Below are 44,399 nucleotides of genomic sequence, written 5' to 3'. Positions count from 1 at the left end.
GGAAACGAGACTCGAACTCGCGACCCCGACCTTGGCAAGGTCGTGCTCTACCAACTGAGCTATTCCCGCTTAATCTTCGTTTTTCAGACTGTTATCTGAAATTCTGTGATTAAATTTGTTGCTGTCGTAATTCGCATTTCTGCGTCGTTACGGGAGGCGCATTATACGAGAAATCCTTTCTGCTGCAACCCCCTAAAACGCAATTTTTTCCGTTTTCGTTCTGAGTGTTGAATTTATCAGCAAAGCGTACAATTTAGCGCCAAATTCACCCCGCCGCAAGCACACCCGGCAGGCAAATCGTAAGCCGGATAAGACGCTTCGCTTCGCCATCCGGCAAACACTCCGTTTACAGCTTAATAAAATTCTCGCGGTAATAAGCCAGCTCCGCCACCGACTCGCGAATATCATCCATCGCCTGGTGCGTCCCCTGCTTGGTAAAACCGGCAAGGATTTCCGGCTTCCAGCGACGCGCCAGCTCTTTCAGCGTACTCACATCCAGATAGCGATAATGGAAATAGGCTTCCAGTTCAGGCATGTACTTAAACAGAAAACGGCGATCCTGGCCGATGCTGTTGCCACAAATCGGTGATTTACCTGCCGGAACCCACTCTTTTAAAAATTCAATGGTTGCCAGTTCTGCGGCGCGATCGTCAAACGTGCTGGCTTTTACCCGATCCACCAGACCACTTCCGGTATGAGTTCGCACGTTCCAGTCATCCATTAACGCCAGTTGTTCGGCAGACTGATGCACCGCAATCGTCGGCCCTTCCGCCAGGATATTCAGGTTGGCATCGGTCACCAGCGTCGCGATCTCAATAATGCGATCGCGCTCGGGATCCAGGCCGGTCATCTCAAGATCTATCCAAATGAGGTTGTTTTCATTGGCACTCATGCTATTTTCCACCCTTCAGAGGTCACAGTCAGTGTGACTATATTCATCTAAAATAGCGTGTATCATAGATGTTTTGCCCATTGCGGGCGACCAGGAGCCAGTACGATTGAGTAAAAATAAACTCTCCAAAGGCCAACAGCGCCGCGTGAAAGCCAATCATCAGCGTCGTCTAAAAACGTCCACGGAGAAGGCAGACTTCGATGACAACCTGTTCGGCGAGACCGCTGAAGGTATCGTCATCAGCCGCTTTGGCATGCATGCCGACGTAGAATCCGCCGATGGCGAGATTCACCGCTGCAACATCCGTCGCACGATCCGTTCGCTGGTCACCGGCGATCGCGTCGTCTGGCGTCCGGGTAAAGCGGCGGCTGAAGGCGTTAACGTCAAAGGGATCGTCGAAGCCGTACACGAACGCACCTCCGTGCTAACGCGCCCGGATTTCTACGACGGCGTGAAGCCTATTGCCGCCAATATCAACCAAATCGTCATTGTCTCCGCCATTTTGCCGGAGCTGTCACTCAATATTATCGACCGCTACCTGGTGGCCTGCGAAACGTTGCAGGTTGAACCGATCATCGTGCTCAATAAAATCGATCTGCTGGATGACGAAGGGATGGACTTCGTTAATGAGCAGATGGATATCTATCGCGACATCGGCTATCGCGTGTTGATGGTATCCAGCCATACGCAAGATGGCCTCAAACCATTAGAAGAGGCGCTAACCGGCCGTATCAGCATCTTTGCCGGGCAGTCTGGCGTTGGAAAATCGAGCCTGTTGAACGCCCTTCTGGGCCTGCAAGAAGCGATCCTCACCAATGATGTGTCGGATAACTCCGGTCTGGGGCAGCACACCACGACCGCCGCGCGCCTGTATCACTTCCCGCACGGCGGCGATGTGATTGACTCCCCCGGGGTACGCGAATTTGGCCTCTGGCATCTCGAACCGGAACAAATCACCCACGGATTTGTCGAATTTCATGACTACCTGGGCCATTGCAAATATCGCGACTGCAAGCATGATACCGACCCAGGTTGCGCCATCCGTGAAGCGGTAGAAGACGGTAAAATTGCAGAAACCCGTTTCGAAAATTATCACCGCATTCTGGAAAGCATGGCACAGGTAAAAACACGTAAAAACTTTTCTGATATGGACGACTGACAACTACGCTAAGCATCGCTAGAATCGTCCCCTTTTTTCAGGATGCCGGCGTCAATGCCGGTTCAGGAACAACAATGGCCTGGAGGCTACCTTGTTAAACTCATTTAAACTTTCGCTACAATACATTCTGCCGAAACTATGGCTCACTCGCCTGGCGGGCTGGGGCGCGAGAAAACGAGCGGGCTGGCTGACCAAACTGGTTATCGATCTGTTCGTGAAATACTACAAGGTCGATATGAAAGAGGCGCAGAAGCCGGATACCGCCAGCTATCGCACCTTTAACGATTTCTTTGTTCGTCCGCTGCGTGACGACGTCCGTCCGGTGAATACCGATCCAAACATACTGGTGATGCCGGCTGACGGCGTGATCAGCCAGTCAGGTAAAATCGAAGAAGATAAAATCCTGCAAGCGAAAGGTCACAACTACAGCCTGGAAGCGCTGCTGGCAGGTAACTACCTGATGGCGGACCTGTTCCGCAACGGTTCGTTTGTCACCACCTACCTCTCTCCGCGCGACTACCACCGCGTACACATGCCGTGCAACGGTATCCTGCGCGAGATGATCTACGTACCGGGCGATCTGTTCTCGGTGAATCACCTGACCGCGCAGAACGTGCCAAACCTGTTTGCCCGTAACGAACGCGTGATCTGCCTGTTTGACACAGAATTTGGTCCAATGGCGCAAATTCTGGTCGGGGCGACCATTGTCGGCAGCATCGAAACCGTCTGGGCGGGAACCATTACGCCGCCGCGTGAAGGCGTGATCAAACGCTGGACCTGGCCGGAAGGGGAAAGCGAAGGGTCTGTGGCGCTGTTGAAAGGTCAGGAGATGGGCCGTTTCAAACTGGGTTCAACCGTGATCAACCTGTTTGCGCCGGGTAAAGTCACGCTGGCTGAACAGCTGCAAAGTCTGTCAGTGACCAAAATCGGTCAGCCGCTGGCCGTTTCTACCGAACTCTTCGTGACCCCTGAAGCGGAACCCGCGCCGCTGCCGGAAGAAGAGATCAACGCCGAACACGACGCCAGCCCGCTGGTTGACGACAAGAAAGACGAAAGTTAAATAAAGGATCGCTGCTGTGCGCCTGATTATCACTTTTCTGATGGCCTGGTGCCTCAGCCTGGGGGCGTACGCTGCGACGGCCCCCGACGCCAAACTGATTGCCCAGGAACTGGAGCAGGCTAAAGCGGAAAAACCCGCTCAGCCAGAGGCCGTAGAGGCCCTCCAGTCTGCGCTGAACGCGCTTGAGGAACGAAAAGGTTCTCTTGAGCGCGCCGAACAATATCAGCAGGTTATCGACAATTTCCCTAAGCTGTCCGCGACGCTACGCGCACAACTCAATAACTTGCGCGACGAACCGCGCAGCGTGCCGCCAGGCATGTCCACCGATGCGCTAAGCCAGGAGATCCTCCAGGTCAGCAGCCAGTTGCTGGATAAAAGCCGTCAGGCCCAGCAGGAGCGAGAGCGCGCCCGTGAAATCGCCGATTCGTTAAGCCAGCTTCCACAACAGCAAACGGATGCCCGTCGCCAGTTAAATGAGATTGAGCGGCGCATTGGCACCGCCAGCGGCAACTCCCCGCTCAACCAGGCGCAAAATCTGAGTATGCAGGCCGAATCCGCCAGGCTCAAAGCGCAGGTTGATGAGCTGGAACTGGCGCAGCTTTCGGCGAATAACCGTCAGGAACTGGCGCGAATGCGCTCCGAACTGGCGGAAAAACAGAGCCAACAGCTGGATGCCTGGTTGCAGGCATTACGCAATCAATTAAACAGCCAGCGCCAACGAGAAGCAGAGCGAGCGCTGGAAAGCACCGAACTGCTGGCGGAAAACAGCGCAGACCTGCCGCCGGGCATTATCGAACAGTTCAAGGTGAACCGCGAGCTGTCGCAGGCGCTTAACCAGCAGGCGCAACGCATGGATCTGGTGGCCTCACAGCAACGCCAGGCCACCAGCCAGACGCTACAGGTTCGTCAGGCCCTGAACACCCTGCGGGAACAGTCGCAGTGGTTAGGCGTATCGAATATGCTGGGGGAAGCCCTGCGCGCGCAGGTATCGCGTCTCCCGGAAATGCCCAAGCCGCAGCAGTTAGACACCGAAATGGCGCAACTGCGCGTACACCGTATGCGCTACGAAGATCTGCTCAACAAACAACCGCAACTGCGTCAGATTCGCCAGGCCGACGGTCAAACGCTGACCTCTGAGCAGAGCCGCATTCTTGACGCCCAACTGCGTACCCAACGCGAGCTGCTGAATTCACTGTTGCAGGGCGGTGATACGCTGATCCTCGAACTCACCAAGCTGAAAGTGTCCAATAGTCAACTGGAAGACGCGCTGAAAGAGGTCAACGAAGCCACTCACCGTTACCTGTTCTGGACGTCTGACGTGAGTCCGATGTCGCTCTCGTGGCCTATCAGCCTCGTTCAGGATCTGCGTCGACTGATCTCACTGGATACGTTCAATCAGCTCGGCAAAGCCAGCATCATGATGCTTACCAGCAAGGAGACGCTGCTGCCGCTGTTTGGCGCGCTGGTGCTGGTTGGTTTTAGTCTCTATTCGCGCAAACATTTCACCCGTTTTCTGGAGCGTTCATCCTCCCGCGTCGGGAAAGTCACGCAGGATCACTTCTGGCTGACGCTGCGCACCGTGTTCTGGTCGATTCTGGTCGCCTCCCCGCTGCCCGTACTGTGGGCCACGCTGGGCTATGGGTTGCAGGAGGCATGGCCTTATCCTCTGGCCGTCGCCATCGGCGACGGGGTGACAGCAACGGTTCCGCTGCTGTGGGTCGTCATGATTTGCGCCACCTTTGCCCGCCCTAACGGTCTGTTCGTGGCGCATTTTGGCTGGCCCCGAAACCGTGTCGCGCGCGCCATGCGCTATTACCTGATGAGCATCGGGCTGATTGTCCCGCTCATTATGGCGCTGATTATGTTTGATAATCTTAACGATCGGGAGTTCTCCGCGTCGCTGGGGCGTCTCTGCTTCATCCTGATTTGCGGCGCGCTCGCGATTGTCACGCTGAGTCTGAAGCGCGCCGGTATCCCGCTGTACCTCGATAAAGAGGGCAGCGGTGACAATATGGTTAACAGTATGCTCTGGAATCTGCTGATGGGCGCGCCGCTCATTGCGATCCTTGCGGCCGCTGTCGGCTATCTGGCTACCGCACAGGCGCTGCTGGCGCGACTGGAGACCTCCGTTGCTATCTGGTTCCTGCTGCTGGTTATCTATCACGTCATTCGCCGCTGGATGCTGATTCAGCGTCGCCGTCTGGCGTTCGATCGCGCTAAGCATCGCCGGGCCGAAATGCTGGCGCAACGTGCGCGCGGTGAAGAAGAACCCGCCCACTCCACCAGCCTCGAAGGGGCCGTCGAAGTGGATGAAAGCGAAGTGGATCTCGACGCCATCAGCGCCCAGTCGCTGCGCCTGGTACGTTCTATCCTGATGCTTATCGCCCTGCTGTCGGTCATTGTGCTGTGGTCGGAAATCCATTCCGCCTTTGGCTTCCTGGAGAATATCTCGCTGTGGGATGTCACCTCCACGGTGCAAGGGGTTGAAAGTCTGGAGCCGATTACGCTGGGCGCGGTGTTGATTGCGATCCTGGTGTTTATCATCACCACGCAACTGGTGCGTAACCTGCCCGCACTGCTGGAGCTGGCGCTCTTGCAGCATCTGGATCTGACGCCCGGCACCGGCTACGCCATCACCACCATCACCAAGTATCTGTTGATGCTGATTGGCGGGCTGGTCGGTTTCTCGATGATTGGCATTGAATGGTCGAAGTTACAATGGCTGGTCGCCGCGCTCGGTGTCGGTCTGGGCTTTGGTTTACAGGAGATCTTCGCCAACTTTATTTCCGGCTTAATCATCCTGTTCGAAAAGCCGATTCGTATTGGCGATACGGTGACCATTCGCGACCTTACCGGCAGCGTGACCAAAATCAACACCCGCGCCACCACCATCAGCGACTGGGACCGTAAAGAGATTATCGTGCCGAACAAAGCGTTCATCACCGAGCAGTTTATCAACTGGTCGCTGTCGGATTCGGTAACGCGTGTGGTGCTGACCATCCCGGCGCCGTCAGACGCTAATAGCGAAGAGGTGACGCAAATTCTGCTGACTGCGGCGCACCGCTGTTCACTGGTGATCGACAACCCGGCGCCGGAAGTATTCCTGGTTGACCTGCAACAGGGGATTCAGATCTTCGAACTGCGTATCTATGCCGCAGAGATGGGGCACCGTATGCCGTTGCGCCATGAAATCCACCAGTTGATTCTGGCGGGCTTCCATGAGCACGGTATCGATATGCCATTCCCGCCGTTCCAGATGCGCCTGGAAAGCCTGAATGGCAGGCAGACTGGAAGAACGCTGACATCCGCCGCCAGGAAAAGTCGCCCGGCGGGAAGTTTGTAAGCCGTAATAATGCCGGATGGCGGCTTCGCCTTATCCGGCCTACAGAACAGCAATGAACGCGTAGGCCGGGTAACGGCAAAAAGATTACTCCACCGCCCACTGGGGTTGGTTTGCCTTCCGGCGGCTGTAGTTCTGATAAATCGCCATCGCTAACAGCGAGAAGAATATCGGGCCGCCGGTCATCCACAGCGCGCTATTCCAGTCCCCGGCTTCAATCACCGGCTGAATGATGGTAAACACATTCGCAAACGTCACCACCAGCACGACCACGCCCGTTGCCAGCATCGTAGAAACATGGGTTTTGAAGATCACAAATGGCCGTTCCAGGCCTTCGCGAGACTTAAAGAACGGGAAGGCCAGCGCGAGGAACAGGTACGGCAACGTCATCGACACGTTCGCCATCAGCGTCAGTTTGTTGTAGAACGCCGACGCGGTATCACCGCCAAAAGAGACCAGCAGAATAAACAGACTCACCAGCAGACACTGCATCCACATTGCGGTAGCTGGCATACCTGCTGCGTTCAGCGTCGTCATCGGCGCAGGCCACAGCGCTTTTGGCGTTCCCTGGATAATGGCCTTCAATGGCGAGTAGCTCAGCGTAAAGAACGCGCCGGTATAGGCAAGGAACATGGAGAGGCCAGTGATACGCGCAAACCAGACGCCGGTCGCCATTGCCGCTTCCGGCGACAGATGCAGCGCGTTACCCAGCGTCATCCCCAGGCTTTTCATCAGAATATAGGTGATATTTCCGAGGTTAACGGAGCCATTACTTAATACCTGTTGCCAGTTGGTGCTAACGCCCCATAAAAATATCGCCAGCGAATAACCAACGGAAATAACAATTGCCGCAAAAACAATTCCTTTCGCAAAGTTCTTTTCCGGCTTTTCTGTTTTATCCACCAGGCCGCCTACCGCTTCAATTCCGCCGTAGGCAAAAATAGCGAAAACAACAAATGAGAGCATGGCCAGGCCGGATTGATATCCGGGATTGGGCGAGGAGACAAAATTAATATTTTCCGCAAAATGCCCACCATTTAATAACAAAATAGCGACACTCACTAACAACAAAACTAAATTAAGACACATCACGGCAATCCCCCCTACTGCCGTAATACGCGCAATTTTATTAATTCCCTTTGATGCGATACAGGTCACCAGAATCATCCAGCCGACGGCGAGCAGACCAACAACCTGCGTCGGTTCAAGCCCGGCGATCCGCCAGTGCTGCGTCATATCTGCGCCAAACAAGAACGTAGAGAAAGGCACCCAGACTTTCGCCGCAGTACTCACCATCCAGATAACATAGGAGGAGAACCACATAAAAGTGCCGATAAACGCATAACGCGGGCCAACGCTATTATTCATCCACGAATAGATTCCGCCCTCTTCTTTTCGATAAGCAGAACCCATTTCAGCCATCATTAAGGCAAATGGAATAAAGAATAATAATGCAGAAAAGATATACCACGGGATCGCGCTATACCCCATTAAATAAAACGCCGACGGGCTATTGGCAAAACCAAAAACGGACGTAAATATCATCAGGATGAGGCCAGCCAGGCTCATCTTCTTTATTGTCTGGTTCATGAAACCATCCCTTACTCTGGGCACGTTGGCTAAACGGCGCTCACCGGTTTGCACTGCCCCCTTGCAGAGGTCAGCAATAAAAATCAACACAGAATTGATACCTGAATGGTATCAAACATCCAGACTTATATTGTGGCTATAAGAGGGGAATTGAAAAAATGTGCTACAAAATGGCGCTCATTGCGCCATTTTGTTTCGCAAAAGAGGGGTTTTCGGATTTATGCCCGATCAACGGTAAAAGCGATAACCTCAGCGAGGCTTTCCGCCCCCAGCGCCAGCATCACCAGACGATCCACGCCCAGCGCCACGCCGGAACAGTCAGGCATCCCCACCTTCAGCGCCTCCAGCAGATTGTTATCGATAGGCTGCTGCGGTAAGCCTCGCGCGGCGCGCTTACGGTTATCCTGCTCGAAGCGTTGTTGCTGCTCGCGCGCATCCGTCAGTTCGTGGAAACCATTCGCCAGCTCAATACCTTTGAAGTAAACCTCGAAGCGTTCAGCCACCCGATGGTCTTCAGTGCTGATTTGCGCCAGCGATGCCTGGCTTGCCGGAAAATGGTACACAAACGTCGGCTTCTCTTTGCCAATGTGCGGTTCCACGCCCATAGTAAACAGCAGTTGCAGCAGCGTATCGCGATCTTCTTCGGTATCCGCGATATTGCTTAAATCCAGCTTCGCCGCCGCTTCGCGCAGTTGAGTTTTATCCGCAGACAGCGGATCAATCTCCAGATGGCGCTGAAACACCTGCTGGTAAGAAAGACTCTCCGCAGGTTGACATTCCAGCACCTGTTGCAGCAGGTCGTCCACTTCGTTCATCAAACGGTACATGTCGTAGTGGGGACGATACCACTCCAGCATGGTGAATTCCGGGTTGTGATGACGCCCCATCTCTTCGTTGCGAAAGCTACGGCACAGCTGGAAAACCGGGCCGCATCCCGCCACCAGCAGGCGTTTCATGTGGTATTCCGGGCTGGTCATCAGATAAAGGTTCATGCCCTGAGAGTGGCCAGGGCCGACGAAACGCGTTTCGAACGGGAACAGATGAATGTCCGTTACCGTCGCCTGGCTCATGCAGGGCGTCTCAACCTCCAGCACTCCACGATCGGCAAAGAAACGACGGATCTCCGTCATAATTGCTGCACGTTTTAACAGGTTAGGAATGGACGCGCTCGGCTGCCAGGTTGCCGTTTCGCTCATGGTACTTTCTCCGATTTAAGACAAGGGCACGAAGTCTACTCGTAACACGCCAGTGAAACAAATTTTGTGCGGGAATAATGCGCTCCGCCGGAAAAGTAAAAAAAGTGAAGCCAGGTGGTTTAGTAATTAAATTAATCAGAATCAATGATAAATCGACCCGTTGATGCGCTAAAAAAATCGAACACGTCAAATTTCCCTCACATCCGTAAGACTATACTGTTGTACCTATAAAGGAGCAGTGGAAACGCGTTCGCAACCCGCATCAATCAGGAGTTCAATCTGATGGTGTACGGGGACGAAATAACAACAATCTGGAGGAATGTCGTGCAAACCTTTCAAGCCGATCTTGCCATTATAGGCGCCGGTGGCGCGGGATTACGTGCTGCAATAGCTGCCGCGCAGGCGAATCCTAACGCTAAAATCGCACTGATCTCAAAAGTGTACCCGATGCGCAGCCACACCGTTGCTGCCGAAGGGGGTTCAGCCGCTGTCGCCCAGGATCATGACAGCTTTGACTACCATTTTCACGATACGGTAGCGGGCGGAGACTGGCTGTGTGAACAGGATGTCGTGGATTACTTTGTCCACCATTGTCCAACTGAAATGACGCAACTTGAGCAATGGGGTTGCCCGTGGAGCCGCCGCCCCGACGGCAGCGTCAACGTACGTCGTTTCGGCGGTATGAAAATTGAGCGTACCTGGTTTGCCGCAGATAAAACCGGCTTCCATATGCTGCATACCCTGTTCCAGACCTCTTTGCAGTTCCCACAAATCCAACGCTTTGATGAACACTTCGTCCTGGATATCCTGGTCGATGACGGTCATGCCCGTGGCCTCGTGGCCATGAACATGATGGAAGGCACGCTTGTGCAGATCCGCGCCAACGCGGTGGTGATGGCTACCGGCGGAGCAGGCCGCGTGTATCGCTACAACACCAACGGCGGCATCGTGACCGGCGACGGTATGGGCATGGCGCTGGGCCACGGCGTACCGCTGCGTGATATGGAATTCGTTCAGTATCACCCGACCGGTCTGCCGGGTTCCGGTATCCTGATGACCGAAGGCTGCCGTGGTGAAGGCGGTATTCTGGTCAACAAAAACGGCTACCGCTATTTGCAGGATTACGGCATGGGCCCGGAAACGCCGCTTGGCGAGCCGAAAAACAAATACATGGAACTGGGGCCGCGAGACAAAGTGTCTCAGGCGTTCTGGCACGAATGGCGCAAAGGCAACACCATTTCCACACCGCGTGGCGATGTGGTTTACCTCGACCTGCGTCATCTGGGCGAGAAAAAACTGCTCGAACGTTTACCGTTCATCTGCGAACTGGCGAAAGCCTACGTGGGTGTCGATCCGGTTAAAGAGCCGATTCCGGTTCGTCCGACCGCGCACTACACCATGGGCGGCATCGAAACCGATCAGAATTGCGAAACCCGCATTAAAGGTCTGTTTGCCGTTGGCGAGTGCTCCTCTGTGGGTCTGCACGGCGCTAACCGTCTGGGTTCTAACTCTCTGGCGGAACTGGTGGTCTTTGGCCGTCTGGCGGGCGAACAAGCAATGGAACGCGCCTCAACCGCAGGCACGGCTAACGACGCCGCGCTTGATGCGCAGGTTGCGGGCGTTGAACAACGTCTGAAAGACCTCGTTAACCAGGAAGGCAACGAGAACTGGGCGAAAATCCGCGATGAAATGGGCCTGTCGATGGAAGAAGGTTGCGGTATCTACCGTACGCCGGAACTCATGCAGAAAACCGTGGATAAGCTGGCGGAGTTGCAGGAACGCTTCAAGCGTGTTCGTATCACCGATACCTCCAGCGTATTCAACACCGACCTGCTGTACACCATCGAGCTGGGTCATGGTCTGAACGTAGCGGAATGTATGGCGCACTCCGCGCTGGCACGTAAAGAATCACGCGGCGCTCACCAACGTCTGGACGAAGGCTGCACCGAGCGTGACGACGTCAACTTCCTCAAACATACCCTCGCCTTCCGCGATGCTGATGGCACAACTCGCCTGGAATACAGCGACGTGAAAATCACCACTCTGCCACCGGCAAAACGTGTGTATGGCGCTGAAGCGGAAGCCGCCGATAAGAAGGAGAAGGCGTAATGTCTGAGATGAAAAACCTGAAAATTGAGGTGGTGCGCTATAATCCGGAAACCGACACCGCGCCGCACAGTGCTTTCTACGAAGTGCCTTATGATGAAGCGACGTCGCTGCTGGATGCGTTAGGCTACATCAAAGATAACCTGGCGCCGGACCTGAGCTACCGCTGGTCCTGCCGTATGGCGATCTGCGGTTCTTGCGGCATGATGGTTAACAACGTGCCAAAACTGGCGTGCAAAACCTTCCTGCGTGATTACACCAAGGGTATGAAGGTTGAAGCCCTGGGGAACTTCCCGATCGAACGCGATCTGGTCGTCGATATGACGCACTTTATCGAGAGCCTGGAAGCGATCAAGCCGTACATCATCGGCAACCCGCGTACGCCGGATCAGGGGCCAAACACCCAGACCCCGGCGCAGATGGCGAAGTATCACCAGTTCTCCGGTTGCATCAACTGTGGTCTGTGCTACGCCGCGTGCCCGCAATTCGGCCTGAACCCTGAGTTCATCGGCCCGGCTGCGATCACGCTGGCGCATCGTTATAACGAAGACAGCCGCGACCACGGTAAGAAGGAGCGTATGGCGCAGTTAAACGGTCAGAACGGCGTATGGACCTGTACCTTCGTGGGCTACTGCTCCGAAGTCTGTCCGAAACACGTCGATCCGGCTGCGGCCATTCAGCAGGGTAAAGTGGAAAGTTCGAAAGACTTTCTTATCGCCACCCTGAAACCACGCTAAGGAGTGCAACATGACGACTAAACGCAAAGCCTATGTGCGGCCAATGACGTCCACCTGGTGGAAAAAACTGCCGTTTTATCGCTTTTACATGCTGCGCGAAGGCACGGCGGTTCCGGCAGTCTGGTTCAGCATTGAACTGATTTTCGGCCTGTTTGCCCTCAAACATGGCGCGGAATCCTGGATGGGCTTCGTTGGCTTCCTGCAAAACCCGGTAGTGGTGATCTTAAACCTGATCGCCCTGGCGGCAGCCTTGCTGCACACCAAAACCTGGTTTGAGCTGGCGCCAAAAGCCGCCAACATCATTGTTAAAGACGAAAAAATGGGGCCAGAGCCGATCATTAAAGGTCTCTGGGTTGTTACTGCGGTTGTCACCGTAGTCATACTGTATGTTGCCCTGTACTGGTAAGGAGTCCGGGATGATTAATCCAAATCCAAAACGCTCTGACGAACCCGTATTCTGGGGCCTGTTCGGTGCAGGTGGTATGTGGGGCGCGATTATTGCGCCGGTAATGGTTCTGTTGGTGGGTATTCTGCTGCCGCTGGGACTTTTCCCGGGCGATGCGCTGAGCTATGAACGCGTACTGGCGTTCGCCCAGAGCTTCATTGGCCGCGCGTTCCTGTTCCTGATGATCGTCCTGCCGCTGTGGTGCGGTTTACACCGTATGCACCATGCGATGCATGACCTGAAAATCCATGTGCCAAGCGGAAAATGGGTATTCTACGGTCTGGCGGCGATTCTGACCGTTGTCACGGCAATCGGCATCCTCACAATCTAAGCCATACGCCCTCTTATCTGCGCGATAAGAGGGCGCTTTTTTATTTCCCCTTCTCCCTTATTTTTCCCGCCAGGTTCTACACTTAGAAAAAACCGCTAAGGAAAATCCCATGCGCCTGCTGCCTGTCGTTGCCGCCGTTACCGCTGCGTTTCTGGTCGTCGCGTGTAGCACGCCTGTCCCGCCCAGGGGCGTTACCGTTGTCACTGACTTTGATGCCAGACGCTACATGGGCACCTGGTATGAAATCGCGCGTTTCGATCACCGCTTCGAAAGTGGTCTTGAAAAAGTGATGACAACCTACAGTCTGCGGGACGACGGTGGCCTGAACGTCCTCAACAAAGGCTACAACCCGGACAGGGGCATGTGGCAGAAAACAGAAGGGAAAGCCTAGTTTACGGGCGACCCCAGCCGCGCCGCGCTGAAAGTATCATTCTTCGGCCCCTTCTACGGCGGGTATAACGTCATTGCGATCGACAGAGAGTACCGCCATGCGCTGGTGTGCGGCCCGGATCGCGACTACCTGTGGATACTCTCACGCACGCCGACGCTCTCCGAAGAGATGAAGCAGCAGATGCTGGCCGTCGCGACCCGGGAAGGGTTTGATGTCAGTAAATTAATCTGGGTAAAACAACCCGGCGCTTAACGCTTTTCCCCGGAGGATTAGTGAGCGCTGAGCTTCAGCCCAATAATCCCCGCTACGATCAGCGCAAGGCTCGCCAGACGCGCAGGACTGGCGGATTCGCCAAGCAGCAAAATACCGGTGATGGCAGCCCCTACCGCGCCGATCCCCGTCCAGACCGCATAGGCAGTACCGACAGGCAGCGTTTTCATCGCCCATGACAACAGAGCCATACTGACAATCATCGCCGCAATGGTAATGACGCTGGGCGTCAGGCGACTGAATCCGTGGGTATATTTCAGGCCAACCGCCCAAACGACTTCAAGCAGACCCGCAATGAACAAAATTATCCAGGACATATCTGGCTCCAGAAAAATGGGGCCGTCCCCGGTGAAAGATACATTTGCAGGTCGTCCTGCAAAGCAGAGGTGTGAGAAAGCATTCTTGCCTGCGAAAAAATCAAATTCAACCCTTTTATTTTCCGCCGTTGCAAAAGCATGAATTGGGCGCAATTCGCAGCGCAGTTCACGCATTCGACGCTCATCGGACTTCTCTATGATGAGACGCTTTCTGAGGTCAGGAAGCCATCGCCTACTTCTGGATGCGGAAAGTTTATGTTAAAAATTTTAGTGATTGACCGCTGCCATTTCACCCGCACGGGGATAGAGGCCTGGCTTAATCATTCTGGCTTATTTGATTCTTCTTTCCTGGTATCAGGGTTGAATAACCTGCTACTGGCAAAAGAGCATATTTCCCAGTGGAAACCTCATCTGGTTATCGCTGACTTATATAGTTTTTTCAACTACAGCCACTCTTTTAAGCCAGCAGCGCCGCTCCTGATGGCCTGCGGAGCCACGCCTTTAATTTTGCTGCAATCAGGCGGCGTACAGTACCAGGCCGATAGCGACCCGCTGTATCAGGTCCATGCCGTAGTATCGAAACAGGCCACGCTGCATGAGCTATCGCGGAATATTCAGGACGTGCTGCTTGCCCAGTCCGTTACTGACACGCCAAAAACCGCCACGCCGCTGCTTACGCCGCAGGAGGAAAAGGTGCTGACAATGTGGATGGAAGGTGCGGGAAACAACGCAATCGCGGCTGCGCTCGGTATTCACGGCAAAACGGTCTACACCTACAAACGCAATATCCGTATGAAATTACATATGGATAATCGCTACTCGCCGTTTTTATCCTTACCGGAGCAAATCAATTAACGGTACGACGCCACGCCGTACCGTTCACATTTATTGCTGGGCTCTGGTCGCGGCGCCTGAAATGGCGCTGCCGCCTTCAGAGATATCCTGCCCAACGCCGCGTGTTGTATTACACGCAGTTAGCACGGAAGAAAGTACCAAAACAGAAAAGATCGCTGCAATTGTTTTCTTAACCATAACGTCTTCCTTTTCTAGCCAATGTTGTTTGTGTATAGCCACTTAAGCATAGACAAGATCCCGCAATGTGACGGGCGTTCGACGATTTTTTAAGAGACCTGGAAATAATTAGCTGGCAGCGTGAGAGATAGAATTGCCGAGATGTTTGATGTCTTCACCAAAGCCACGCGCGGTATTACAACCCGTCAGCAACACGCCGGTGAAAAGGATGAGTGCTACAAGACTGATAAGACGTTTCATCATTCCTGCCCTGGAAAAGGTATGGCGCAGCTCAATGCCGCACCATAAATTCAACTTAGCAAATTGCTGACAAACTCCACGTCTGTTTTACCAGATGGCGGTAATACCCATGCGTCACGCAGTCGCCGTAGGCCCGATAAACTTGCGCCATCGGGCATTTCAGACGTTGTCATCAATCTTAATGTCAGCGTCTTATTTAACGCGGGATACGTATTCGCCAGAGCGCGTATCCACTTTGATCACTTCGCCAATCTGGACGAACAGCGGAACTTTAACCACTGCGCCAGTAGACAGCGTAGCCGGTTTGCCGCCAGTACCTGCGGTATCGCCTTTCAGGCCGGGATCGGTATCTACGATTTCCAGTTCAACAAAGTTCGGCGGGGTCACGGTGATCGGCTGGCCGTTCCACAGGGTCACGATGCACTCAGCCTGATCCAGCAGCCATTTCGCGCTGTCGCCGATCGCTTTGGCGTCAGCAGACAGTTGTTCGAACGTTTCGTTGTTCATGAAGTGCCAGAACTCACCGTCGTTGTACAGGTAAGTCAGGTTCATATCGACAACATCAGCACCTTCAGCAGAGTCGGTGGATTTGAAGGTTTTCTCTACACGAGTGCCGGTCAGCAGGCGGCGCAGTTTAACGCGTGCGAATGCCTGGCCTTTACCCGGTTTAACGAATTCACTGGCTTCAACCGCATAAGGTTCGCCGTCCAACATGATTTTAAGACCAGCACGAAAATCGTTGCTATAGTACGTTGCCATAAGGCCCTCTGAAAATTGTTAACTGGTAGCTAAGCCACAAAATGGCGCATATTGTAACCCTAAATACCCCATCCAGAGAAGATTGGTTAGCGCAACTTGCCGATGTTGTGACCAATCCCGATGAACTACTGCATCTTTTGAATATAGACGCAGATGAAAAACTGTTGGCCGGACGCGACGCCAAACGCCTGTTCGCCCTGCGCGTACCGCGATCTTTCATCGCGCGTATGGAGAAAGGCAATCCCAACGATCCGCTTCTGCGTCAGGTACTTACCTCGCAGGACGAATTCGTAACCGCCCCCGGTTTTTCCACCGACCCGCTGGAAGAGCAGCACAGCGTCGTGCCCGGATTACTGCACAAATACCGCAACCGCGCGTTGCTGCTGGTAAAAGGCGGATGCGCGGTAAATTGCCGCTACTGCTTCCGTCGCCACTTCCCGTATGCGGATAATCAGGGCAACAAACGCAACTGGCAGGTCGCGCTGGACTACATCGCCGCACACCCTGAACTGGATGAGATCATCTTCTCCGGCGGCGATCCTTTGATGGCGAAAGATCACGAACTGGACTGGTTGCTTACGCAACTGGAAACGATCCCGCACATCAAACGGCTGCGTATCCACAGTCGTTTGCCGATCGTGATCCCCGCGCGCATTACGGATGGGCTGGCAGCCCGCTTTGCGCGCTCTTCTCTGCAAATTCTGCTGGTGAACCACATCAACCACGCCAACGAAATTGACGACACGTTCCGTCAGGCCATGACGACGCTGCGCAACGCGGGCGTTACCCTGCTCAACCAGAGCGTACTGCTACGCGGGGTGAACGATAACGCGCAAACGCTGGCAAACCTCAGCAATGCGCTGTTTGACGCCGGCGTCATGCCCTACTACCTGCATGTGCTGGATAAAGTTCAGGGCGCGGCGCATTTCATGGTGAGCGACGATGAAGCGCGGCGAATTATGCGTGAACTGCTGACGCGGGTATCCGGTTATATGGTGCCCAGACTGGCGCGTGAAATTGGCGGGGAGCCGAGCAAAACACCATTAGATTTGCAGTTACGCCAGCAATAATTGTTCAAACGAGTGTCCGGTTTCGGACACTCGCCCTTAAAATCGCTTATTTGAATCCGTTCATATAGCGCGACGCTTTCCATATTATGTTATTTTAATAACATAACACACCGAATATATTTCAAAATTATATATTGATTCAAATTAAGTTACCTGATTAATAATTGGTTAGGGAGAACCTTTATGGCGATGAGTATCAAAGGCGTTAATACGGGCGTTATTCGCAAAGCGAATGAGTTTATTGCGCTGGCATTAAAAATAAAAGAACCGAGGAATAAAGAGTCGTTGTTTTTTCTGACGGCGCTGGAATTAAGAGATCTGCTGATCGCTCTGGAAAGCCGGCTGCACCAGAAGCATCACCTGTCCCCCAACGCTCGCCAACAATATGAAAAAGCACGGGATAGAGTCAGTAAAAAAATGCTTGAGAGCATTCCGGCCATTCAGGAAGAGGAACTCAAAAACGCAGATATTAATCGCCGGGTGAATACATTAACGCTGATAGACGACCAGAGCGAAAACGTCATGCTTTCTTTTACGCTGCATGACGGTAAAACATGCGAGCTGATGATTAATGAATTACAGATTGACGTTCTGGTGCGCGCAATTATTCGCGCTATAGATAATGCCGGTATGCGTGAGCTGGTGCTGCGTATTACATCACTACTGGATTTTCTGCCATTATATGATGCCGACTGTCTGGATAACGGTAATCTGGAATATGACGCCTACGCGCAACCTGAATGGAAGCACAATCTCTTCAGCCATTATCTGGCGGTGCTCTATCGTTATACTGATGAGACAGGTAAAACACATTTTAGCGGCGCCGTGGTGAAAAACCGCACCCCTTCTGGCAGCAAAGAGGCAGAGGCCATTTCACGCCGACTGCTTGATTTCAGCCCACGACTGAAGAAGCTGGCCGGGAAACCGTGCCAGGTGTTTGTCAGAACGCTAACCGCTGATAAGACGCACAAACTCACTCAGGAGCAGTGCCTGCGCGCGTTGCATCATTTACGCGTGCAGTCGGTCGAGAAAGCGAAAAACGCCTGATGGCGCTGCGCTTATCCGGCCTATGACCACATGCGCCTGTATAGACCACTTTATTACACAAAATCATTCAACCTGCATCGCAGCGGCAAGCGAAGAAATCCCCAGCAGCACAGATAACTATGTGACTGGGGTTTCACAGCGCAGCCAACAAAGAGGCAGGTTGAAGAATGAAGTGTAATCAGTTAGGGCACTTATAAACCTGACCGTTCATTTCACTGGCGGTCGGGACAAAGCTGGACAACATTCCCTGCGTTGGGCTGCTGACGCCATAAATCACATTTCCGCCCATTGCCGCAGCCTGGTTACGCAGGTCGTTCGCTGCACCACGCATGGAGCCGCCCTCTTCACCGTGCTGACCAGAAAGCCAGTTGCTTTGCTTACCGGTCGCAGTGCCGATCAACTGGCACTCTGCACCAGGCTTGTCTTCCACAAAACGCACACTTTGCCCGGCAGCGGTCAGTTGGTTGCTGGAGCTACAACCCGCCATCAGCAGCGCAGCACCGACGATCCCTGCTAAATATTTTACGTGCATGTTATTCCCCATAATCAATGAGCTGGACGCCACTCACGTCGTCCATGTCTGAATCTTATACTAAAAAGATGACCAAAAGAAAAACCCCCGAACATTTCTGCCCGGGGGTTTCTAAATTCTGGGAGATGAGCCCCAAATCATTCTGGTTGCAGGAAGGCGGCCAGTTTGTTAATCCCCAGGAGCTTACTCAAGTAAGTGACTGGGGTTAGCAAACGCAGCCAACGCCTCTGCGGCCTGAAGGATGCAGGGTGTGGCAATGTCGGGTAGCAGCAGCGCATTACTGCGCCGCCGCCCCCTAAGAACCGTACGAGCGAGTTTCCCCGCATACGGCTCAAGCCTTAATAAGTTCAACCGACGGGTTGAACCGGTTGCGCATCTTTTTCCTCGTTCACGTGCCATTGGATGTGGCAGCCCGGATGCAACATTTCCAGATTCTCAAGCTCGTCACCGCCGCCCAGATGCTTCTGGTGTTTATGGTGAACGTGCCAGCCTGTTTCCATAGTAATTAACTGGTTACAGAGCGGGCAGCGTTTCTCCTGCCTGAGCCAAAGCGTCAACAACTTCTTTCTGCCCTGCATGGTTTCCTTCCAGCGACGCTCAAGGCGCTGCTCGAAGTACAGTTCCCATTCAGGCAGATAAGGGTTTGCCTCCGCCTTTATCTTGATATGCCGTTTAATAACGGTGTCTTTCAGGTACACCAGCGTTGCTGGTTTCTCCTTATCCTCCCGCCATTGAAACGTCCAGTGCCGGTTGCCCACTGTGTGAAAGTATTTCGCCTTCACCCAGCGTTTGTAGCGGTTTTTATGCCGCCTGCAACACCAGCGCCAGAGCAACTTCCAGACACGATAGTCCACATAGCTGAACGTCTCCTTCGCCACCACATGTCGGTGATAGTTCGCCCAACCCCGCAATGCCGGGTTGAGCTGATGTATCAGCCAGTTTTGCGGCTGCGTCGGATGACGCTTCACTATGTCCCTCACCTTCGCCAGAAACGTTCGCAGGTTCTTACGGGAAGGCTTTATCAGCATTTTCCCGCGATACTTGCGCACGTTCTGACCGAGGAAGTCAAAACCCTGCTCAATATGCGTTATCACCGTTTTCTCCGGCGACAGTTGCAGCCCCCGTTCTGCCATAAAGGCTTCAACAAGAGGTTTAACTTCATTCTCCAGTAGCTCTTTCGAGATTCCGGTGATGATGAAATCATCCGCATAGCGCACATAGTTGACCTTGGTCTTGTAGCTGGCTTTGGTATTCTTTATCCCAAACTGGAATTCAAGCACCGCTTCCAGCCCATCAAGTGCCATATTGGCCAGTACCGGCGAAATGATGCCGCCCTGAGGCGTTCCCGCGCCGGTTGCATGGTAATGACCGGACTCCATGTAACCTGCCTTCAGCCATTTGCCCAGCACCTGCTTATCCATCGGGATATGTGCCAGTAGCCAGTCATGACTGATGTTATCGAAACACCCTTTGATGTCGCCTTCCAGCACCCACTGCGCCGAGTTACCCCGGCTGAGCGCCACAAAGCATTGTTCAATAGCATCCGCCGTTGAACGCATCGGACGAAAACCATAACTGTTACGGTCGGCTGTTGTTTCCGACACGGGTTCCAGCGCCAGCAGATATAACGCCTGCATGGCTCTGTCTCTCATGGTCGGAATCCCGAGCGGACGCAACTTGCCGTTCGACTTCGGGATATACACCCGCCGCAGCGGTTTAGGGTGATATCCGGTTCTCTTCATATCGAAGATGGCCTCCCATTTGGTTTTCGGGGTACTCCATAACTTTCCATCCACTCCGGGGGTATCCTTGCCCCGGTTTTCCGTGACTCGCCTGACGGCCAATGCCTTAGCCGCCAGCGAACGAGTCAGCATTCGTTGCAGCGCTTTTACCTGCCGCCACTCCTGCCGTTGCGCCGCCTTCGCAATGCGTACCTGTAGCTTTCTCACCGCTTCTGAGGTTTTACGCCAGTTAATGGCGTGCCACCTTTCCGGGCGGGAAGATGCAGATACCGCCTGCGATTCAACTCGCGTTTCGGTATTCACCTTGCTATCCTCCTGAATGCTCTGTCGAGAGCGCCCTGAGGACGGACGTGGATTTCCCCCGAGGGAGAAATCACGTTTCGCCCCTCGGGGTTTTACATTCAATAAGCTTTACAAGCCTTATTACGATTTAAGACCAGTTGGAAGTCTGCCCCGTTTCCGGTGAGGCCCTGTTTCATGCCTCTATCCACGCAATTACAGCGCGGCGTTTGCTTTCTCCAACCTCCCTTACCCGCATACCCAACAGCTCGCCTTACGGCTCCCCTGCCTCAACGAGGCGAATATACGGGCTTACCGAGTTCCGTACGGATGACACGTATCGGTTAGGCTCTGCCTATCCACCGGTGGCGCTCATATCAGCGTATCCCCAGATGTAAAAGAGATAACCTGTCCACCCACCTTTTGGTCAGAGCGTATCAACGACTTACGCTCAATGCGGCTGACGGTGTTTAACAGCAGTTCACGTACGTTAACCTTACGATACAGCCTGGCCTCTCATGGTCATGTCGTTAGACCAATCCAGTTAATTTCCTCACGGATATCAACCGCCGCCTGCGCGGGAGTACGTTGTCAGGAAGCTCCGCACCCCACCGTTACCAGTGACGCACTATCCCTAGGCTACCGTTGGCTGAACAACGGGTTCTTCTTCGCTGTTTCTGCTCAGAAAAGCGACAGAACAATCACCCGTACAGCTTGCGCTGCATTCCTCTTGTGAAGATCGCGAGCAAGGCGATCCCGTCCTGTTCATGAATCCATGAAAGGATGAAGTGATGATGTATGGCAAACTTCGCCATAATCGTTAAGGATGTAACGTCGATTTGGGAATCACCGACGTCTGCCCTGACGGGCACTCCGCGCAGCGTAAACTACTGCGGATAACTGAGTGAAAGTAATGGGCGCGTTACTGCTCATCACTGAAAGGTAACCCAAGTTATGGGTGCGTATTCCGCCGCCGAAGCGACTCCACCTTATGCTACGCTAAAGGGATGTGAGAACGGGTACTTGACCCGCTCTCACGGGGCGCGTAAGCTAACTGTCAGAGAGGGAAATTCTCTGTTTATTCAGTCAGTTACGCAGAGGAATGCGACTCTCGTCGCATTACATCATGCCGCCCATTCCACCCATACCGCCCATGCCACCAGCTGCGCCTAAGTCAGGAGCATCGCCTTTCGGCAGGTCAGTTACCATGCACTCGGTGGTGATCATCAGACCAGCCACGGATGCCGCGTACTGCAAAGCAGAACGGGTTACTTTGGTCGGGTCCAGGATACCCATATCGATCATGTTGCCGTATTCTTCGGTTGCTGCGTTGTAACCGTAGTTGCCGTCGCCGCTTTTAACGGTGTTAGCCACAACAGACGGTTCTTCGCCGCAGTTCAGCACGATCTGACGCAGCGGGGATTCCATTGCGCGCAGCGCAACTTTGATACCCACGTTCTGGTCTTCGTTCTGGCCTTTGAGTTCCGCAATTTTAGACGCGACGCGAATCAGCGCAACGCCACCACCGGCAACTACGCCTTCTTCAACCGCAGCACGGGTCGCGTGCAGGGCATCTTCAACGCGTGCTTTTTTCTCTTTCATTTCAACTTCGGTCGCAGCGCCAACTTTGATAACCGCAACACCGCCTGCCAGTTTCGCTACGCGCTCTTGCAGTTTTTCACGGTCGTAATCGGAAGTGGCTTCTTCGATCTGCTGACGGATCTGAGTGACACGGCCCTGGATCGCAGACTCTTCACCCACGCCATCAATGATGGTGGTGGTGTCTTTGTTGATCACAACGCGTTTTGCCTGACCCAGGTCTTCCAGGGTAGATTTTTCCAGCTCCATACCGATCTCTTCAGAGATAACGGTACCACCGGTCAGGGTTGCGATATCTTGCAGCATCGCTTTACGACGATCACCGAAGCCCGGCGCTTTAACCGCCGCCACTTTCACGATGCCGCGCATGGTGTTAACCACCAGCGTAGCCAGCGCTTCGCCTTCCACATCTTCAGCGATGATCAGCAGCGGTTTGCCTGCTTTCGCAACGGCTTCCAGAACCGGCAGCATTTCGCGGATGTTAGAGATTTTCTTATCAGCCAGCAGGATGAACGGGCTTTCCAGTTCTACTGCGCCAGTTTCCGGCTTGTTGATGAAGTAAGGAGACAGGTAGCCACGGTCGAACTGCATACCTTCAACCACGTCCAGCTCATCCTGCAAACCAGTACCGTCTTCAACGGTGATCACGCCTTCTTTACCGACTTTGTCCATCGCTTCAGCGATCAGTTTACCTACGGTTTCGTCGGAGTTAGCGGAGATAGTACCAACCTGAGCAATGGCTTTAGAATCAGAGCACGGTACGGACAGGGTTTTCAGTTCTTCAACCGCAGCAGCAACCGCTTTGTCGATACCACGTTTCAGATCCATCGGGTTCATGCCCGCAGCAACGGCTTTCAGACCTTCAGTGATGATGGACTGAGCCAGTACGGTCGCGGTGGTGGTGCCGTCGCCTGCCGCGTCGTTCGCTTTAGAGGCAACTTCTTTCACCATCTGCGCGCCCATGTTTTCGAACTTGTCTTCCAGCTCGATTTCACGCGCTACGGAAACACCATCTTTAGTAATGGTCGGCGCACCGAAAGATTTATCCAGAACCACGTTACGGCCTTTCGGACCGAGGGTCACTTTCACTGCGTCTGCCAGTACGTTTACGCCGCGCAGCATTTTCACACGAGCGTCGTTACCGAATTTTACGTCTTTAGCTGCCATTTTCTCTTTCCCTTAAATTCGTATGTTCAGTGTCGTTCGCGGATTACGCTTCAACAATTGCCAGAATGTCGCTTTCAGACATGATCAACACTTCTTCATTGTCGATCTTCTCAGATTTCACACCATAGCCATCGTTGAAAATAACGATGTCGCCAACCTTAACGTCCAGCGGCTGCACAGTACCGTTATCCAGGATGCGACCCTTACCGACAGCGATGATTTCGCCACGCGTTGATTTACCCGCTGCGGAACCGGTCAGAACAATGCCGCCAGCAGATTTGGATTCAACTTCTTTACGTTTGACGATCACACGATCATGTAACGGACGAATACTCATTGATAGCTCTCCTTTGAGAAAGTCTTTATCAGTTATGGGTGACGCCGGCCCGTGAACGGTTTCCCGGCTAGTGACCAGAGAGATGGGGATGGGTTTTTGCCCCTTCAAGGGGGCAGATGAAAAAAAATTCTTATCAGCAGAAAATCGCGCGAAAACGGTAGGTCACCTCACATTTCATAACGATTTAAGGCGGCCCGTCATAAGTAAATCCGATTGTGTTACCATCGAAAATCTGCGCAGTTGCCCAAAAATTGGGCGTAACCGGATAGTGACTCATGAGTGGACTAAAACAAGAGCTGGGACTGGCTCAGGGCGTGGGCCTGTTGTCGACATCACTGTTAGGAACCGGCGTCTTTGCCGTCCCGGCGCTGGCCGCGCTGGTGGCGGGCAATAACAGCCTGTGGGCCTGGCCTGCGCTCATCGTTTTAGTCTTTCCTGTGGCGATTGTTTTTGCCATCCTGGGGCGTCATTTCCCCAGTGCGGGCGGCGTGGCACATTTTGTCGGGATGGCGTTTGGTTCGCGAATGGCGCGTGTCACCGGATGGTTGTTCCTGTCGGTCATCCCCGTCGGCCTGCCAGCGGCGCTGCATATCGCCGCCGGGTTCGGTCAGGCGATGTTTGGCTGGCACGGCTGGCAGCTTTTACTGGCGGAATTCGGCACGCTGGCGCTGGTGTGGTTCATTGGCTCTCGCGGCGCCAGTTCCAGCGCCAACCTGCAAACGATCATTGCCGGGCTGATTGTGGCGCTGATTGTCGCCATCTGGTGGGCGGGCGATCTCAAGCCGAACAAAATTCCATTCCCTGCCCCTGCGGATATTGAGCTGCCCGCCCTGTTCGCCGCGCTGTCGGTTATGTTCTGGTGCTTTGTCGGCCTTGAAGCGTTCGCCCATCTGGCATCGGAATTTAAAAACCCTGAACGCGATTTCCCGCGCGCACTGATGATCGGTCTGCTGCTGGCCGGCTCCGTTTATTGGGCGTGTACGGTGGCGGTTCTGCATTTTGACGCCTACGGCGCGCAAATGGCGGCGGCAGCGTCGCTCCCTGACATCGTCGTGCGATTGTTTGGCGTACAGGCGCTGTGGGTCGCCTGCATTATTGGTTATCTGGCCTGCTTCGCCAGCCTGAATATCTATATCCAGAGTTTCGCCCGCCTTGTCTGGTCACAGGCGCAGGACAGGCCAGATCATTATCTGGCGCGCCTTTCTGCCCGCCGCGTTCCCCGCAATGCGCTGAACGCCGTACTGGGCTGTTGCGTACTCAGCACATTGTGCATTTACATCCTTGAGATCAATCTCGACGCGCTGATCGTCTATGCCAACGGCATTTTCATTATGATCTACTTGCTGTGTATGCTGGCCGGGTGTCGGTTGCTGGCAGGACGCTATCGCGCGCTGGCGGTGACTGGCGCTCTGCTGTGTCTGTTATTGCTGGCAATGGTGGGATGGAAGTGTCTGTACGCGCTGATTATGCTGACGGCGCTGTGGCTGTTTTTACCCCGCAGGTTGGCTAAGCGTCAGCAGTTGTAGGCCCGGTAAGCATAGCGCCACCGGGCATTTATGCCGGATGGCGCCGCTGAAGCGGTTTATCCGGCCTACGGTTCAACGTTTGATTTAATCCTTGCGGTCGTCTTTATGATCTAAACGGTCACGCTCGTCCTCTTTACGCTGAAACTCACCGTCAAACGTCTCGCCGCCGCCCGTTCCGGCGCTAAAACCGCCGCCAGGCATACGGGAAAAACGCAAATGCGGCAGCAACTTCATGGTCAGGTGTTTCTGCACGGGCGGCAATAAAAGAAGCAGCCCCAGGAAGTCGGTGAAGAAGCCGGGCAGCACCAGCAGCAGGCCCGCGATGATCAGCGACACGCTCTTGATCATCTCCGCCGCCGGACTTTCGCCAGCCGCCATTTTCTGCTGCATCAACAAAAAGTTCTTGAAACCCTGGTTTCGCACCAGCGACATACCAATGACCGAGGTGAAAATCACCAGGATCAGCGTCATCAGGACACCCAGCACATGGGCGACCTGGATAAAAATAGAAATCTCAATGTAAACATAGAGAAAGATGGCAATAAACGGTATCCAGCGCAAAGGACTCTCCTGTAAATGACAGCCGTTTTCATCACGTCTGTCTGATATGGGTGCGCGATTCACATGCGTCAGATGTTGAGACGGTTAGCAAAATTTCAAGCTGTTTGTACACTTATTTTTAGTGGTAATCCCAAAGCGGTGACCTATTTCACAAAATAATAAATAAGGGGTAACTTCCCACACTTTAAGTGATCCAGGTTACGGTAGAAATCCTGAAGCAGAATATGATCTCGAGTATCAGACCGATGCAGGGGATAATCGTCGGTCAGGAAACATTCGAAACCACATATATCCTGTGTGTTTATGTAATTATTGGCAGCTTGAAAAAGAAGGTTCACATGTTAAACAACATTCGTATCGAAGAAGATTTGTTGGGTACCAGGGAAGTTCCAGCGGATGCCTACTATGGTGTTCACACTCTGAGAGCGATTGAAAACTTCTACATTAGCAATAACAAAATCAGCGATATCCCTGAATTTGTACGCGGTATGGTAATGGTGAAAAAGGCAGCGGCCCTGGCCAACAAAGAGCTGCAAACCATCCCTAAAAGTGTGGCCAACGCCATCATTGCCGCATGTGATGAAGTCCTGAATAACGGCAAATGCATGGACCAGTTCCCGGTAGACGTTTACCAGGGCGGTGCAGGTACTTCCGTCAACATGAACACCAACGAAGTGCTGGCCAATATCGGGCTGGAACTGATGGGTCATCAGAAAGGTGAATATCAGTACCTGAACCCGAACGACCATGTGAATAAATGTCAGTCCACCAACGACGCCTATCCGACCGGTTTCCGTGTTGCCGTTTACGCGTCTATCGTCAAACTCATTGATGCAATCAATCAGTTGCGTGAAGGCTTCGAGCGTAAAGCCGTTGAGTTCCAGGACATCCTGAAAATGGGCCGTACCCAGTTGCAGGATGCTGTACCGATGACCCTCGGCCAGGAATTCCGCGCTTTCAGCGTACTGCTGAAAGAAGAAGTGAAAAGCATTGAACGTACTGCTGAGCTGCTGCTGGAAGTTAACCTCGGCGCGACGGCAATCGGTACTGGCCTGAACACCCCGAAAGAATACTCTCCGCTGGCGGTGCAGAAACTGGCTGAAGTCACTGGCTTTGCCTGCGTACCGGCAGAAGACCTGATTGAAGCAACATCCGACTGCGGCGCTTATGTCATGGTACACAGCGCGCTGAAACGTCTGGCTGTGAAGATGTCTAAAATCTGTAACGACCTGCGTTTACTCTCCTCAGGCCCACGCGCGGGTCTGAACGAGATCAACCTGCCGGAACTACAGGCGGGCTCTTCTATCATGCCAGCGAAAGTAAACCCGGTAGTACCAGAAGTTGTTAACCAGGTATGCTTCAAAGTCATCGGTAACGACACCACCGTAACGATGGCAGCCGAAGCAGGCCAGTTGCAGCTGAACGTAATGGAGCCGGTTATCGGCCAGGCGATGTTCGAATCTATCCATATTCTGAGCAATGCCTGCTACAACCTGCTGGAAAAATGCATTAACGGCATTACCGCAAACAAAGAAGTGTGCGAAGGATACGTTTATAACTCCATCGGCATCGTCACCTACCTCAACCCGTTCATCGGCCACCACAACGGCGACATCGTTGGTAAGATTTGCGCCGAGACCGGTAAGAGCGTCCGTGAAGTGGTGCTGGAGCGCGGCCTGTTGACTGAAGCAGAGCTGGACGATATTTTCTCCGCACAGAACCTGATGCACCCGGCTTACAAAGCAAAACGTTATACTGATGAAAGCGAACAGTAATCGTACAGGGTAGTAACACAGGAGGCACGTCAGATGACGTGCCTTTTTTCTTGTCATAAGTTACCAAATAACAACAATTTAATATCAACTTGTTAAACAACAAGGAAGGCTAATATGATAGTTTTAGAACTTATCATCGTTTTGCTGGCAATCTTTTTGGGTGCCAGACTTGGGGGCATCGGTATTGGATTTGCAGGTGGGCTTGGCGTTCTGGTTCTTGCAGCCATCGGCGTTAAACCAGGGAATATCCCGTTCGATGTTATTTCCATCATCATGGCGGTTATCGCTGCCATCTCCGCAATGCAGGTTGCGGGCGGTCTGGACTATCTGGTTAACCAGACGGAAAAACTGCTGCGCAAAAACCCGAAATACATCACGATCCTTGCACCGATCGTCACTTATTTCCTGACTATCTTTGCCGGTACTGGCAACATCTCTCTGGCAACCCTGCCGGTTATCGCTGAAGTGGCGAAGGAGCAAGGCATCAAACCTTGCCGTCCGCTCTCCACGGCGGTGGTTTCCGCACAGATTGCGATCACCGCATCGCCTATCTCTGCGGCGGTGGTGTACATGTCTTCCGTCATGGAAGGTCATGGCATCAGCTATATTCACCTGCTGTCCGTGGTGATTCCGTCCACTCTGCTGGCGGTACTGGTGATGTCCTTCCTGGTCACAATGCTGTTTAACTCTAAACTTTCTGACGACCCGGTTTACCGCAAACGTCTGGAAGAAGGGCTGATCGAACTGCGCGGCGAAAAGCAAATTGAAATCAAACCGATGGCAAAAACCTCGGTCTGGCTGTTCCTGCTGGGCGTTGTCTGCGTCGTGGTTTATGCCATCGTCAACAGTCCAAGCCTCGGCCTGGTCGCAACACCGCTGATGAACACCACCAACGCGATTCTGATCATCATGCTGAGCGTCGCGACGCTGACGACCATCGTCTGCCGCGTCGAAACGGACTCCATCCTGAACTCCAGTACCTTTAAAGCGGGTATGAGCGCCTGTATCTGTATTCTGGGCGTAGCATGGTTGGGCGATACTTTCGTTTCTCACAACATCGACTGGATCAAAGACACTGCGGGTAGCGTGATTCAGGGCCATCCGTGGCTGCTGGCCGTCATCTTCTTCTTTGCTTCCGCTCTGCTGTACTCTCAGGCAGCCACAGCGAAAGCGTTGATGCCAATGGCGCTGGCGCTGAACGTCTCTCCGCTGACCGCTGTCGCGTCTTTCGCTGCGGTTTCCGGCCTGTTCATTCTGCCGACCTACCCAACGCTGGTCGCTGCGGTTCAGATGGATGACACCGGTACAACCCGTATCGGTAAATTCGTCTTTAACCACCCGTTCTTTATCCCAGGTACGCTGGGTGTTGCCCTTGCCGTTTGCTTCGGCTTCCTGCTGGGCAGCGTCATGCTGTAAGTTCTCCTCGCGGGGCGTATACGCGCCCCGCTTTCTTACCTCCGCTTTGACTAACATCCCGCCGCCTTCCGTTGTATAGTGACCACACTCTTGCTGCTCTTTCTGTTCTTTCGAGGTGTTTATGCTTGATGATAATAGTCAGGATATCTCCATCCCCGAGGCCGTCGTGGTGCTCTGTACCGCGCCGGATGAAGCAACAGCCCAGGATCTGGCCGCTAAGGTGCTGGCAGAAAAACTGGCCGCCTGCGCCACGTTACTGCCGGGCGCGACATCCTTGTATTACTGGGAGGGCAAACTGGAGCAGGAATACGAAGTGCAGATGATTTTAAAAACCACCGTTTCGCACCAGCAAGCGCTTCTTGAATGCCTGAAGTCTCACCACCCGTATCAAACGCCTGAACTTCTGGTTTTACCCGTCACTCACGGAGACACTGATTACCTCTCATGGCTCAACGCATCCTTACGCTGATCCTGCTGCTGTGTAGCACATCCGCCTTCGCCGGATTATTTGACGCACCAGGCCGCTCGCAGTTTGTCCCTGCCGACCAGGCTTTTTCCTTTGATTTTCAGCAGAATCAACATGACCTGAACCTCTCCTGGCAGGTGAAAGACGGCTACTATCTTTACCGCAAACAGATAAGCATCACCCCATCTCAGGCCGAAATTGCCGAAGTCCGGCTCCCGGCGGGCGTCTGGCATGAAGATGAGTTTTATGGCAAAAGCGAAATCTACCGCAAGCGCTTAAACATTCCGCTCATCGTTAACCAGGCCGCATCCGGCGCGACGTTAACCGTGACGTATCAGGGCTGTGCTGACGCAGGCTTCTGCTATCCGCCGGAAACCAAAACCGTGCCGTTAAGCGAAGTGAGCGCCAGCGCGGTGGCTAAATCCACGCCGTCGCCGGTCGCAGCGCAAACGGAAGAGACGCCGCAACCTGCCGCCCGGCTGCCTTTCTCCGCACTGTGGGCATTGCTGATTGGCATCGGGATCGCCTTTACGCCCTGCGTCCTGCCGATGTATCCGCTGATTTCCGGCATTGTGCTCGGCGGTAAACAACGCCTCTCAACCGGACGCGCGCTGCTGCTGACCTTTATCTACGTACAAGGTATGGCGCTCACCTACACCGCGCTGGGGCTGGTTGTGGCCGCTGCCGGGCTACAGTTCCAGGCGGCGCTCCAGCACCCTTATGTGCTAATCGGCCTTGCGCTGGTCTTCACGCTGCTGGCGCTGTCAATGTTCGGACTGTTCACGCTACAACTGCCTTCTTCATTGCAAACGCGCCTCACGTTGATGAGTAACCGTCAGCAGGGCGGCTCTCCTGGCGGCGTATTTGTCATGGGCGCGATTGCCGGGCTTATCTGCTCGCCATGCACCACCGCGCCGCTGAGCGCCATTTTGCTGTACATCGCCCAGAGCGGGAACATGTGGCTTGGCGGTGGAACGCTGTATCTCTACGCGCTGGGCATGGGGCTGCCGCTGATTCTGGTCACCGTGTTTGGCAACCGTCTGCTACCGAAAAGCGGCCCGTGGATGGAACACGTCAAAACCGCTTTTGGCTTTGTGATCCTCGCGCTGCCGGTCTTTTTGCTGGAGCGGGTAATCGGCGACGAGTGGGGACTGCGTCTGTGGTCGCTGCTGGGCGTCGCCTTCTTCGGCTGGGCGTTTATTACCAGCCTGCACGCCAGACGCGGCGGGATGCGCATTGTGCAAATCATCCTGCTGGCGGCGGCGCTGGTCAGCGTACGTCCGTTACAGGACTGGGCGTTTGGCGCAACAACCGCCCAGACGCAGGCGCACCTGAACTTCAAGCCGATTACGACAGTCGATGCGTTAAATCAGGCGCTGGCAGAGGCAAAAGGAAAGCCGGTAATGCTGGATCTCTACGCCGACTGGTGCGTTGCCTGTAAAGAGTTTGAGAAGTACACCTTCAGCGATCCGCAGGTTCAGCAGACGCTGGGCGACACCGTGCTGCTACAGGCTAATGTCACCGCCAACAATGCGCAGGATGTCGCCTTACTCAGACACCTGAATGTACTGGGTTTACCGACAATCCTGTTTTTTGATGCGCAAGGCCATGAGCACCCGAATGCGCGAGTGACGGGCTTTATGGATGCGACGACCTTTAGCGCACATTTGCGCGATCGCCAACCGTGAGCGACACTTTCTGTGGGAAAGACGGAGGAGAATACCGTGCAACGTGAAGATGTCCTGGGAGAAGCCCTGAAATTACTTGAGGTTCAAGGGATAGCAAACACCACGCTTGAGATGGTGGCAGAACGCATTGATTATCCGCTTGATGAGTTACAGCGCTTCTGGCCCGATAAAGAGGCTATTCTGTACGACGCCCTGCGTTATCTGAGTCAACAGGTAGACATCTGGCGTCGCCAGCTTTTGCTTGATGAAACCCTTACCGCAGAACAAAAACTGCTGGCGCGCTATAACGCGCTTTCGGAGTGCGTGAGCAACAACCGCTACCCCGGTTGTCTGTTTATTGCTGCCTGTACGTTTTATCCCGATCCTGCCCACCCTATTCACCAACTGGCCGATCAGCAAAAACGGGCGGCGCATGACTTCACCCACGAATTGCTGACAACGCTCGAAATTGACGACCCGGCGATGGTGGCGAAACAGATGGAACTGGTGCTGGAAGGTTGCCTCAGCCGAATGCTGGTCAATCGCAGCCAGGCTGATGTGGATACCGCCCACCGTCTGGCGGAGGATATACTGCGCTTTGCCCGCTGCCGTCAGGGTGGCGCGTTGACGTAATTAGAGCCAATTTTGCGCTTTTTGCGTGAAAAGCAGGCAGTCAGCTGTCTTTTGTCATTTTTTTCATGGAAAGCCGTTGACGCCTGCGCGCCTTTACGGTTTAATGCGCCCCGTTGCCCGGATAGCTCAGTCGGTAGAGCAGGGGATTGAAAATCCCCGTGTCCTTGGTTCGATTCCGAGTCCGGGCACCACTATTTAAAGAAACCAGCCTACGGGCTGGTTTTTTGCTTTCTGGCATTCCGGTAGATTTTTGGTCATTGCAGGACGTTATTTGCTTGCTGGATTTCTCGCCATTTTCTTAGATGTTCGTTGCATTTAAAGACATATATACCCTCTGACAAGCCTATCTCTTACTTCCAGCTACGGTCTTTCTACGGTCAGCTACGGTTCTTTTCATTTCTAACTGTTCAAAAACACGGGGGAAACGGGAGAATCTGACAACATACGCCCTCCACTAGTCATATGGGGGTCTTCACAAGTCCGTCCACCTGCAACATACACTTCTTTCCCTTTCACGTCTTACCATTACCAGAATTCCCCGCCCTCCACGCCATCATAAAATGATTTATCAATAGTAATACTACTTGAGCTGAACGTATTGCATTATTAAACCTGAGTGTCCGCTCTGAGCGAGGAGCGGAAGTTCATAATTCCTTTAGACAATCCTCCCGGGAGGTTATGATAAAAATATACAGCCACAAAGGGAGTGGACATGACATTGTTTGAGGAATGTAAAGAGTTGCTCAAGGCAGATTTTGATGTTGTGGAAGGGGATGATTTGAGTATGGTAATGGATATTTTTCATCAATATCCATGGCATAGCGGTAATCTCATATGGTCAGAAATGGATTTCAGCGATTATGAACTCACTCATGATATGTTTAATGGGAGCGGCTTAGGCAATGAAACTGTATTTGTCATAGCGGATGATGCCGATGTGCCCGTGTTCAGAACCCATCTACAACTCATTGTCGATAATATCTACGATGTCATCGCCATATCACCTAACCTATTTATTTTTAACGATAAGATAATGATTACGCCTTTATTCCCTCATAATTTTATACGGTTGGGTCTGCGAAAGTGATGAGCAGAAATACTGACCTGCTCCCCGTTGATCAACTCAGACTGTTGTTAGCAACGTCTCCTCCTGGCACAGAGTTGCCTGTCAGATTAGATTAAACTCTGTATTGTGACAAAGCCAGATCAAGTCTGAGCTAATACCTATGAAGAGTGTATACAGGCTTCGCACCGCAGCAAACCGTTCTGACTTAATGGTAGATATCAAAGCGAGAAAGATTGAAAAACATATACAAACTGAAGAAAACCTGCAACCCCGGTAAAATGAACTGTGTGAAAGAGTGAAATAGCCTCTTGAAATAACAATACACCGCACACGCCGAAAAAATCAGTCCATTGAGAATAATATATTTATGTAGAATCTTATGTGGTTCATTCACCTTATCTTTTCGCCATTCAATTACCCTTAAGTTAAATTAATCATATTACCATATGATAACTACAGCGATAGTCCCGTCATTACGGATATGTAATTCATCTACGATATCAAAAAACAAATTAGTTCTGCATATGACTAATTATTCATTTGTGACTCTACATAAATTTAAGAACATATCATTATTTTTAACTACACCTGGTTATTTCCTGAAGAAAAAGCTATTATTCGGCAGATTTTAATCCATTAGAAGAGAGTCAGGTATAAGCGGAATGTCGGCAAAATAAAGGATAACAGGTGATATGAAAAATAATAATGGACTAGAGAAACGCAGGTTTATGACACAAAATGAAATCAATTTAATTCTTAATGCTGTTAGTACAGGAACCTATGCAGTGCGTAATCGCTGTCTGGTTTTACTGTGTTTTATTCATGGGTTAAGGGCAAGCGAAATATGTCGTCTGCGTATCTCAGATATTGACCTTAAGGATAAATGTATACATATTTACCGATTAAAAAAAGGATTCTCAACTACCCATCCCTTACTTGAAGAGGAAATTCGTTCGATAAAGTCCTGGCTGAAAATTCGCCTTACAAGCCAACATTCAGAAACTGAATGGTTATTTTTATCACGTAAAGGCAATCCCCTTTCAAGACAGCAATTTTATCAGATAATCGCCAGAGCCGGGAAGAAAGCAAAACTTGCAATTTGTGCCCACCCGCATATGCTTCGTCATTCCTGTGGGTTTGCTCTGGCAAATATGGGGGTAGATACCCGCCTGATTCAGGATTACCTTGGCCATCGCAATATTCGTCATACTGTCTGGTATACTGCCAGTAACGCTGGTCGTTTTTATGGCATCTGGAATAAAACAAAAAACAGAGATGTCTGTAGCAGACTGTAAGGAAAGAAAAATATAGACAGTAAATAAGTCTGAATAAAGCTATGTGCCATGGATGGCACTGTAATAGTCGCATTGGCTGTATGGTTATCTATTTTATGTTTCTACACTATATCCTGTGTTATTTTTTCTGACCAGTATAATTGACACCTCTGACATGGTCTGATTAGTTATTCCCCCCCGCTGAATACGTTTTTCCCCTCTGAGAATATACGGAATAGTCTTCTTGTGATGTCTGATGAAATCTTTAGAATGAAGTCGCCCACTGACATGGGGCTTTGTGAGCTTCATAGAATAAAATGGGATAGTGGTCAATATGTACAATTAATAATACATCCCTAGCTTTAGCTATCAGTTATTCGTATCACTGGAGCTGACTCTTTATCATTCTGATACCAGGAGAAATATTATGAACCGACGCCGTTTTCTTACTGCCAGAGAAGTTCAGGCCATGATGAAAGCCGTACGTCATGGCCAGACAGGAGAGCGAGATTATTGTCTTATCCTGCTGGCCTTTCGTCATGGAATGCGTATAAGTGAACTACTGAACCTGCATTACCGGGATTTTGATCTTTATGAAGGTCGGATCAATATCCGCCGACTGAAAAATGGTTTTTCTACTATTCATCCCCTCATGCCGGACGAGTGTGAAGCCATTGAATGCTGGAGCCGGGTTCGTGCGAGTTGGAAGGGAGCGCAGAAAATAAACGCGGTGTTTATTTCCCGTAAAGGCTCACAACTTTCCCGCCAGCAGGCATACCGTATAATACGTTCTGCTGGCCAAAAGGCCGGAACCAGCACCACCACACATCCGCATATGCTGCGACATGCATGTGGTTATGAACTTGCTGAAAGAGGTACAGATACACGTCTAATCCAGGATTACCTTGGTCACCGAAATATTCGCCACACCGTACGTTATACAGCCAGTAATGCCGCCCGGTTTGCAGGATTATGGGAAAGGGTAAATCCGCTAGAGGAAAAGCTACTAAAACAGAAGATCAAAAATGATGAACTATATAATTCATTGATAACTAAGGAAAAATAAGACATTGAACAAGTCAATTGGGACCAAACTGTCTATATCGTAGAGGAGTTTTGTAATTTTCTGCAACCTGTAAGTCCATTTTTTTTGCGAAAAAAAAATATCCAACTGATTTAAAATTGTTTTTTTACTCACATTTTTTTACGTTTCATACATCCTCACCTTTTTTCCGCACCTTTTCTCCGCACATCGAGTTCTGCTTTCCACTTGTCTTGTTGATATAACTCACGATCACCTCAGATATATTCATCTATAGAAAACCAAAAAATAAGAATTAAATTCCAGAACAACGCATAAAAAAACGAAATTAAGAAATTTATTGCGACGAGTCAAAATGGTCCCAATTGACTCATCAGTTGGGTAAAAACTGCGCAAGATCGGCAGTCGAACTATTCGGCTTAAACCTGAAATGCCAGGAAGGTACAACGACTGCCAGTTTCGGTTCGTAATATCGACATTGTTTAAAGGAAAACCGCATGAAAATCAAAACACTGGCAATCGTTGTTCTGTCAGCACTGTCCCTGAGCTCCACAGCAGCCCTGGCCGACACCACCACGGTAAACGGCGGCACCGTGCATTTTAAAGGGGAAATCGTTAACGCCGCTTGTGCAGTTGATGCCGGTTCTATCGATCAGACAGTTCAGTTAGGCCAGGTTCGCTCCGCCAAACTCGCTGCTGAAGGCAACACCAGCTCCGCTGTTGGTTTCAACATTCAACTGGATGATTGCGACACGACCGTTGCGACCCAGGCTTCCGTTGCGTTCACAGGTACTGCTGTTGATGGCGCCAACCCTACCGTTCTGGCGCTACAGGGTTCCGCATCAGGCGGCGCGACTAACGTCGGCGTACAGATCCTCGACAAAACTGGCACCGCTCTGGAGCTGGATGGCGCAACCTTCAGCAGCGCTACCACGCTGAATGACGGTACTAACATCATTCCTTTCCAGGCTCGTTACTACGCAACTGGCGCAGCAACTGCCGGTACTGCGAACGCAGACGCAACCTTCAAAGTGCAATACCAGTAATTCAAACGTCTGACAGGGAAGCATTCCGGGCCAGGATGGCCCGTTATCCATAACAGGACAGGGGTGATAACGATGCAAGGAGTGAGATCAGGTCTGCTGATATTTCTGTTTCCGTCGCTGGCACTGGCTGGCAATCACTGGAACGTGACGTTGCCCGGGGGAAACATGCGTTTCCAGGGGGTCATTATTGCCGAATCCTGCCGCGTTGAAGCAGGAGATCAACAGATGATGGTCAATATGGGGCAGATCAGCAGTAATCGGTTTCATTCGTCAGGGGAAGATGCCAACCCCGTGCCATTCGATATTCATCTACAGGATTGCAGCACTGCCGTGAGTCAGCGCGTAGGCGTGTCATTTCGCGGAGTTGCCGACGGCAAAAACCCGGAGGTGCTTTCAGTCGGCGAAGGGCCGGGGATAGCAACCGGCGTAGGCATCGCTTTATTTGATAAAGACAATCAATTGATTCCACTCAACAGCCCGCCGGGCGCCTGGACGCAGTTGTATAGCGGCCCCACCACGCTTCATTTCGTGGCGAAGTATCGGGCGACCGGGAAGCAGGTCACCGGGGGAGCCGCTAATGCTCAAATCTGGTTCTCTCTGACCTATCAGTAATTAGCCAGCAGGTATGCCGGAAACAGGAAACAACGGTGAGTACGAAAGGGGAAAATGTGAAAAAAACACTGGAGATGACACGCGGCTTACTGGCGGGCTTTTTGATGCTCGCCGCAAGCGGTTTTTCCACCAGCGCTGAAGCAGGCGTGGCGCTGGGCGCCACCCGGGTTATCTATCCGGCTGGACAAAAACAGGTTCAGCTGGCGGTGACCAATAACGACAATAACAGTACCTATCTGATTCAGTCATGGGTTGAAAACGCCGATGGCGGCAAAGATGGTCGTTTTGTCATCACCCCTCCGCTGTTTGCGATGCAAGGTAAGAAAGAGAATACCTTGCGCATTATTGATGCCACTAACAACCAGTTACCGCAGGACCGGGAAAGCCTGTTCTGGGTAAACGTAAAAGCCATTCCTTCGATGGATAAATCAAAGCTCAGCGATAACACCTTACAACTGGCGATTATCAGCCGCATCAAACTCTACTACCGCCCAACGAAACTGGCTCTGCCACCGGATCAGGCGGCGGAAAAACTGACCTTTAACCGTGACGGTTCATCGCTGACGCTCAACAACCCGACGCCGTATTACCTGACGGTGACCGAACTCAATGCCGGTACGCGCGTGCTGGAAAATGCGCTGGTGCCGCCAATGGGTAAAACCTCGGTCAAGTTGCCACCTGATGCCGGTAGCAACATTACCTACCGGACGATTAATGACTATGGCGCACTGACCCCGCAAATGAAGGGCGTTCTGCGTTAACACAGGGGCCGTCCACCAACAGGACTCCCCCGCACATTACAATTAAGAACTGACAGCCGGGCGACTTCGGACCGGAGGGACTATGTCACATCTCAAATACGGACTGGACCGTTTGGGTTCCCAACGCGCCCGGCGCAAAGCATTCTCTATTTTTGTCCTTGCGCAGATACCATTGGCGCTTTGCCTCGCGGGTTTCGCGCGGGCAGATCTCTATTTTAACCCCCGTTTCCTGGCCGACGATCCCTCGGCCGTTGCGGATCTCTCTGGATTTGAAAACGGGCAAGAGGTGCCGCCTGGTGCCTATCGCGTGGATATATATCTGAACGATGGCTTTATAACTACCCGCGACGTCACGTTTAACGCTGGCGCAAACGGTCATCGACTGGAACCGTGCCTGACCCGTAGCCAGCTCGCTGGCATGGGGGTCAGCACGTCGGCCATCACCGGTATGGATACGCTGGCGTCCGACGCCTGCGTACCGTTGACGGAAATGGTCAAAGATGCCACCACCCGCTTCGATGTCAGCCAACAGCGCCTGTACCTGAGTGTCCCGCAGGCTTTCATGGGCAATCGCGCGCGCGGCTATATTCCACCGGAACTCTGGGATGACGGGATTAACGCCGGTTTGCTGAACTATAACTTTACCGGCAACAACGTACATAACGATGCCAGCGACAGCAGCAATTACGCGTATTTAAACCTGCAAAGCGGCCTCAACCTTGGCGCCTGGCGTCTGCGTGATAACACCATCTGGAGCTACAGCAGTGGCGGTAGCGCGTCCAGTAATGAGAATAAGTGGCAGCATGTGAACAGCTGGCTGGAGCGCGATATTACCCCCCTGCGCGCCCGCCTGACGCTTGGCGACAGCTACACCAACGGCGATATCTTCGACGGGATTAACTTCCGTGGCGCCCAGTTAGCCTCTGACGACAATATGCTGCCGGATAGCCAGAAAGGCTTTGCGCCGGTCATCCACGGCATTGCGCGCGGCACGGCGCAGGTCTCGATCAAACAAAACGGCTATGAAATCTACCAGAGCACGGTGCCGCCGGGCCCCTTCACAATTAACGATCTCTACGCCGCAGGCAACGGCGGCGATCTCCAGGTCACCATCAAAGAGGCCGATGGCACCAGCCAGGTCTTCAGCGTGCCGTGGTCTACGGTGCCAATGTTACAGCGTGAAGGGCACACCCGTTATGCAGTGACCGCTGGTGAATACCGCAGCGGCAACGACCAGCAGGAAAAACCAAAGTTCTTCCAGAGCACCCTCCTGCACGGGCTCCCGGCAGGCTGGACGCTGTATGGCGGCACCCAACTGGCCGACAACTATCGCTCCTTCAATTTAGGGGTCGGTAAGAATATGGGCGAGTTCGGCGCGGTTTCGCTGGATGCAACTCAGGCCAACGCCACCCTGCCTGACGACAGCTCTCACCAGGGGCAATCGATACGCTTCCTTTATAACAAGTCGCTCTATGAGACCGGCACCAACGTCCAACTGGTGGGATACCGTTATTCCACCCAGGGCTATTACAGCTTTGCCGACACCACTTACCGCAGGATGAGTGGCTATGACGTTGAAACCCAGGATGGCGTGATTCAGGTCAAACCCAAATTCACCGACTACTACAACCTTGCTTATAACAAGCGGGGCAAGGTTCAGATGAGCATAACGCAGCAGTTGGGACGCACTGCCACACTGTACGTGAATGGCAGCCGTCAAACTTACTGGTCAACCAACAAGGCCGACGAACAGCTACAGCTGGGGTTAAATGCCGCCGTTGACGATATCAACTGGACGCTGAGCTACAGCCTGACCAAAAACGCCTGGCAACAGGGCCGCGACCAGATGTTAGCGTTCAACGTCAATATTCCGTTCAGCCACTGGCTGCGTTCCGACAGCAAATCCGTCTGGCGGCACGCAAGCGCCAGCTACAGCATGTCGCACGACCTGAATGGCAGGATGACTAACCTGGCCGGTCTTTACGGCACGCTGCTGGAAGACAATAACCTGAGCTACAGCATGCAAACCGGTTATGCCAGCGGTGGCGAAGGCAACAATGGCGGAACCGGCTACGCGGCGATGAACTATCGCGGCGGCTACGGCAACGCTAACGTGGGCTACAGCCACAGCGATGGATTTAAACAGCTGTACTACGGGATGAGCGGCGGTGTACTCGCCCATGCCAACGGCATCACCTTAAGCCAGCCATTAAATGACACGGTAGTGCTGATTAAAGCACCTGGCGCCGGAGACGTGAAAGTCGAGAACCAGACCGGCGTACGTACCGACTGGCGCGGTTATGCCGTCATGCCGTACGCCACTGAGTACAGGGAAAACCGCGTCGCGCTGGATACCAACACCCTGGCGGATAACGTCGATCTCGATGATGCGGTGGTCAGCGTCGTGCCGACCCACGGCGCCATCGTCCGCGCCGAATTTAAAGCCCACGTTGGGGTAAAAATCCTGATGACGCTGACGCACAACGGCAAACCCGTGCCATTCGGCGCTATGGTCACTTCCGGCGATAACCAGAGCGGCAGCATCGTGGCAGATAACGGCCAGGTCTACCTGAGCGGCATGCCGCTGGCAGGAAGCGTTCAGGTGAAATGGGGCGAAGGCCCGGGGGCCAACTGCATGGCCCGGTATCGCCTGCCGGAAGAGAGCCAGAAACATGTGCTGAGCCAGCTCTTTGCAGAGTGCCGTTAAGGAAGGAATGATGATGAAAAAACCACTGTATTTCCTCGGCGCTGTGCTGACGCTGGCCTGCGTCAATGTCTTCGCCGCCGACAGCACGATTACGATTAGCGGCTACGTCCGCGACAATGCCTGCGCTGTCGCGGGAGAGTCAAAAGATTTTACCGTTGACCTGATGAATAACGCTGCCAAACAGTTTAATGCGGTGGGGGCGACAACCCCGCTCGTCCCATTCCGTATTGTCCTCTCTCCCTGCGGTAACTCGGTTACGGCAGTCAAAGTCGGCTTTACCGGCACGGAGGATGGCAGCAACACCAGTCTATTGAAGATCGATAGCGGTGCCTCGGCAGCCGCAGGCATGGGCGTGCAGATCCTCAATAACCAACAGACGATGCTGCCGCTCAACGCCGCGTCATCATCCATCGCGTGGACCACGCTCACGCCTGGGCAGACCAACATCCTCAACTTTTATGCACGCCTGATGGCTACGCAGATTCCGGTCACCGCCGGGCACGTCAATGCCACAGCAACATTCACGCTTGAATTTCAGTAACCGGAGGCTGAGATGAAACGCAACTATGTAGGGTGGCTTCTGGCAAGCGTACTGACAGCGGCTTCTTCAGGGCTTCAGGCCGCTGATATCACGATTACCGTCAACGGGAAGGTGGTGGCGAAGCCGTGCACGGTGTCTACCACCAATGCCGCCGTTGACCTCGGCGACCTGTATACCTTCAGCCTGGTGACCGCAGGTTCGGCTTCCGCCTGGCACAGTACCGCGCTGGAACTCACTAACTGTCCGATCGGCACCTCCCGGGTCATCGCAACCTTTAGCGGAACCGCAGACAGCACCGGTTATTACAAAAACCAGGGGACCGCCGGCAATATTCAGCTCGAATTGCAGGATGACGCAGGCACCACGTTAAACAATGGCGCCACGAAATCCGTTCAGGTGGATGACTCAACGCAGTCCACCCGCTTTCCGTTACAGGTCAGAGCGTTAACGGTCAACGGCGGCGCCACCCAGGGAACTATTCAGGCGGTGATTAGCGTCACCTATACCTACGCCTGAGTCAGGAGAGTTTGTCATGAAAAAAATCATCGCGCTATTCACCACGCTGCTGCTGATGGGTTGGTCGCTGGATGCTGCGGCATTCACCTGTAAAGTCAATGATACCGGGCAGACCATGACCTCAGGGTCAGCGAATGTCTATGTAAACCTGACGCCATCTGTTGGAGTGGGTCAAAACCTGGTCGTAGATTTATCCTCTTCAGTTTCCTGTAAAAACGACTCCTCCGGCGGCTCTATCATTGACTACATCAATTTAACCAGCGGTTCCGCCTTCGGTGGCGCGCTTGCGGCGTTTACGGGGAGCGTTTACTGGGCGGGGAATACGTATCCTTTGCCGATGAACGGTAATTCATCCGTCTATACCATCACTCATACGGATTATCGCGGATTGCCGCTGCGCATGTATCTGACCGCGACCGGAGCAGCGGGAGGCGTCGTCATCAACTCTGGCGAACTCATCGCGCAATTGAATATGCATAAAGTGGCCAGCGACGGAAACCCGAATAATTTCATCTGGAATATTTACGCCAACAATAATGTTGTTGTCCCTACTGGAGGATGCGACGTATCAGCGCGTGATGTCACCGTGACGCTTCCAGACTATCCCGGCTCAATGGCCGTGCCGGTCACTGTCCACTGTGCGCAAAACCAGAACCTCGGCTATTACCTTTCAGGTACGACCGTCGATGCCGCCAACTCTATCTTCAGCAACACCGCGTCCTCCTCAGCGGCGCAGGGTATCGGCGTTCAGATGACCCGATACGGTAGTGTTGTTCCCGCTAACAACACCGTAGCACTGGGCACGGTCGGCACATCGCCGGTAAATCTTGGCTTAACCGCGACCTACGCGCGCACCAGCGGCCAGGTCACGGCGGGCAACGTACAGTCGATCATCGGGGTGACATTTGTTTACCAGTAACCCTCCCTCCCCGCTGGAGAAAACAAGGGTGGACTATATCCTGTCTCCCTGTTCAATGGCGGCGGAAGGAATCGCCAGAATGATGACCAGTAGTCAACGGCGACCGGTGCTGCTGCAACACCAGACGCAGGAGCGCCTTTCGCTACAGCTAACATCCGAGGTCGGAAGGATTGTCGTTTTTCTCCCTGACGATCCTTACTGGCTGCTGTTTATTCTTAGGGAAGCCGCCTTCCTGCTTGCTGAGGCAGAAACACCGTTGCCCATGCTGATCCTTAGCCGTAGTCCATCCGCCTGGCTATGGCAAACGCTGCTCTACCATGTTCCTGATAAACGGCAACTTACCGCCGTCCGGGCGGTCGCCTCCGACCTTCCTGGGAAACAACTGTCAGCGCTGCTACAGGGTGACTTCCTGCAATACCCGAAACTACAGCAATTGTCCTTTTTAGACGCGCAGATACAGGGCAAACCGGCAGCGGGGTTAAGTAAAACGGAATTGAGCGCCACCCTCTCTCTTCTGTACGGGTACAGCATCAACACACAGGCGAAGATCCGCGGTGTGAGCCAGAAAACACTTTATAATCAAAGAACGTCAGGACTAAAAAAGATGGTGGCGTCTCACCCGCATCTGATTACCCGCTTTCCTGGAAGCCAGAGCAAGACTCACAACAATCAGCTCATCGCCGCGCTATCTCCCTTTGAGCGCGAATTTATCCATGCCATTCATAGTCAACAGGTATTCCCGGTATTTCAACCCATAACCGACGGCCACCTGCGATTGCAGGGGGTTGAAATCCTTTCCCGCTGGAAAAGAGGCGACAACGTATTGCTTCCCGGCGAATTTTTGCCGCAGATCCACGCCGAATACGCCTGGCTTCTGCTCACGGCCTTTGTGCTACAAATAGCAATCCAGAACATTAACCAACACCAGGGTAAGTTCTGGTTCTCAATAAATATTCCACCCTGCATCGCCAACCACGAAAACCTGCTGCGGATGATGGAAACGGCGCGCCAGCAGCTACAGCAGCCGCAATGGTCGGGTAGATTAGTGCTGGAATTTGCAGAAACGGTCGATCTGCATCAGCAAGGAAGAACAGCAGAAAATATGGACAAAATCCAACGGCAAGGCTTTCGCATCTTCCTCGATGATTGCTTTTCACACAGCAGCGTAATGTTTCCCGTCAGGACAATCCGCTTTAGCGGCTACAAGCTGGATATGAGTATCGTGAATGATTTTCAACGCGATCCACATGCACTGGCGCTGATAAAGAGCCTGCTCTATTACTGCCAGCTGACGCAGAGCCGCTGTATTGCCGAAGGCGTCGATAGTCTGGAGAAATTCAATCAGTTGAAAGCGCTGGGAGTTGACCGCTTTCAGGGCTATCTTTTCTCGCCGCCCATCACTCACGATCGTCTGCCGGAGATAATCCAGCAATTTTTACCGAAACATCCCGCACCTCGCTGAACGTACGCTGCGCCTTACTGGTTTCATAGAGCGCCGCATGACAGGGGATAACTTTTCTGAGACCGACGTGTTCCACGGTCCGGCGAAGGGCTAACCCCATCATGCTGCGCGTTTCGTTATACCGCTTTTCAGAGTTTGAAGCTGCCGACCACTTTTTCAAGCATCTCGGTTTGCGATTCCATTGACTGGGCCGCTGCGGCAACCTCTTCTACCAGCGCCGCATTCTGCTGGGTCGCGCTATCAAGCTGAGTAATTGCGATATTAATCTGCTCAATTCCGCGACTTTGCTCATCGCTTGAGGAACTGATCTCAGAGATTAAAACGCTCACGTCTTCAACCTTCTCCATTAAGCCGTCCATTGTCGTACCCGCCTGGCGAACCAGACCGCTACCTTGCTCAATACTGCTGACCGATTCTTCAATGAGCTTCTTAATTTCCTGCGCGGACTGAGCGCTTCGCTGCGCAAGAGAACGCACCTCACCGGCAACGACGGCAAAACCACGGCCATTCTCACCGGCCCGCGCCGCTTCAACCGCCGCGTTCAGCGCCAGAATATTGGTCTGGAACGCGATGCCATCAATTACGCTGATGATTTCCACCACTTTTGAGGATGAATCATTGATGTTGCTCATTGTGGCAACCACGTCATTGACCACTGAAGCCCCCGCTTTCGCCGCGTCGGAAGCCTGTGTCGCCAGCCTGTTCGCCTGCAACGCATTCTCCGCATTTTGCCGTACGGTGCTGGTGAGCTGCTCCATCGACGCCGCCGTT

At 52.9% G+C, this 44,399-nt stretch carries 40 protein-coding genes, 1 tRNA gene and 1 pseudogene (1 of these 42 only partly in view); 29 read left to right on the top strand and 13 right to left on the bottom strand.

Going from position 1 to position 44,399, the window contains the following annotated elements; genetic code table 11:
* Window positions 1-346: 346 nt before the first annotated feature.
* Window positions 347-892, bottom strand: a complete 546-nt coding sequence (gene orn / locus OGX75_RS19095) for an oligoribonuclease (RefSeq protein ID WP_049011514.1) — start codon at window positions 890-892, stop codon at window positions 347-349.
* A 106-nt stretch (window positions 893-998) separates the two neighbouring features.
* Between orn and rsgA the strand changes: the two genes are divergently transcribed.
* The 3 genes from rsgA (at window position 999) to mscM (ending at window position 6,454) form a co-directional block, all read left to right on the top strand.
* Window positions 999-2,051, top strand: a complete 1,053-nt coding sequence (gene rsgA, locus OGX75_RS19090) for a small ribosomal subunit biogenesis GTPase RsgA (protein ID WP_104867864.1) — start codon at window positions 999-1,001, stop codon at window positions 2,049-2,051.
* A gap of 91 nt (window positions 2,052-2,142) precedes the next feature.
* Entirely contained in the window at window positions 2,143-3,111 is a 969-nt protein-coding gene (gene asd / locus OGX75_RS19085) for an archaetidylserine decarboxylase (protein ID WP_114848033.1), read from the top strand.
* 16 nt (window positions 3,112-3,127) lie between these two features.
* Complete coding sequence (gene mscM, locus OGX75_RS19080; RefSeq protein WP_286451478.1) at window positions 3,128-6,454, top strand: miniconductance mechanosensitive channel MscM; 3,327 nt, start codon at window positions 3,128-3,130, stop codon at window positions 6,452-6,454.
* 84 nt (window positions 6,455-6,538) lie between these two features.
* Here the strand turns inward: mscM and yjeM are convergent, their stop codons facing one another.
* A complete protein-coding gene (gene yjeM / locus OGX75_RS19075) occupies window positions 6,539-8,041 on the bottom strand; it encodes a glutamate/gamma-aminobutyrate family transporter YjeM (RefSeq protein WP_058668458.1) in 1,503 nt (500 codons plus the stop codon).
* Between the two features lie 218 nt (window positions 8,042-8,259).
* Window positions 8,260-9,237 (bottom strand): elongation factor P--(R)-beta-lysine ligase, encoded by a 978-nt coding sequence (gene epmA / locus OGX75_RS19070; RefSeq protein ID WP_012134451.1) that lies wholly within the window; start codon window positions 9,235-9,237, stop codon window positions 8,260-8,262.
* Window positions 9,238-9,561: 324 nt separating this feature from the next.
* Between epmA and frdA the strand changes: the two genes are divergently transcribed.
* The 5 genes and pseudogenes from frdA to OGX75_RS19045 all read left to right on the top strand — a co-directional run bounded on the left by frdA (window position 9,562) and on the right by OGX75_RS19045 (window position 13,499).
* Complete coding sequence (gene frdA, locus OGX75_RS19065) at window positions 9,562-11,346, top strand: fumarate reductase (quinol) flavoprotein subunit (protein WP_047459485.1); 1,785 nt, start codon at window positions 9,562-9,564, stop codon at window positions 11,344-11,346.
* Window positions 11,346-12,080 carry a fumarate reductase iron-sulfur protein gene (gene frdB, locus OGX75_RS19060; RefSeq protein WP_012134453.1) on the top strand — a complete coding sequence of 245 codons (735 nt, stop codon included), beginning with the start codon at window positions 11,346-11,348 and terminating at the stop codon, window positions 12,078-12,080. The genes frdA and frdB overlap by 1 nt, the downstream gene beginning before the upstream one ends.
* 10 nt (window positions 12,081-12,090) lie before the next feature.
* A complete protein-coding gene (gene frdC / locus OGX75_RS19055) occupies window positions 12,091-12,486 on the top strand; it encodes a fumarate reductase subunit FrdC (RefSeq protein ID WP_012134454.1) in 396 nt (131 codons plus the stop codon).
* A gap of 10 nt (window positions 12,487-12,496) precedes the next feature.
* Entirely contained in the window at window positions 12,497-12,856 is a 360-nt protein-coding gene (frdD, locus tag OGX75_RS19050; protein ID WP_012134455.1) for a fumarate reductase subunit FrdD, read from the top strand.
* A gap of 109 nt (window positions 12,857-12,965) precedes the next feature.
* A pseudogene (locus tag OGX75_RS19045) lies at window positions 12,966-13,499 on the top strand (lipocalin family protein).
* A 17-nt stretch (window positions 13,500-13,516) separates the two neighbouring features.
* Here the strand turns inward: OGX75_RS19045 and sugE are convergent.
* Window positions 13,517-13,834 carry a quaternary ammonium compound efflux SMR transporter SugE gene (gene sugE, locus OGX75_RS19040; protein ID WP_012134457.1) on the bottom strand — a complete coding sequence of 106 codons (318 nt, stop codon included), beginning with the start codon at window positions 13,832-13,834 and terminating at the stop codon, window positions 13,517-13,519.
* A gap of 255 nt (window positions 13,835-14,089) precedes the next feature.
* Between sugE and OGX75_RS19035 the strand changes: the two genes are divergently transcribed.
* On the top strand, window positions 14,090-14,689 hold the full coding sequence (locus OGX75_RS19035; protein ID WP_024130800.1) for a LuxR C-terminal-related transcriptional regulator: 600 nt from the start codon (window positions 14,090-14,092) through the stop codon (window positions 14,687-14,689).
* A gap of 30 nt (window positions 14,690-14,719) precedes the next feature.
* Here OGX75_RS19035 and ecnB read toward each other — a convergent pair whose 3' ends face one another.
* The 3 genes from ecnB to efp form a co-directional block, all read right to left on the bottom strand.
* Window positions 14,720-14,866 carry a lipoprotein toxin entericidin B gene (gene ecnB, locus OGX75_RS19030; RefSeq protein WP_024130801.1) on the bottom strand — a complete coding sequence of 49 codons (147 nt, stop codon included), beginning with the start codon at window positions 14,864-14,866 and terminating at the stop codon, window positions 14,720-14,722.
* A gap of 108 nt (window positions 14,867-14,974) precedes the next feature.
* On the bottom strand, window positions 14,975-15,109 hold the full coding sequence (locus OGX75_RS19025; RefSeq protein ID WP_049011509.1) for an entericidin A/B family lipoprotein: 135 nt from the start codon (window positions 15,107-15,109) through the stop codon (window positions 14,975-14,977).
* Between the two features lie 189 nt (window positions 15,110-15,298).
* The gene (efp, locus tag OGX75_RS19020) at window positions 15,299-15,865 is read right to left on the bottom strand and encodes an elongation factor P (protein WP_012134461.1); all 567 of its coding nucleotides are present in this window, start codon (window positions 15,863-15,865) and stop codon (window positions 15,299-15,301) included.
* 41 nt (window positions 15,866-15,906) lie between these two features.
* Here efp and epmB point away from each other — a divergent pair, with 41 nt between their 5' ends.
* Window positions 15,907-16,935, top strand: coding sequence for an EF-P beta-lysylation protein EpmB (epmB, locus tag OGX75_RS19015; protein WP_047459494.1), 1,029 nt, complete (start codon window positions 15,907-15,909; stop codon window positions 16,933-16,935).
* Window positions 16,936-17,118: 183 nt separating this feature from the next.
* On the top strand, window positions 17,119-17,982 hold the full coding sequence (locus OGX75_RS19010; protein ID WP_058668457.1) for a YjeJ family protein: 864 nt from the start codon (window positions 17,119-17,121) through the stop codon (window positions 17,980-17,982).
* Between the two features lie 178 nt (window positions 17,983-18,160).
* Here the strand turns inward: OGX75_RS19010 and OGX75_RS19005 are convergent, their stop codons facing one another.
* The 4 genes from OGX75_RS19005 to OGX75_RS18990 all read right to left on the bottom strand — a co-directional run bounded on the left by OGX75_RS19005 (window position 18,161) and on the right by OGX75_RS18990 (window position 23,638).
* A complete protein-coding gene (locus tag OGX75_RS19005) occupies window positions 18,161-18,514 on the bottom strand; it encodes a DUF4156 domain-containing protein (RefSeq protein WP_024130803.1) in 354 nt (117 codons plus the stop codon).
* Window positions 18,515-18,861: 347 nt separating this feature from the next.
* Window positions 18,862-20,559 carry a group II intron reverse transcriptase/maturase gene (ltrA, locus tag OGX75_RS19000; protein WP_286451477.1) on the bottom strand — a complete coding sequence of 566 codons (1,698 nt, stop codon included), beginning with the start codon at window positions 20,557-20,559 and terminating at the stop codon, window positions 18,862-18,864.
* Window positions 20,560-21,654: 1,095 nt separating this feature from the next.
* Entirely contained in the window at window positions 21,655-23,301 is a 1,647-nt protein-coding gene (groL, locus tag OGX75_RS18995; RefSeq protein ID WP_012134466.1) for a chaperonin GroEL, read from the bottom strand.
* 43 nt (window positions 23,302-23,344) lie between these two features.
* Complete coding sequence (locus OGX75_RS18990; protein WP_000027827.1) at window positions 23,345-23,638, bottom strand: co-chaperone GroES; 294 nt, start codon at window positions 23,636-23,638, stop codon at window positions 23,345-23,347.
* Between the two features lie 275 nt (window positions 23,639-23,913).
* Here OGX75_RS18990 and yjeH point away from each other — a divergent pair, with 275 nt between their 5' ends.
* Window positions 23,914-25,164, top strand: coding sequence for an L-methionine/branched-chain amino acid transporter (gene yjeH / locus OGX75_RS18985; protein ID WP_071257317.1), 1,251 nt, complete (start codon window positions 23,914-23,916; stop codon window positions 25,162-25,164).
* 84 nt (window positions 25,165-25,248) lie between these two features.
* Here the strand turns inward: yjeH and OGX75_RS18980 are convergent, their stop codons facing one another.
* Entirely contained in the window at window positions 25,249-25,725 is a 477-nt protein-coding gene (locus OGX75_RS18980; RefSeq protein WP_071257314.1) for an FxsA family protein, read from the bottom strand.
* A gap of 338 nt (window positions 25,726-26,063) precedes the next feature.
* Here OGX75_RS18980 and aspA point away from each other — a divergent pair, with 338 nt between their 5' ends.
* The 17 genes from aspA (at window position 26,064) to OGX75_RS18895 (ending at window position 43,628) form a co-directional block, all read left to right on the top strand.
* Window positions 26,064-27,500: an aspartate ammonia-lyase gene (gene aspA, locus OGX75_RS18975; protein ID WP_024130804.1), complete on the top strand. Its 1,437-nt coding sequence runs from the start codon at window positions 26,064-26,066 to the stop codon at window positions 27,498-27,500.
* A 114-nt stretch (window positions 27,501-27,614) separates the two neighbouring features.
* Complete coding sequence (gene dcuA / locus OGX75_RS18970; RefSeq protein WP_012134471.1) at window positions 27,615-28,916, top strand: anaerobic C4-dicarboxylate transporter DcuA; 1,302 nt, start codon at window positions 27,615-27,617, stop codon at window positions 28,914-28,916.
* 121 nt (window positions 28,917-29,037) lie between these two features.
* Complete coding sequence (cutA, locus tag OGX75_RS18965; protein ID WP_012134473.1) at window positions 29,038-29,385, top strand: divalent cation tolerance protein CutA; 348 nt, start codon at window positions 29,038-29,040, stop codon at window positions 29,383-29,385.
* Window positions 29,361-31,070: a protein-disulfide reductase DsbD gene (locus OGX75_RS18960; protein WP_286451476.1), complete on the top strand. Its 1,710-nt coding sequence runs from the start codon at window positions 29,361-29,363 to the stop codon at window positions 31,068-31,070. The genes cutA and OGX75_RS18960 overlap by 25 nt, the downstream gene beginning before the upstream one ends.
* Window positions 31,071-31,106: 36 nt before the next feature.
* Entirely contained in the window at window positions 31,107-31,682 is a 576-nt protein-coding gene (locus tag OGX75_RS18955) for a transcriptional regulator (RefSeq protein WP_024130805.1), read from the top strand.
* A 115-nt stretch (window positions 31,683-31,797) separates the two neighbouring features.
* Window positions 31,798-31,873 (top strand) — tRNA-Phe (locus tag OGX75_RS18950).
* A gap of 521 nt (window positions 31,874-32,394) precedes the next feature.
* Window positions 32,395-32,769 (top strand): CDI toxin immunity protein, encoded by a 375-nt coding sequence (locus OGX75_RS18945; protein WP_071257308.1) that lies wholly within the window; start codon window positions 32,395-32,397, stop codon window positions 32,767-32,769.
* A gap of 671 nt (window positions 32,770-33,440) precedes the next feature.
* A complete protein-coding gene (locus tag OGX75_RS18940; protein ID WP_286451475.1) occupies window positions 33,441-34,043 on the top strand; it encodes a tyrosine-type DNA invertase in 603 nt (200 codons plus the stop codon).
* Between the two features lie 406 nt (window positions 34,044-34,449).
* Entirely contained in the window at window positions 34,450-35,088 is a 639-nt protein-coding gene (locus OGX75_RS18935; RefSeq protein WP_153258703.1) for a tyrosine-type DNA invertase, read from the top strand.
* A 473-nt stretch (window positions 35,089-35,561) separates the two neighbouring features.
* On the top strand, window positions 35,562-36,110 hold the full coding sequence (fimA, locus tag OGX75_RS18930) for a type 1 fimbrial major subunit FimA (RefSeq protein WP_049008432.1): 549 nt from the start codon (window positions 35,562-35,564) through the stop codon (window positions 36,108-36,110).
* 72 nt (window positions 36,111-36,182) lie between these two features.
* Window positions 36,183-36,722, top strand: a complete 540-nt coding sequence (gene fimI, locus OGX75_RS18925) for a type 1 fimbrial minor subunit FimI (RefSeq protein ID WP_286451474.1) — start codon at window positions 36,183-36,185, stop codon at window positions 36,720-36,722.
* 56 nt (window positions 36,723-36,778) lie between these two features.
* A complete protein-coding gene (locus tag OGX75_RS18920; protein ID WP_161799976.1) occupies window positions 36,779-37,483 on the top strand; it encodes a fimbria/pilus periplasmic chaperone in 705 nt (234 codons plus the stop codon).
* Between the two features lie 82 nt (window positions 37,484-37,565).
* Complete coding sequence (locus OGX75_RS18915) at window positions 37,566-40,190, top strand: fimbrial biogenesis usher protein (RefSeq protein WP_286451473.1); 2,625 nt, start codon at window positions 37,566-37,568, stop codon at window positions 40,188-40,190.
* Window positions 40,191-40,200: 10 nt separating this feature from the next.
* Window positions 40,201-40,731, top strand: coding sequence for a type 1 fimbrial adaptor subunit FimF (fimF, locus tag OGX75_RS18910; RefSeq protein ID WP_049008429.1), 531 nt, complete (start codon window positions 40,201-40,203; stop codon window positions 40,729-40,731).
* A gap of 12 nt (window positions 40,732-40,743) precedes the next feature.
* A complete protein-coding gene (fimG, locus tag OGX75_RS18905; RefSeq protein ID WP_012134486.1) occupies window positions 40,744-41,247 on the top strand; it encodes a type 1 fimbrial minor subunit FimG in 504 nt (167 codons plus the stop codon).
* A 16-nt stretch (window positions 41,248-41,263) separates the two neighbouring features.
* Entirely contained in the window at window positions 41,264-42,166 is a 903-nt protein-coding gene (locus OGX75_RS18900) for a fimbrial protein (protein ID WP_058668445.1), read from the top strand.
* A 28-nt stretch (window positions 42,167-42,194) separates the two neighbouring features.
* Window positions 42,195-43,628 (top strand): EAL domain-containing protein, encoded by a 1,434-nt coding sequence (locus tag OGX75_RS18895; RefSeq protein ID WP_286451472.1) that lies wholly within the window; start codon window positions 42,195-42,197, stop codon window positions 43,626-43,628.
* A gap of 128 nt (window positions 43,629-43,756) precedes the next feature.
* Here the strand turns inward: OGX75_RS18895 and OGX75_RS18890 are convergent, their stop codons facing one another.
* A protein-coding gene (locus tag OGX75_RS18890; RefSeq protein ID WP_080750339.1) for a methyl-accepting chemotaxis protein crosses the window boundary here: on the bottom strand, window positions 43,757-44,399 show its final stretch. The gene runs 1,256 nt beyond the window's last position; the window shows 643 of its 1,899 coding nt (coding positions 1,257-1,899); its start codon lies off the right edge, out of view; its stop codon occupies window positions 43,757-43,759.

The sequence above is a fragment of the Citrobacter sp. CK199 genome, from assembly GCF_030333285.1.
GTDB classification, from domain to species: domain Bacteria; phylum Pseudomonadota; class Gammaproteobacteria; order Enterobacterales; family Enterobacteriaceae; genus Citrobacter_B; species Citrobacter_B koseri.
Note: the sequence above shows the minus strand (reverse complement) of the source record. Positions and strands in the feature narration are given on the sequence as shown.

Coding starts and splice junctions, on each gene's coding strand:
- orn (WP_049011514.1), bottom strand. CDS start 892: ATGAGTGCCAATGAAAACAACCTCATTTGGATAGATCTTGAGATGACC.
- yjeM (WP_058668458.1), bottom strand. CDS start 8,041: ATGAACCAGACAATAAAGAAGATGAGCCTGGCTGGCCTCATCCTGATG.
- epmA (WP_012134451.1), bottom strand. CDS start 9,237: ATGAGCGAAACGGCAACCTGGCAGCCGAGCGCGTCCATTCCTAACCTG.
- frdB (WP_012134453.1), top strand. CDS start 11,346: ATGTCTGAGATGAAAAACCTGAAAATTGAGGTGGTGCGCTATAATCCG.
- frdC (WP_012134454.1), top strand. CDS start 12,091: ATGACGACTAAACGCAAAGCCTATGTGCGGCCAATGACGTCCACCTGG.
- frdD (WP_012134455.1), top strand. CDS start 12,497: ATGATTAATCCAAATCCAAAACGCTCTGACGAACCCGTATTCTGGGGC.
- sugE (WP_012134457.1), bottom strand. CDS start 13,834: ATGTCCTGGATAATTTTGTTCATTGCGGGTCTGCTTGAAGTCGTTTGG.
- OGX75_RS19035 (WP_024130800.1), top strand. CDS start 14,090: ATGTTAAAAATTTTAGTGATTGACCGCTGCCATTTCACCCGCACGGGG.
- ecnB (WP_024130801.1), bottom strand. CDS start 14,866: ATGGTTAAGAAAACAATTGCAGCGATCTTTTCTGTTTTGGTACTTTCT.
- OGX75_RS19025 (WP_049011509.1), bottom strand. CDS start 15,109: ATGATGAAACGTCTTATCAGTCTTGTAGCACTCATCCTTTTCACCGGC.
- efp (WP_012134461.1), bottom strand. CDS start 15,865: ATGGCAACGTACTATAGCAACGATTTTCGTGCTGGTCTTAAAATCATG.
- epmB (WP_047459494.1), top strand. CDS start 15,907: ATGGCGCATATTGTAACCCTAAATACCCCATCCAGAGAAGATTGGTTA.
- OGX75_RS19010 (WP_058668457.1), top strand. CDS start 17,119: ATGGCGATGAGTATCAAAGGCGTTAATACGGGCGTTATTCGCAAAGCG.
- OGX75_RS19005 (WP_024130803.1), bottom strand. CDS start 18,514: ATGCACGTAAAATATTTAGCAGGGATCGTCGGTGCTGCGCTGCTGATG.
- groL (WP_012134466.1), bottom strand. CDS start 23,301: ATGGCAGCTAAAGACGTAAAATTCGGTAACGACGCTCGTGTGAAAATG.
- OGX75_RS18990 (WP_000027827.1), bottom strand. CDS start 23,638: ATGAGTATTCGTCCGTTACATGATCGTGTGATCGTCAAACGTAAAGAA.
- yjeH (WP_071257317.1), top strand. CDS start 23,914: ATGAGTGGACTAAAACAAGAGCTGGGACTGGCTCAGGGCGTGGGCCTG.
- aspA (WP_024130804.1), top strand. CDS start 26,064: ATGTTAAACAACATTCGTATCGAAGAAGATTTGTTGGGTACCAGGGAA.
- dcuA (WP_012134471.1), top strand. CDS start 27,615: ATGATAGTTTTAGAACTTATCATCGTTTTGCTGGCAATCTTTTTGGGT.
- cutA (WP_012134473.1), top strand. CDS start 29,038: ATGCTTGATGATAATAGTCAGGATATCTCCATCCCCGAGGCCGTCGTG.
- OGX75_RS18960 (WP_286451476.1), top strand. CDS start 29,361: ATGGCTCAACGCATCCTTACGCTGATCCTGCTGCTGTGTAGCACATCC.
- OGX75_RS18945 (WP_071257308.1), top strand. CDS start 32,395: ATGACATTGTTTGAGGAATGTAAAGAGTTGCTCAAGGCAGATTTTGAT.
- OGX75_RS18940 (WP_286451475.1), top strand. CDS start 33,441: ATGAAAAATAATAATGGACTAGAGAAACGCAGGTTTATGACACAAAAT.
- OGX75_RS18935 (WP_153258703.1), top strand. CDS start 34,450: ATGAACCGACGCCGTTTTCTTACTGCCAGAGAAGTTCAGGCCATGATG.
- fimA (WP_049008432.1), top strand. CDS start 35,562: ATGAAAATCAAAACACTGGCAATCGTTGTTCTGTCAGCACTGTCCCTG.
- fimI (WP_286451474.1), top strand. CDS start 36,183: ATGCAAGGAGTGAGATCAGGTCTGCTGATATTTCTGTTTCCGTCGCTG.
- OGX75_RS18915 (WP_286451473.1), top strand. CDS start 37,566: ATGTCACATCTCAAATACGGACTGGACCGTTTGGGTTCCCAACGCGCC.
- fimF (WP_049008429.1), top strand. CDS start 40,201: ATGATGAAAAAACCACTGTATTTCCTCGGCGCTGTGCTGACGCTGGCC.
- fimG (WP_012134486.1), top strand. CDS start 40,744: ATGAAACGCAACTATGTAGGGTGGCTTCTGGCAAGCGTACTGACAGCG.
- OGX75_RS18900 (WP_058668445.1), top strand. CDS start 41,264: ATGAAAAAAATCATCGCGCTATTCACCACGCTGCTGCTGATGGGTTGG.